This window comes from Nonomuraea ferruginea, assembly GCF_039540635.1.
Taxonomy (GTDB): Bacteria; Actinomycetota; Actinomycetes; order Streptosporangiales; family Streptosporangiaceae; genus Nonomuraea; species Nonomuraea ferruginea.
Window position 1 is genome coordinate 1 of sequence record NZ_BAABFD010000002.1, and the last position, 54,598, is coordinate 54,598.

A 54,598-nucleotide genomic window follows, 5' to 3' on the forward strand; every position below is an offset into this window, starting at 1 on the left:
GGCCCTTCCACTTCTCGTTGCCGAGCAGCCAGTCGAACGACTCGGTCTGCAGAGCGAGAAGGTCAGGAACTTCGAGCGGCTCCTGGATACGCGAGAAAGAGACGCGACGGGGACCAGCGGGTACGGCCGAGGCGTTGCGCGAGGCTGCCAACAGATGTCCTTCCGGAGAACACGGATGGAGTCGAGCTGCGCGCACACCGAAAGCCCCGGCGGAAATCCGGGGCGGCGTGGCAGCGCGAGGGAGCATCATAACGCACTCGGGAAACGAATGTCCACGCGTACTAAAAGCGTCAACCTCGGTGCCGCCCTCAGAATGTCACAGCACGAGGCGGCTCGTCAACTCCGGCGATCGCGCTCCGTCCCACCGGCTCGCGGGCGGCCTCCTGGCTCACCTGCGCGCGGCCTCCACCGGGTCGAGCACCTCGAACGCCGGGCGGCGCGGCACTCTCGGGACCGGCGGCCCGTACCCGAGCCTGATCAGCATCTGCACGTGGCCCAGCGGCCCGGCGCGGTCGCCGGAGTGCTGGGCGGGCCGCAGGTCGAGCGGCTGGCTGAACAGCGACGCCGCCACGCCGCGCGCGGTCGCGGTGAGCAGCACCCGCTGGAGCGCCTGCCCGGCGCGCAGCCAGTCGAGCGGCCCGTCACCCCTGGTGAACAGCGCCGCGAGCTGCGGATCGGCCTCGAAGGCGGCGCTCGGCGCGCCCTCCGCGTGCCGCCCCTCCCCCAGGCGGAAGTCACGCATGGGCAGCGCGCCGTCGCGCGGGCGGGGGCCGACTGCGTGCCGGGGCACGCCGTCGCGGCGGCCGGGAGCCGTCCAGCGGGCGAGCTCGGCGCGGTAGGACTCCTCGGCGGCGAGCGTGGCCTCGGCCGCGCCGATCATGCCGAGCACGCGCCGGGCCGTCCGGCCCTTCAGCAGGACCAGCGTGGCGCCCTCCGCGTGCGCGGCGTGGACCAGCTCCACGAGGACCGCGGTGGGCAGCCGGCGGCCGTCGAAGGGGAAGCGGTTGGTGCGCCGGTGCGGAATCATCTCGTACAGCAGGCGCTCGTCCTGGCCGGGCGGCCCCGCGGGGACTGCGCGCACGCGGGCCAGCAGGTCGGGGCGGTGGGCGGGGTCGGGCAGCGTCACGACCTGGGCGTCGTGCCCGGTCATCCGGACCGCCAGCCGGAGGTTGCACAGCGCGGCCCCGCAGCTGACGCCGAGCCCGCGGCCCAGCGGGTCGGTGACCCGGAGCAGCCTGCCGAGGTCGGCCCACAGCTCCATGGTCGCCTCGTCGGCGCAGCGGAAGCGCCATGGCTGGGTGTTGTGCACCGACGGCGCCGCGGCGGCGGCGTTCACCATCCGGCTCACTCCGCCGGGTGTCGCAAACGGGGGCGCGGTCATCGGGACGTCTCCGGTGCGGGGATGACAGGTGACATGGGCCTACGATCCCGCGCCCGGCCGTAGTCTCGTCAGGGACCAAAGGCCCGGGGATCGCCGCCGATGGCCCGTTCGCGGCCTGGCCCCACGGGCTCGCGGGCTACGGGGTCGTTATACGCTGGCGTCATGACCCCGCAGGATCTCGACAACCTCACCCACCTGCGGCGGGCGCGGGATCTGATCGACCGGGAGTACGCGCGTCCGCTCGACGTGCCGACGATGGCCCGTCACGCGCTCATGTCTCCGGCCCACTTCTCCCGGCAGTTCCGGGCCGCCTACGGCGAGACGCCTTACAGCTACCTCATGACCCGCCGCATCGAGCGGGCGATGGCGCTGCTGCGCGCGGGCGCCAGCGTGACCGACGCGTGCATGGCGGTCGGCTGTACCTCGCTCGGCTCGTTCAGCTCGCGGTTCACCGAGCTGCTGGGTGAGACGCCGAGCGCCTACCGCGCCAGGGAGCACCACGCCGTGTCGGCGATGCCGCCGTGCGTGGCGAAGATCCGCACCCGCCCGGCCAGAAACGCTTCGAGCACGATCCGAGAAGCGCGCCGCGAATCCGCCGCCTAGCGTTGCCGGCATGACCATCGCCTTGCAGTACTGCCACATCAGTGTCAACGACGTCGACGAGTCGCTCGCCTTCTACCGCGACGGGCTCGGCCTCGAGGTGCGCAACGACGTCCCGTCCGGCGAGTTCCGCTGGGTCACCCTCGGCAGCCCTGACCAGCCGGGCGTGGAGATCGTGATCTCCACGCCGCACGCCGGCCGGTCCCAGGAGGACGGCGACGCCCTCCAGGAGCTGCTCGTCAAGGGCGCCCTGCCAATGATCATCTTCCGCACCGACGATCTCGACGCGACCTTCGAAAGGGTCCGGGCGACCGGCGCGGAGGTGCTCCAGGAGCCCATCGACCAGCCCTGGGGCCCGCGCGACTGCGCGTTCCGCGACCCCTCGGGCAACATGCTGCGGATCTCGCAGGAGCCGAAGGCCTGACCGCGCCCGGAGCGGTGGCCGGCCCGAGAGAGGGTCAGGTGAAGCGGCGGTAGCTGACGGGCCGCCCGTCGGCGGCGACGCTCGCCACCATGACCTCGGACCCCGGCCGGGGCGCGTGGATCATCTGGCCGTTGCCGATGTAGACGCCCACGTGGCCGGCCGGGTGGCCGAAGAAGACCATGTCGCCGGGTTGCGGGGTGCTGACCGGCTTGCCGCTCGCCTGGTATCCGGCGGCGGTCGTGTCGCCGATTTTCACGCCCGCCTGGTTGAGTGTGTAGTAGACGAGCCCGCTGCAGTCGAAGGCGCTCGGCCCGTTGGCCCCCCACACGTACGGCTTGCCGAGGTGCATGCGGGCGGCCTCGACGATGCGGTCGCCGGTGGCGGTGCCCGGCGCGAACGACAGCGGTTGCGGCGGCGCGCCGGAGCCGCCCGCGTACGAGGTGGTCCCGGTGCCCGGACCGGTCGCGGAGTACGGAGTGGTCCCGCCGGGCGGTGTGCCGTCGCCCCCGCTCTGGTACGTCGTCCTCATGAAGTCGTCCGGCAGCGTCGACGGCTCCCACACGACGGTGTGGCCCGGCGCCGGCACGAACGTCTGGTCGCCGGGCGCCTTGATGGCGGCGAAGGTCGACTCGTGGTCGTCCAGGTAGCCCTGGATCTTGGTCATGGCGGTGGTGACGGCGGTGTTGGCCTCCGTCTTGTGCGGCGTGGCGGCGTCGATCGCGTTGCCGACCTCGGTGGCGACGGCGTCGCGGTCGTCGCTGTGGCTGTCGGCGTACTCGACCAGGCGGTTGCAGATCGAGGTGATCTCCGACTCGGCCGTCTCCAGCGCCCCGGCCGCCGTGTCGAGGGAGGCGGCGCTGTCCTCCAGCACGTCGTGGAGCGCGGTCCCCGCCTTGTCGTACTTGCCCATGTACCCGTCGAAGGCGTCGGCCGACGCGCCCTCCCAGGCGGTGTCGACGTCGTTGACCGCGGTGGTGACGCGCCCGGTCTGCTCGCTCACCGTGCCCGCGGCGGACCGCCACCTGGTGGCGATGGCGCGGATGTCCTCGGGGTTGCCGCTGACGCTGCGCAGGATCTCGGCGAGCTCCCCGCTGCGCGAGCCGGGCAGTTGCGAGATCTGGGTGGCCAGGTCCATCAGGCCGCCGCGCCGCTGGCGTTGTTGGCGGTGCGGACGTTCTGCTCCACCTTGTCCAGGGCGCGCTCCACGCCTCTGAGCTTCCTGCCGGCGTGGCCGAGCTCGGTGTCGACCGTGTTCTCGACGTCGTCGACGAGGGTCGCCAGGCCGGAGGAGTCGGTCAGCTTGCCGAAGATCGACGAACTCGTGCCCGTGACCGGATAGTCGTCGCCCAGTTCGGAGAGCCGGCTGGCCGCCTTACGCGCGGCCGACGCGCACTCTTCAAGCGCCTGGAAGTGGAGGCCGAGGTCCGCCACCGACTGCTCCCCCCGCACTTTTCGCCATGATGTCCTTGCCGCAGACCATATTGCCTCAACATCAACAACAAGCGCATCTGTCCTGGAAGATCCGCACGCGCCGGAACCGCTCAGTCGCGGAACCCGCCTCCGCCGTTGACACTCCAGACCTTCGGCGGCGATGTCGGCGACGCCGCAACGTATCCGTACATCAGTGTACGTTTCTGTTTATCGTAGGAAAGGTGAGCATGAGGGATTCCGGGCTCAGGCGGCGCGACGCCGTGCGGAACCGCGGGCGGCTGCTCGCGGCCGCCCGGCGGGTCTTCGCGGAGCACGGGCACGAGGTGGCGCTGGCGGAGATCGCGCGGGCGGCCGACGTCAGCCGCACGACCCTCTACCGCAACTTCGGCTCCAGGGAGGAGCTCGCGGCGACGGTCTACGAGGACAACATCGTCCGGATCGAGGAACGCGCCGCGGAGCTGCGGGGCAGCGACACCGGGGCCTTGGAGCTGTTCGAGTTCGTGCTCGACATGCAGCTCGCCAGCCGCTCGATCGCGCCGATCCTGCCGCGCTCGGCCGGCCGGTTCGACGATCTCGCCGCCCGTACGGCGGACGCCTTCCGGCCGCTCGTCGAGGACGCCGCCCGTGCGGGCACGGTCCGCGAGGGCGTCGGCCTCACCGAGGTGCTGCTCGCGATCCGGATGGCCGAGGTCTTCGCCGCCGAGGAGGACGCCGGCGTCCGCGCCCGCCACCACGCCCGCGGCCGGGTGGTGCTGCGCCACGGCCTGTTCCCCGACGAGGTCGTCGCCCGGGTGCCCGAGCAGCCGGTCGCCCGCCGAGGTTAACCTGGGCCGATGGAAGATCTTCCGGACGGGTTCGGCGAGGCCGACCTGGTGGCGGCGCTGCGGGCGTTCGGCGTGGCGGCCGAACAGGTCGCGTACGCGCCGGTGGGGTTCGGCGACTACCACTGGACGGTGCTGGACACCGGCGGCCGGCGGTGGTTCGCCACGGTGTCGGACCCGGCGCGCAAGGAGCACGGGCTGCCGGGGCTGAGGCGGGCCATGGAGACCGCGGCGGTGCTGCGCGAGCGTGACGGGCTGGAGTTCGTGGTGGCTCCGGTACGGTCCCGCGGCGGCGATCCGGTGATGGCGGCGGGGTCGCGGTACGCGGTGACCGTCTTCCCTTGGGAAGCGGGCATGTCCGGTCATTTCGGGCAGGAGCAGACGCCCGAGGAGCGCGACCGGCTGCTGGCGCTGCTCGCTGACCTGCACGGCCGCGTCCCGCCGGAGACGACGCCCGTCGCCGTCCTGGACGTGCCGGGGCGCGACCGGCTGGTGGAGTCGCTGGCGGACCCGGGCGGTGACGGGCCGTTCTCGGCGGAGGCGGGCGTGCTGCTCAGGAAGCACGCCGGTGCCGTGTTGGAGCGGCTGGCCGAGTTCGACAAGCTGGCCGGACGGGTGCGCGGGCGCGGGGACGGGCTCGTGGTCACGCACGGTGAGCCGCATCCCGGCAACCTGATCAGGCGCGACGACGGCCGGCTGCTGCTGGTGGACTGGGACACCGTGGGGCTGGCGGTGCCCGAGCGCGACCTGGCCGTGGTCTCTCCCGACCCGGCCGCGCTGGACGCCTACGTGCGGGCCACCGGCAGGCAGGTGGACGTGGCGGCGATCGCGCTCTACCGGCTGCGGTGGGCGCTGGCCGACGTGGCGGACTTCGCCGTACTGCTGTGCGGTCCGCACACGCGCACGCCGGACACCGAGACCGCCAGACGCGGGCTCGCCTGGACGGTCGAACGCCTCGCCGAGGGACCATGGTCGCCCTGAGCGGCCACGGCCGTCTCGGACCGTGGTCGCCCTGAGCGGCCACGGCCGTCTCGGACCGTGGTCGCCCTGAGCGGCCACGGCCGTCTCGGACCGTGGTCGCCCTGAGCGACCATGGCCGGGTCCGCGACGCGTGCCGCCCAGCTCGGACCGTGCTCGCCCTGAGCGACCACGGCCGGTCCACAACACGTGCCGCACAGCTCGGACCCTGATCGCCTTAAGCCACCATGGCCGGTCCACGACGCGTAACGCGGCTCGGACCATGGTCGCGCTGAGCCACCATGGCCGGTCCTCAGCGCGTGCTGCCCGGCTGCGGAGCGCCGGGGACGGGTGGGCGCTCGGCTCTGCCGAGGCCGCCTCCCGTGAGGGCCCTACCTCTCTCGGGCCTCTTCCTGCGGGAGGTAGGACGTGAGCTCCCGCTGGTAGGGGAAGCTGCCCGGCTGGTAGCCGCACCAGGGCTCCTCGGCGAACACGTCGCCCGTGCAGGCGTACGCGCGAGAGCGTGAACCGCCGCAGACGGCCCGGAACTCGCAGGCGCCGCAGCGTCCGGAGAGCCGCCCGGGATCGCGCAGCGCGCGGAACAGTGGAGCGTTCCGGTAGATCTCGGTCAGCGGCCGCTCGCGCACGTCGCCGCAGGCCACGGGGAGGAAACCGGACGGGTGCACGCTCCCGGTGTGGGAGACGAACACCAGGCCGCGACCGGCGTTGACGTCGATCGGCGGGCGGCGGGTCCGGCGCTCCCTGATCAGCCCGGCGCGCCGGGCGCGCCGCCGCAGATCCCGGTAGAGCGGGCCGAGCCCGAGCTCGGCGGCATGGTCGGCGCCGTGTTCCGCCAGGATGAGCCGCTGTACGGCGACGCGCCGGAAGTGGTGTGCCTCGGTGGTCTTGACCGGGACCACGGTCCCGAGGTCGTGGACGAAGTGCAGCACGTCCTCGGCCTCCTGCGGGCTCAGCGCCGCGAGAGCCCTGCCCCGGCCGGTGGGCACGAGGAAGAAGACGCTCCACAGCATGGCGCCGTGGTCGCGTACCAGCCGGGCGATGTCCGGCAGCTGGGACAGGTTGCGGCGGGTCACCGTGGTGTTGATCTGCACCTTGAGCCCAGCTTGGCGCGCCGCCCGCCAGGCGGCCAGGGTGCGGGAGAACACGCCGTCGTAGCCGCGGAACTCGTCGTGGCGGGCGGCCGTGGCCGCGTCCACGCTGAGCGAGATCGCGGCCGCGCCGGCTTCGTGCAGCCTGCTGAGGTTGGCGGGGGTGAGCGCGGGCGTGGCCGAGGGCGAGACGGAGGGGGCCAGGCCGAGCTCGCGGCCGTACCGTACGAGGTCGAACAGGTCGGGACGTTCGAAGGGGTCGCCTCCGGTGATCACGAACAGCGGTGCGGGACGGCCGAAGGCCGCGACCTGGCGCATCAGCTCCCGCGCCTCGTGCGTGCTCAGCTCGCCAGGATGGCGGTCGGGCCGGGCTTCGGCGCGGCAGTGCAGGCAGGCCAGCGGGCAGGCGCGGGTGGCCTCCCAGATGACGATGAACGGCGCGGCGCCGACGTCACGACGCGCACGCCGCAACGGCCGCGCCGTCAGAGCGGGGTCTGTGGCCACGGCGGGGTTTGTGGCCGCGGCCGGGTCCACGGTCACGACGGGGTCCGTAGTCACGGCCGGGTCCGCAATCACCGCCGGGTCCGCAGTCACGGTGGGATCTGTGGCTGCGGCCGGATCCGTGGTCACGACGGGGTCCGTAGTCACGGCGGGCTCTGTGCCTGCGGCGGGGTGTGTGGCCGCCTCTGTGCCTGCGGCGGGGTGTGTGGCCGCGGTGAGGTCGGTGGTGGTGGAGGTGGGGTCGGTGGTCAAGGAGGTTGCTCCAGGGTTCAGGGGGCGAGGGCGATGCTCGCGGTGAGCAGGGCGGCGCCGGTGGCGGTCAGCAGCGCGCCCAGGCCGATGACCAGGGTGGTGACCTGCCACGCCTGGTAGGCGTTGAGCAGTGAGGCGCGCAGCATCTGCCCGGTGAAGGCCGTCTGGCGCAGCGCCGCGAGCTCGTCGTCACCGCCGGGCGCGGCCATCAGCTCGGCGCTCACCTGCGCGTAGGTCCGGCCGCCGGTGGCCGCCAGCACGTTGTCGCCGATCACGTCGGCGAACGCGCGGGCCTGAGGGCCGGTGACGACCGCCCGGCCGGCGAGCACGGCGGGCGGTCCCGTGGGGGGGAAGCTGATGCCCTGGCCGCGCAGTTCCCGGCGGATCTCGGCGCGCCCCCTGACCCCCTGGACGGCCATGACGGGTCCCGACAGCACCATCGCCGCGCCCACCGCGCCCAGCAGGGTCACCGCTGCCTGCAGCATGCTCACGTATCGCTCCTGACGTCGTCACGCTGGTGGGTCCGGCGTCGGCCGGACACCGCCCAGGTTTCCGGCGCGGGCCCGTGCACGGCAGGGACGAAAGTCCCGCGGCGGCGTCCGATGGACCATCTTTCCGGACGCCTGCCGGAGGCCGTCAGCCGCCCACGACGCGGAAGGTGGCGTCGCCGCGGCCCTGAGCGTCGGTGATCGGGTCGATCCTGAGCAGGTAGTTCGAGTGCCGGAGGTACCGGTCGGGATAGTTGTACGACTGGAACGACGCCCACGACGAGGCGGCGAGCCCAGGGACCTGGCGGAAGGTGGCGTCCGCGGCGAAGACGGCGGTGCCGTCGTCGGGCGCCAGCACCAGGTCGTACCCGTAGTGCCGCAGGTAGTAGCCGGGGTAGTTCACCGACGCGAAGGACACGTACCCGGAGCCGTTCGCCAGGCCCGGCACCAGCCGGAACTGCGCGTCCTGGGCCGGGCTGACGTTCGCGTCGAGGCGCACGTCGAAGTCCGCGTGCCGGACGTACCGGTCCTGGAAGTTGTACGACTGGATGCGGTTGACCGGCAGGGTCGCGCCCCAGCGGCCGAGCACCCGGTTCTCCTCGGCGGCGGTCAGGCTGAGCACGGAGCCGTGCCGTTTGCGGCTGGCGCCCATGCCGTAGTCGGAGCGCGTGTGGAAGTTCCGCGTGCTGCCCAGGTTGGTCGAGGTGATGGGCATGTAGCCGCGGCCGGTGGCGAACTGGTCCAGCCAGAGCGCCCATTCGTCGCGGTCGTTGAACTTCATCCACATCGGGCCTTCCACGACATTGCCGCCGCCGGTGCCGTTGGAGATGCCGAGGTGTGACAAGTTCCCGAGGCTGGTCCAGGAGCCGAGGATCGAGTTGGCGGCCTCGATCGAGATGTGCCCGTCGGCCGACGCCCGGTAGTAGAGGTACCCGCCGACGGCGCCGGGCACCTCGACGATCTGCGTGTCGATGATCCCCTGGGCGCCGCCGCGCTCGATGAACGGCTGCGGCGCGGTGAAGCTGAGGAAGTCGCTCGTGCGTACGTACCAGATGCGGTGCTTGGTCACGCCGTCGCGCGGCGAGTTGGTCGCCCAGTAGATGACGTAGTCGCCGGTGGCCGGGTTGTAGATGGCCTCGGGCGCCCAGGCGTTGCCCGCGCCGGGGATGGCGCCGGCGACGTTGATCAGCCGTGGGGCCGACCAGTTCACCAGGTCGGCCGACTCCCACACGACGAGCGAGGTGCTCCCCCGGTTCGCGGCGTCGCTCCAGGACGTGCCGGCGGCGATGCGCAGGTCGGTGGCGACGATCCAGTAGCGGTCACCGGCGGGCGACCTGACCAGGGCGGGGTCGCGGACCCCGCGCGTGCCGACCGTGGAGCGCAGGACGAGCGCGCCGTTGTTCAGGTCGGTCCAGTGCAGCCCGTCGTCGCTGTGGGCGAGGTAGATCTGCTCCCCGTTGGTCGACTCCCCGGTGAAGTGCGCCATCAGATATCCGGTGAAAGGTTCCAGCGCGGCGGCCTCCTTCTGGTCGGCCACGGACAACGACGCGAACAGCAGGCAGGCGGCGGCGACCACCGCGCCCAATCGGGAAAGGGCTCTCGACATGCGCGTCTCCTTCGCGTGTTATCGCTAACATTCAGAAACGGAGCACTCCCCCGGCGTTCCGCCAGTGTGATCGTCCGTACCGGGGCGGTCAATACCCGCGCCTGGCCCGCCGCACCTGGGGTGCGGCGGGCCGGCGGTGGGCCGGCCGGAGCTATAGGAGTTCCGGGCCGCGGCGATCGTAGACCAGTTGCGCGCCCGGGGCGTGCCGGTCAAGGACGAGGAACTCACCACGAATGTGGCGTCCTCCGACTGTCACGCACGTGCGGAAGTGCGAAGACGTCAGGAGGTTCGGAACAGCGCGACGGCTCGGGTACCGATTTTGAAGGACGCCTGGGGCCGCGGCCCACGGTCCGCGGGAACCTTGCGGCCCCGCACCGTCACCGCGATCACGCTGTCGTGCGGGAGCACGGCCGATAGAGCCTCGACCATGCCGCTGACCCCTGCCGCCGCGCTGGGACCGCGCCAATGGGTCTGTTCGCCGTAGGGGACGTCGGTCATCACGATGTCGGGTGCGTGCCGGCCGAGTGTCCGCTGGAGCTGGGCAGGGTCGAACACGTCGGCTTGGCGCACCGCGTGCGGCACGTCCCCTCCGGCGGCGTCGAGTTCGGCGGCGAGACGGCAGGCGGCACGCGCGGCCGAGTCGTAGGCCGGTTTGCCGAAGCGGGCAGCGCGGGCCTTGAGATCGGCGGCGCGAGCCGCCAGACCGGCCTGGCTCAGCAGGGCGAGGTTCCGTTCGGCCAGGTTCCGCGCTTCAGGATCGAGGTCGCAGGCCAGCACCGCAGCGATCTGGCGCCGGTGCAGCAACGCCAGCACGGTCAGCAGGTAACCGCTGCCGCAGCACGGGTCCCAGAGCACGGCGGGCTGGTCGCCCCCGCGCAGAGCCAGCGCCCGCTGGAAGATCTCGCTGGCCAGCCGGACGGGGAACGCGGGAAACCTCGGGGCCGAATGCAGCACCGCGCCGCTGGCCAGGTCCTCATGGCTGGTCCGGACAATCGCGTGACGGTAGGTCATGCTGTGGGGCCGCGATGCTCACGGGCGGCCTCGTACGACACCACGGTCGCCGCGCTGGCGACGTTCAGGGAGCTGGCTGAACCGGCCATCGGGATGCGCGCCATCGTGCCGCACGCTTGTCGCCATCCCGCGCTCAGTCCGTTGGTCTCGTCGCCGATAGCCAGCAGGGTAGGGCCGGTCAGGTCGAGTTCGGCGACGGCGCAGCGCCCCCGGCCCGCTGCCGCTTGGCCCGGTTGCCCAGCAGCGTCTGCCACTGCTGGAACCGCGCGATCGCACGCGTGATGCGCACGCTCCCCGACGCCGAATGCCCTCGATTCCCCACGAACTACAGAATAGGAGGATCTTTACCTCCACGCTTTTTGTGACTCCCCCGCCTCGACCAACTCGGGGTGCTCGACCAGGTGATGCCGGAAGAGCTGCAACGCTTCGGCGCGGCCGTGGGTCTTGACCGGGAAGGGGTTGTGGAAGGGACTCCCCGGCATGCCCGGGCAGGCCCGGCCGATGTAGACCGCGCCCGGCGGGCACCCGGCCGTGGTAGAGGTCGCCTTCGACGCGCACCCGGCGCGGTTCGGGGGCGGCGGCCTTTCGGGAGCGGGACGCGCGTCGGGGTGTCGGAGTCACGGTCACATCGTGATTCCGGGCCCGATCGCGCTCAGCCGGCCACCCGCTGCGAGGCCAGGTCGGCGACCCTGATGCCGAGCTCCGGCACGATCGGCTCCTGGGCGGCGGCGCGCAGGACGTCGGCGAGCTCCCAGGAGACCGCGCCGTCGCCGCGGAAGGCGAGGGCCCGCAGGCCGGGCTCCTCCCCGGTGGCGAGCACCAGGTCGGCCCCGCTCGGCCAGGTGAAGCGGGAGATCCCGGGCTCCAGCGGGGTCTCGGCGCCGCCGAGGACGTCGCGGAGCACCCGGCGCACCGGGTCCCACCGCGACACCTGCCCGGCGACCGCGGGCAGGGCCGCCCAGGCGACCTCGGGTTCGGGCCACGGGGGCGTCAGGCTCAGGCCGGGCATGTCGCCGGCCAGCTCCTCCGGCATCTCCTCGGCCTGGGCCATCTGGACGAGGAAGCCGAGACCGGTGTCCTTGGGGTGCAGGAACGCCTCCTGCCATCCCTCGAAGTCCAGGTTGACGAGGATCGGCTCGAACCCGGCCGCGCCCGCCGCGCCGAGGCTGGCCCGGATGTCGCGCACCTTGAAGGTGATGTGGTGCGGGCGGGCCCGCGCGCCGGTGCCGTCGAGGAAGCGGCGGACGAACGACGCCGGGTCGGAGCCGGGCTGCAGCAATTCCACCCGCATGCCGTTGGCGTACTCGATCTGCGCGGGGTTGAAGGCCCCGGCCTGCTCGAAACCGTGGCGCCAGCGGCCGCCGAAACGGCCGGCCAGGACCGGGCCGCCCTGGGTCCAGCTCCGCACGGCCAGAGCGACATGATCCAGCGAGTAAGCCGTCATGAGACCCCTAATTTCGGACGAAAACCGTCTATTAGACGCTAAAGCGGGCGCCGGGCGGTGTCAAGATCCCGGAGCGCGGTAGTGGACGGCGGAGAGCACGAAGTCCACGGTCTCCTCGGCGTACGCGTCCTTGCGCGCGGCCAGGGAGGCCGTCTGGCTGATCGGCGTCGAGAGGAAACGGTTGGTCAGGACGCCGGCGACCGCGTCCAGCACGAGCGCGGGAGACGTGCCCGGCGGCAGTTCGCCGCGCTCGATGGCGCCGATCACGATGGCGCGGCCGATCCTGATGCGCTCGCGCTGGAACGTCTCCAGCGCCTGCCCGAACAGCTCGGGATAGACCCTGGCCTCGATCTGGGCCCTCAGGTAGACCAGCCCCTGGGGTTCGAGGTAGCTGTCGAGGATCTCGCCGGCCATCCGGATCAGGTCGTTCCGCAGCGAACCGGAGACCTTCTCCTCCGGATGGCGCGGAAGCCCCGTGGCCAGGGCGTCGACGATCAGCTTCTCCTTGCTCCCCCACCTGCCGTAGAGCGTCGCCTTGCCCACATGGGCCCGGCGGGCCAGCACGTCGAAGCTGAACCCCGCCCAGCCGACCTCCCCGTAGAGTTCGAGGGCCGCGGCGTGCACGCGGGTCTCGAGGTCGGGGTCCGGTGGACGGCCTCGTGCGCTCACGCTCCCAGTGTGCCAGATTCGGTGATCATCGCTCAGCGACCGGCGGCCGGCGCCATGGCCTCCACCGCGGACAGCAGCAGGTCGACGCCGAAGGAGTAGTAGGCGTCGAGGTCGGGAGGCCCGGTGAGGGTCGCCGCGAAGGCGGCCAGGTGAGGGTAGCGGCGGGGAGGCAGGCGTTCGAGGTCGAGGCGCTGCCGCCGGCTGAGCTCCGCGGCCTCCTCCTCGTCGCCGCCGGCGCCGCCGGGCTGGCAGGACACCATGGCCGTGGCGCCCATGAGCAGGTAGGTGGCCACCTGGTCGGCCTGCGGGAGGGTGAACCCGGCTTCGGTGAGCAACCCGATCACGGTGTCGGTGGCGCGGTGGTAGGCCTCGGCCGTGCCCTTGTCGATCACCGGCAGCAGGGCGGCGAGATAGGGGTGCGCGCGGGTCTGCTCGACCAGCGCGGTGACCACCGCGCGCAGCCGCTGCTGCCAGGGCCGGCCCGGGTCCACGTCGGCGACGAGCGCCGCGAGCAGGTGGTCGGCGAGCGCGGAGAGCAGCTCGTCCTTGTTCTTGACATGCCAGTAGAGAGCCGTCGGGGTGACGCCGAGGTCGGCGGCGAGGCGGCGGATGGTGACCGCCTGGAGCCCGTCGGTGGCGGCGATCTTCATCGCCCGCTCGACGACGGCCTGGCGGGTCAGCTTCTCCAGAGTCACCCGGCAACCTTATCCTGTCCAATGTTCATGTACGGTGTTCATGAACACTGTGCATGAACATTGGACAGGAGAGTCATGAAGGCCACACGACTGCATCGCCTCGACCGCTGGCTCTATCGGGGCGGGCGGCCCAACCGCCTGGCCCGGGCGATCAACCGGGTCTGGGCCACCGTGTTCGCGGCGGGGATCCTGGGGACCGGCCGGATGGTGACCCTCCGGGTGAAAGGCCGGCGCACCGGCCGTGACGTCTCCTTCCCCCTGGTCGTCGCGGATCTCGGGGGTGAGCGCTACCTGGTGGCGATGCTCGGCCAGGACACCAACTGGGTGCGCAACGTCCGCGCGGCCGGAGGCCGGGCGGTCCTGCGCTACGGCCGCACCGAGGCCGTGCGCCTGGAGGAGGTGGAGCCCGGGTCGCGCGCGCCCATTCTGCGCCGCTACCTGGCCGTCTCGCCCGGAGGCCGCACCCACATCCCCGTGGATCAGGAGGCGCCGCTGGAGGAGTTCGAGCGGATCGCCGCGCGGTACCCGGTCTTCCGCGTCACGCCGGCATAGCGGAAGCCCGGCAGCCCGCTCGGACTGCCGGGCTTCCGGCTGTCACGCGGCGTTGCGCGCGGCGAGCGCGGCGCGGGCCGCCTCCACCTTCAACGCGTCCCGCTCGGGGTTGGCCAGCAGCGCGAAGAGCGCGCCGCCGGCGATGGCGATGCCGCCCGCCATCATGAACACGTCGAGATATCCGTCGGCCCCGGCCCCCGAGGCCTTGGCGGCGTCGAGCACCACGCCTGCCAGCCACGGCCCGACCACCGAGAGCAGGCCGCTCAGGGCGAGACCGATCGTCAGGACACTGGTGCGCTGCGCGGCCGGCACGATCTGGGCGAGCGTCGGGTTGGCGACGGCGTAGATGCTGGTGACCAGTCCGTAGCCGAGCATGAGCAGCGCCATGGGCCCGGCGACGCCGGAGACCAGCGGCAGGGCCAGCAGCGACAGGCCGCCGGCCGCCACCAGCGCGCCGCCGATGAGCACGCGGACCACCCGGGCCGGCACGCCCCTGCTGAGCGCCTTGTCCCCCAGCGGCCCGTACAGGAACAGGAACACCACCGACATGATGCTCGGCACCCCGAACAGCGACCCGGCCATGACGGCGGAGAAGCCCAGCCCCTCCTGGAAGTACGACGGGAGCCAGGTGAGCACGATGACCACGAGGATCCCGGCCGCGGTGAAGACGGCGAGGTAGCCGATGAAGGTGCCGGTCAGCAGGATGGACAGCAGCGGCGCGCGCCTGCCCACCGTGGGGTCGGCGGGGCCCTCCGCGACGGCCTCCGCCTTGGCGGGCGTCACGTCGTCGGCGTACGGGCCGACCTTGCCGACGAACGCCCAGGCGACGCACCAGACGAAGCCCATGATCGCCACGGTCAGGAAGCCGGCTTCCCAGCTGAACGCGGCGATGATGACGACGATGACCGGGGCGAAGATCAGCTTGCCGAAGGACGCCCCGGTGGTCAGGATGGCCGCCGGGAGGCCGCGCCGCTCGTTGGGCCACCAGGAGTAGGCGATCGAGTGCATCAGCGAGTTCGCCGGGGCGTCGGCCGCGCCGAGGATGAGCCTGGTCACCAGCAGCAGCCCGGCCGAGGCGGCGAAGAAGATGGGCAGCTGGAGCAGCGACCACACCAGCACGAGGGTGAAGAGGGTGTTCTTGAGCGGCAGCCGGTCCGCCACGAAGGCGAACAGCAGTGCCGCGATCGGGCTGAGCAGGCTCGCCGCGCTGCTGATGGCCCCGAACTCGGCGGCCGTCAGGCCGAGGTCCGCCATCGCGGGCTGCGCGACCAGCCCCAGGATGGCGCGGTCGAGATAGCTGATCAGGGTGCAGCCGAGCAGCATGAGCGTGATGACCCACGCCACGACCGGCCGGTGCTTCGGCGGATCCGCCACCGTGGCGGTGTCGGGGTTGCCTGGTTCGCTCTGCGGTGGAACACGCTCACTGACCATGCGGGGCTCCTTGCGGTGACGTCGCCGGCCGCACGCCGAAGGGCAGGAAGGCATGCGGGCGGGATGTGTGGCGGAGGGCTGGGGGGCTCCCGGGCGTCAGCCGGGAGGCGAGGCGGAAGACGCGCCCGGCTCGTGGCGGTTTCCAGGCGTGGCGGAAGGTCTTGTGGACCGTGCCAAAGGCATGCGTGACGAGGGCGCCGGCACCCCGCCCGCAGGCGTCTTCCGGTAGCTGGAGCGATGAGCTATGGAGCTGGTTTCGTGGCGGTACGCTGGGAATTTAATTTGGACGAAATGCGTCTGCAAAGAGACGCTAAGTCCCACCCCCCGGAGTGTCAAGAGTGCTGCGGCCGGAGCCCCGCCTAATTTCGGACGATCATCGTCCGCGTACTCAGGGGGTCCAGCCCAGGAACGTCCCTCCCGCGGACATGGCGGTCCACCAGAAGGCCAGCGAGACCACCGGCACCAGCAATCCCCACGGGGAGCTGGCCCGTACCGCCTGGACCGCGGCCACCAGCAGGGCCAGCCACACCGCGAACAGCACGATGATCGCCCAGAGGGGGGCCATGAGACCGCTGGAGACGTAGAAGGGCACCAGCGTGCCCAGGTGGCCGGCCAGCCCCAGCCAGCTCGCCACGCGTCGCGCGACCGTACTCATGCGGGAAAGATCCCAGGTCCACATCACGAGCCGATGTCGGTGACCAGGGCACGACGGTCACGGCCGCCCGGCCACGCGGGTTCCGCGCCCCGGGCAGCCGGTGAACCCGGCCTCGGCCAGGTGGCGGAGCAGCGCGTGGACGGTGCCGGTCCAGGGACGGGCGGGGCTCCTGCCGGTCCGGCCGGCCGCGGGGAGCGGCCCGAAGGATGACGCGGCGTGCACGAGTTCTCCGCCGCGCCACCGGTTTCACGTCCGCCCGGCCCTCCTGACGAGCAGCCAGACGAGGTAGCCGCCGCCGATCACCGTCGTGACCACCCCGACCGGCAGCGAGATGGGGGCGAACACGGCCTGCGCCACGAGGTCCGCGGCCAGCAGCAGCACCGCGCCGGTCAGCGCGGCGGGCATCAGCGCCACCCCCGCCGTCCCGGCGAGCAGCCGGCCGATCTGCGGCGCGGCGAGCGCGATGAACACGATCGGCCCGGCGACCGCCGTCACCGTGGCCGTGCAGCCGACGCCGGCCAGCACGAGCAGCAGCCGGAGCAGGTTCAGCCGCACCCCTGACGCGACCGCGAGATCGTCGCCCAGCGCGGCCTGGCGCATCCCGGACGACAGCGTCACCAGCAGCAGCGTCAGCGCGCCGATGACCAGGAACGGCAGGACGAGCTCGGCCCAGTCGACCCCGTTCAGCGAGCCCGCGCTCCACCCGGTCGCGGCCATGGCCACCTCCAGCTCGGCCCGCAGCACGATCCAGGAGTTCAGCGCGGTCAGCATGGCGTTCATGGCGATGCCGATGACGATCAGCCGCATGCCGCTGAGCCCGGAGCGCAGCGACAGGAAGTAGACGGCCGCCGCCGCGGCCAGGCCGCCCGCGACGGAGCTGACGGAGAGCTGCGCGGAGGTGCCGCTCAGCACGGTGATGGCGAACAGCGCGCCAGTGTAGGAGCCGGCGTCGAGCCCGATGATGTCCGGGCTGCCGAGGGCGTTCCTGGTGAGGTTCTGGAAGATCGCCCCGGCCAGCCCGAGCGCGGCTCCGAAGACCAGCGCGGCGGCGACCCTGGGCAGCCGCCAGTCGCGGACCACCACGACGGAGTCGCCGTGGCCGGCCAGCGCCGCGAGCACCTCACCGGGATGCGACCACGAGGCGCCGAAGCACAGCGCCGTGAACGCCAGCGCCAGCGCCGCCGCCACGAGCGCGAGCGACGCCACCAGCGGCCGCCGCGCCACCCTGATCGAGTACGTGCCCGCACGCAGCACGACATGACCGGTCATGACCGCACCGCCCCGCGCCGTCGTACCGCCCAGATGAGCACCGGCGCGCCGAGGAACGCGGTGACCACGGCCACCGGCACCTCCCCCGTCGGGAGCAGCACGCGGGCGGCGATGTCGGAGACCAGCAGCAGGACCGGCCCCAGCACCATCGTGTAGGCCATCAGCCACGGGATCGACGCGCCCGCCGCCCGGCGGGCCAGGTGCGGCACCATCAGCCCGAGGAACGCGATCGGCCCGGCGGCGGCCGTGGCCGCGCCGGCGAGCAGGGTGACCAGCACGAGCACGCCGAACCGGGTGCGCGCGAGGTGCCCGCCGAGCGCCCTGGCCACGTCGTCGCCGAGGACCATCGCGTTCAGCGGCCTGGTGATCGCCACGGAGCAGGCGAGCGCCACCGCGATCGTCCAGAGCGCGAGCGTCAGCGGCTGCTGCTCGTGCCCGGCCAGAGCTCCGACGGACCAGAACCGGAACGTGTCGAACACGTCGGGCAGCATCAGCCGCATGCCGAGCGAGACGCCCGCGAGGACGGAGCTGAGCGCCACACCGGTCAGAACCAGCCGCAGCGGCGAGGTCGAGCCGACGGCGTAGACGGCGACCGAGGCCAGCACGGCGCCCGCGAAGGCCAGCCCGAGCTGCCCGGCCGGGCTCCCGGCCAGGCCCAGCACGGCGCCGACGGTGATCGCGAACCCCGCGCCGGCGGTCACCCCGAGGATGCCCGGCTCGGCCAGCGGGTTGCGGGTCAGCGTCTGGACCAGCGTGCCCGCGGTGCCCAGGGCGGCGCCCACGAAGATGCCGAGCACCGTGCGCGGGACCCGGATCCCGCGCACGATCTGGTGCTCGCCGGTCCCGGCGTAGGCGGTGAAGGCGCGCCAGACCTCGGCGGGCGCGATGGCCTGGGCGCCGACGGACACGCTCGCGCCCGCCACGACGAGCAGGAGCACGAGGGCGGCCACGAGGATGGCCGCCCGTCGCCGATCAGTCTTCAAGCCCCGCGACTCCACGCTTCCAGTAGCCGGTGAACAGCGAGTCGAGCCGGCCCGCGCTCCACTGGCGCAGCGGCCTGATGTCGCCCGCCTCGCCGGCCGCGTACAGGAAGACCGGCACGGGCGGCAGCGTGAGGGACTGGACCGTGCCGGCGAGCGAGGAGTGCCCGTTCTCGCGGACGAGCCAGATCACCTCCACGCCGTCGCGCTCGGCGAGCGGGTAGGCGTGCTCGGCGGGGTCGTCGGTCTCGATCACGAGGTGCGCGGACACGCCGGGCGGCGACTCCTCCAGCCACCGCGCCGCCGCGGGCAGCGCGGTCGCGTCGACCGCGAACACGTAGTGGCCGTACGTGTGCGGGAACGCCTTGGCTCCGGGCGGTCCGGCGATGGACACCTCGTCGCCCACCTGGACGGTGGCCGCCCACGTGGCCGCCACGCCGCCGTCGTGCAGCACGATGTCGAGGTCGATCTCGCGGGAGTCGGCGTCGTACCGCCGGATGGTGTACGTGCGCGTGGTGGGCGAGGGGTCGGGCCAGTCGAGCATCTGCTCGTCATTCGGCACGGGGAGGCGCAGGGTGCCGTCAGCGTCCGGGAAGACGATCTTCACGTGGTCGTCGGCCTGGTAGCTGTGGAACCCCTCCAGCTCCGGGCCCCTGAGCGTGAGCCGCAGCATGCGCGGGGTGATCAGCTCGCGGGCGGCGACCGGGGCCGTGCGGATGCCGATCGGGTAGCCGACGCGGGCGACGCCGTTGCCGTTGACGTGGTGCTCGGCGACCCGTTCCCTGGGGTTGTGGCGCTCCATCCTCATGAGGCGAGCAGCGGCGCGAGCGCCTCGTCGACGGCGTCCAGGGTCTTCATCGCCGACTCGTAGGTGGCGGCCTCGGTGTAGCGGATCGGGAAGACCTTGCCAGCCTTGACCGCGGGCAGGCCCTTCCACAGCTCGGAGTCGAGCACGTACTTCACGGCCTCGCTCGGCGTGCCGTCGTCCTGGACCGAGTAGGTGATGGCGTCGGCCTCGCCGAGGCTCTGGGGCAGCTCCTCGATCGAGGGGTACTCCGAGACGTCGCCGGAACCGCCGGTCTTCTCCTTGACCTCGCCGTAGTAGGTGACGCCGACGTCCTCGATGATGTTCGGGCCCCACGACCCGGAGAACTCCCGATGGAACGTGCCGTCGGAGATGTCCCCGTACGCGCCAACATGGCCGAACTTCAGGCCCGACACCGCGTCCTTGTACTTGGCCGTGAGTTCGGCGGCCTTCTTCTCGTACGCGGTCTTGGCGGCGTCGAAGTTCGCCGAGCGGCCCGCGGCGTCGGACTGGCGGCGCGAGAGCTCACGCCACGCCGACGGCACCGTCGGGCCGATCACGGCCACCGGGGCGATCGACTTCAGGCGTTCGACGTCCACGTCGGCGAGAACCGGCTTGGGAACGCCGATGACGATCAGGTCGGGCTTGACCTTGGCGATGGCCTCGTAGTTGGTCTCGGCGGCGGACTCCCCCGCGACCTTCTCCAGGCCGTCGTACGTCGCCAGGTCCTCCTCGGACATCAGCGGCAGGCCGCGCTTCCACGTGGAGATGCCGACCAGGGCGGCGTCGGCCTCGATCAGCACGGGCACCGCGTACCCGGTCGCGACGACCCGCTTGGGGTCGGCGGGGATGGTGATCTCGCCGTCGTCGACGGTGAAGGTCCGGGTCGCGGCGGCCTCGGCGGGCTGCTCACCGGACTCGGCCGTACCGCAGCCGGTCGCCAGGGCGAGCGCGAGGGCCACGGCGCCGGCGGTGCGCCAGGGCAGGGCAGAACGCATCAGAAACATTCCTCGGAACAGGGTGAAAGGCCAGGCCACGAGTTGGCCGAGGCATGGTTAGGCTACCCTTACCTAAGTTGCTTGTGATGTCGACGGGAGGTCAGCCGATGTCGCTGAGACGTCAGACCGTGTCCCTGGCGGGGCCGACGGGCGCCGATCCGCTCCGGTGCGAGGAGTACGGCTACGGTCTCGGCCGGCCCACCGGCGTCCTGGTGCTCAAGTACCGGTCGGCGACCGTGCTGGAGTTCGGCGAGAGCCGCGAGGACTTCCTCCACCAGCTCTACTGGTCGCCCGACGGCATGCTGTCGGCCAGGCACGGAGCGCAGGCGCAGTTCGTGGGCCCGCGTGAGGCGTTCTGGGCGCACCGCGCGGTCACCCACGAGGTGCGCGCGGCCGACCGGCAGACGGTCTACCGGATCTGCCTGCGCGAGGTCCCCGCGGCGCTCGGCGGGCTGCGGGCCGGAGCGGTCTCCGTCGCCCCCGAGGCGGCCAGGCTGATCGAGGCCATCGCGCGTCCCGGTCACGACGAGGCCGCCGCCCTGGAGGCGCGTGCCCGCATCATGGCCGGGGTCGCCCCGGCGGGCGCGGAGCCCGCCGGGCACCCCGGCTCGGGCACCGGCTTCGCGCTGGCGGTCGTGCGCGAGCTGTCGCACAACCCCGGCGAGAGCGTCCGCCTCGACGAGTGGGCCGAGCGGCTGCACGTCAGCGTCAAGACGTTGCAGCGCGACTTCGAGCGCGAGTTCGGCATGCCCTACTCGCGGGTGCGCACCAAGCTGCGGCTGCGCACCTCGCGCGCGCTGCTGGAGACCCGGCCGGTGTCGGAGGTCGCCCGCCGGGTCGGCTACTCCAGCCCTTCGGCGTTCATCACGGCCTTCGTGAAGGAGTACGGCTGCACGCCCGGACGCTACTCGGCCAGGTAGTCAGGAGAGCAGGGCGCGGGCCAGGGCGTTGCCCTCTCCCGGGGCGACCGGCTGCTTCAGGAACACCGGCCCCTGGGACATGAAACGCGGCCGGGTGCCGCGGTGCTCGTCGGCGGCGTGCACGGTCAGCGGGTGCAGGAGGTACATGTCGCCGGGCAGGCCGGTCGCGTGGGCCACCGGGCGGTCCTTGGAGGCGGCGTCGAGCAGCGGCCCGGCCTCGAACGGGTCGAGCACCCGCTCGCCCAGCGCCTCGGCGGCGTCGCGGTGCGAGCCCACCCGGACGCGGGTCGGCGCGTCGTCGTCGCCCACCTCCGACAGCAGCACGAGCAGCAGCATCGTCTCCGGCCGGCCCGACACGGCCCACGAGCCGTCGGGCCTGGCCACCGAGGCGTCGATGTGCCAGCCCCGGTCGTCGACCGGCGCCTTGCCGGGGAAGCGGATCGGCATGTTGCCGAGGGCGGCGCGCGGCACCCATCCACCGGGCCCAGCGATCTCGTCGAGCGCCTCGCGCAGCCGCGGGCTGCGCGCCAGCTCGCCGAAGGCGCCATGGCCGGTCATGTCGGCGGTCCACACCACCGGCTCCCGCCAGCCGGCGGGGTCGTCGGGCGAGAGCCCGATCTGCTGCCACACCTGCGCACTGGCCGCGTCCGCGACCTCACGGGGCACGGCCGCCTCCAGCTTGGCGAATCCTTCGGTCACGAACCGGTCGACGTCCACGACAGTCATGCGAGCCACACTAACGACGCCGTCCACCGGTTTTCAGCGATCTCCGCGGTCACCGAAGGAGCGGCGGTAGGCGGCGGGAGTCGTACGCACCAGGGTGTGGAAGCGTCTGCGGAGGTTGGCGGCCGACGACAGGCCGACCCTGGTCGCGATCGTCTCCACGGGGAGGTCCGTCTCCTCCAGGAGGCTCCGGGCCGCCGCGACGCGCTGCTGGAGCAGCCAGCGGCCGGGGGTGACGCCGAGCTGCCCGGCGAACCGGCGGGCGAGCGTCCGGGGGGAGATGCCGGCCTGGGCGGCGAGGTCGCCGACGCCGAGCGGCTCGTGCAGCCGTTCGAGCGCCCAGTCGAGGACGAGGGCGAGCGACTCCGGCGGGTGGCCGTCGCGGTCCTGGGCGGCGTACTGGAGCTGGCCGCCCTCACGGTGCGGCGGCATGACCATGTGCCGGGCGATCCTGGCGGCGTGCGCGGCGCCGTGGTCGGCGCGGGCCAGGTGCAGGCACAGGTCGATGCCCGCGGCGGTGCCCGCGCTGGTGGCGACGTCGCCCAGGTCGATGTAGAGCGTGTCGGGCTCGACCTGGACATCGGGGAAGCGCGCGGCGAGGTCGGCGGCCATCCGCCAGTGGGTGGTGGCCCTGCGGTGGTCGAGCAGCCCCGCCTGGGCCAGGAGGAACGCGCCGGAGCAGATCGCGACGATGCGGGCGCCACGCCGGTGCGCCCGCCGCAGCGCGTCGATCACGGCGGGCGGCGCGGGGCGCTCGCGGTCCTGCCAGCCGGGGACGACCACCGTGTCCGCGGTCTCCAGTGCGGCCAGTCCCAGGCGTACGACCATGTCGTAGCCCGCCAGGGTCGGGACCGCGCCCGGCCGCTCCCCGCACACGGCGAACGCGTAGCGGGCGGGCAGCCCTGGGCGGCTCATGCCGAAGACCTCGGCGGCGCAGGCCAGCTCGAACGTGGACTGCGGCGGCAGCACCAGGGCGGCCACCCGGTGAACACTCATGGCAGAAAAGTACCCGAAGGCGTCATTCCAGACACTGGGCCGCCGGGGCCCGTCGTCGCGACGATGGGTCCCATGACGCGAGAGCCCGATGATGTTCAGGTCCTGCACGTGGACGAGGTCGAACCGGTCGAGGTGGTCCCCGGGATCGTCCGGCGGCGCCTGCCCGCCACGGAGTGGGCGCGCGGGTGGATGTACGACTTCGCCCCGGGGACGGAGTGGCCGGAGGACGACGTCCACGACGGGGAGGAGCGCTATTACGTGATCTCCGGAGAGTTCGTCGACCGGGGGCGGCGGCTCGGGCCGGGCAGCTACGTGGTGTTCGCGCCCGGCAGCACGCACCGTCCGCGCACCGAGACCGGCGCCCGCATGCTCGGCATCAGCATCATGACCCGCTGACCGGCTTCCGGCCGCCCACCACCGCCACGGGGCACGGGACGCGCCCCTGGAACACCCCCGCCACACCGGCGCGCGTGGCGTGCTCACGGCCGGCGACCACGAGAGAGGCGGACGCCCCGGCGGCGAGCGGCTCGGTGCGCACGCCCGGGTGGCGCGCCGCCTGCTCGGCGAGGTCCGCCGAGGCGGCGAGCGGCAACTGGCGCAGGGCGGCCTCCTCGAACGCGAACTCCAGGACGGCCGCGTCCGGCACCGGGTCGGCGACGACGATCGGCCCGGGGTTCGTCGTCACGGGCAACGGTCCCGGCCCCCGTACGACGACCACGGGGCAAGCGGCGTGGACGGCGACGTACTCGGCCACCGAGCCCACGACGGCCCTGGACAACGTGTTGAGCCCGCGCGATCCGACCACGACGAGCGCGGCGTGCTCGGAGAGCTCGACGAGGCGTTCGGCGGCGGATCCCTCGTGGAGGTCCGTCTCGACGCGTACGCCTGAGCTGGTCTGGCGGGCGCAGTCGGCGCCGTGCCACAGCACGTGCTCGGCCGCCTTGCGCAGGTGGGCCTTGGCCTCCTCCGCCGCCTGGCCGTAGGGCCACTGCCAGGCGTGGGCGACGGTCAGCGGCAGTTTTCTGAGCTCGGCCTCGTCCAGGGCCCAGTCGAGCGCCTGCACGGAGAAGTCCGAGCCGTCGTAGCCGAGCAGGATCTGGTTCATGTAACCATCGTCCCCCCGGTGACGGCACCTCAACGAGAGGCTTTCGTCCTCCTGACCAGGGTCTTCCAGCCGGGCATGCCGGCGCCCACCTCCGGCTGCCGGAGGTGGGCGCGGGATCGGTCGCGCTACTTCAGCCAGGCGGTGCGCCGCACGATCGGCAGGTTGCCCAGCCCCCAGGTGCGTCCGGCTTCGGCGAGCGCGAGACCGACGAGGACGATCGAGTAGATGATGTGATCGTCCATGAACGGGTTGTTGGCCAGGGGCAGCTCCGCCGCCCACATGAGCACCAGCATCGCGGTGCCGGCGCCCGCCGCGATCCGCGTGCCGACCCCGAGGACCAGCGCCAGGCCGACGCCGAGCAGACCGGCCATGAAGAGCCAGTCCACCCACGCCTGACCGGCCAGGCCCGAGAAGAGGCCGCCGAGCGCGTTCTCGCCCGTGCCCTTGAGGAACCCGGTCGTCGGGCTGCCGCCCGAGATCCAGGCCCGGTCGGCCGGAGTGGCGAACCCCCACCCGAAGGTCTTGTCCAGGAACGCCCACAGGAAGACCCAGCCGATCGAGATCCGGGCGACCGCCCAGACGTAGTCGACCGGGCGTCGCGCCTGCGCGGCGCCGGTTTCCCTGACGGGCCTGCTGACGGTGGCGTCCATGATGGCCCCCCTTCCGAAGGGTGATCGCCGTTTCCGTGTCACCCACAGCACACCGCATGCGCGGTCTCAGGAGCAGTGCCGTACGACTCCCGGCACGAGGACCTTCGTCCCGTCACCGCTCCCCCGGCGGACCGCTGCCGCGAGGCGGCGCGCGAAGGGCGCGGGCGGGGGACATCCCCGTCCGCGCCCGGTCGTGGCGTCAGTGCTCGACGGCGATCCGCCGGCCCTCGGCCTTCTTCTCCTCCTCCAGCCCCACGCTGATCTCCAGGACCCCGTCCTTGTAGACGGCCTTGACGTCGTCGGTCCTGGCCGTGGCCGGCAGCGTCACCGTCCGCGAGAGCGCCCCGTAGGCGAACTCGGAGCGGTGCGGCTCGGTGGCCCGGTGGGTCTTCTCAGCGCGGATGTGCAGCATGCCGCCGTCCACGGTGACCTCGATGTCCTCCTCGGGGTCGACCCCGGGGAGTTCGGCCCGCAGCACGTACCGATCATCGGCGATGTAGTCCTCGACCCGGACGAGCTGACCGAACGGGCGGAACCCGAACATCGGGTTCTCCACCCACTCCAGCAGCTCCGGGAACGGGAACCTGACATCTCTCCGCTCGGGCAGGTTCATGGCGGCCTCCTTCCGTGTCCCACGTCTCCAGGCCACACCCGGCACGACCGCGTAACCAGAGAAGGAGGTCCCGCGACGGCGGGACCATCGTCACCATTTACTCAGGGTCGGGAACGGTGCCTCCCCAGCGTCACCCGCCGGTCAGCCCTCACCCGGGGTGACGACACCGGATTCGTAGGCCAGCACCACCGCCTGGACGCGGTCGCGCAGCCCGAACTTCGTCAGGATGCGCCCGACATGCGTCTTGACCGTGGCCTCCGACAGGAACAGCTCGGCCCCGATCTCGGCGTTGGAGGCGCCCCTGGCCAGGCCGCGGAAGACCTCGCGCTCACGCTGCGTGAGCGCCCCGAGCACGGCCTCCGGGTCGGTGCCCGGCTTCGTCACGAGCTGCCGGACGAGACGCCGCGTCGTGGAGGGCGCGATGATCGAGTCGCCCCGGTGCACGTGCCGGATCGCGGCGATGATCTCCTCCCCCGGCGCGTCCTTCAGCATGAACCCGCTCGCGCCGGCCCGCAGCGCGGCCAGGGCGTGCTCGTCGAGGTCGAACGTCGTCAGCGCCAGCACCTTGGGCGGGTCGTCCAGCCGCTGGATCTCCCGGGTCGCGGCGACGCCGTCCATCCGGGGCATGCGGATGTCCATCACCACCACGTCGACGCGCCGCGACTCCAGCCCTTTCAGTGCTTCCAGGGCCTCCAGCCCGTCTCCGGCCTCGGCGGCGACCTCCATGTCGGGCTGGGACCTGACGACCATGGTCAGGCCGTTGCGCAGCAGCTCCTGGTCGTCGACGATCATGATCCTGATGATGGCAGACTCCTCGGCTCGTAGGGCACGGCGGCCGACAGTTCGAAGCCGGCCCCGGGGCGCCCGCCGGCCTCCAGGGTGCCTCCCACCATGCTGAGGCGTTCGCGCATCCCGGCCAGCCCGACGCCCGCCTCCGCTTCCGCGGGCCCGGCGCCGTCGTCCTTGATGGTGATGTGCAGGCCGTCCGGACGCCACGCGAGCGTCAGGTCGGCCGCGGCCACCGGCCCCGCGTGCTTGATGACGTTGGTCAGCCCTTCCTGGATGACGCGGTAGGCGGTCAGGTCGACGGCGGGGCGCAGCGGCCGGGCGTCCCCGACCTCTTGCACCGCGACGCGGACGCCTGTCGTGCGTACGTGGTCGAGCAGGTCGGAGAGGTCGCCGAGGCCCGGCTGCGGAGCGGTGCCGCCGTCGGCGCGGAGCACACCCAGCAGGCCGCGCATGTCGCGCAGGGCGTCGCGCCCGACGCCGGCGATGGTGGCGAACACGGCCGCGCCGGGCGAGCCCGGGCCGGACAGCCTGCCGCCCTCGGCCTGGCTGACCATGACGGCCAGCGAGTGCGACACCACGTCGTGCATCTCGCGGCTGATCCGGTCGCGCTCCGCCCGCGCCGCCTCGGCCCGCTCGCGCGCGCGGTCGGTCTCGGCGCGTTCGGCCTTCGCCCTGAGCTCGGCCAGGAACAACGCCCGGACCCGGCTGAGGCGGCCCAGCGACCACAGGCACGCCGTCACGGCGACCAGGCCGGCCGACAGCCCGATCCGCCAGGCGACCAGGTCGTAACCGCCCGACGAGCCTCCCCACGAGGCCGGGTCCCAGAACCGCGCCAGGACCAGGACCACCCCGGTCAGGGCGACGGCCAGGCAGGCCAGCCCGGGCAGCAGGTCCAGCCTGCTGGACACCGTGTAGATCAGCAGCCCGAACACCAGCGAGCTGGGCAGCAGCACCGCCGGGTAATAGGCGCCGGACGGGTCGTGCAGGGGCGGCAGCAGCACCAGCAGCAGCATCGCCGCGGCGGCCAGGCCGTACGCCGTCAGCGGGCGCAGGCGGCGCGCGACCACGCAGCCGTGCAGCACCAGCAGCCCGGCCCCCGCGAACAGGCGCAGGGAGAGCGGGCTGCCGGACGCTCTGAGCAGGCCGAACGAGACCAGGCCGAGGGGCACGGCGAGCAGGACGGCGAGCACGGCGTCGCCGCTCACCTGGTGCCGGCGGAGAAACGAGTCCACCGCGGCCTCGGCCGGAGACGGGGACTCTTTCACACCCGCCATTATGGTCGGCGGCCGTGCGCGGCGTTCCGGCGGCTGAGGTACGCCAGGGCGGCCACCGCCAGGGCCGCGCCCCACAGCGGCCACAGCATCTCCGGCAGCCAGGCGCCCAGCTCGTCGCCCGCCCCGGCCGGGCCGAGCCTCTCCCCGCCGAGTTTCTTGCGTACGTACATCAGTCCGGCGGACGTGATGGGCAGGGAGACGGCCAGCGCCGCGCAGGCGGGGAGGCGCGCCGGGACGGGCCGCCCGCGCAGGAACGGCACCCAGCGCGGCCAGACCTCCCCCCACGGCCGGACCAGGCCGAGGGTGAGGACCGCGCCGAGGAGCCCGACGGCCGCGAGGCCGGCGCCGATCGGCGTGATCTCGTCGATGTACGCCAGGAACTCGTCGCTGATGCCGACGGGGATCCCCAGCAGCCAGCCGAAGCGGGTGACGGCGTAGAAGACGGGGACGGCGACCGCGACGGCGACCGCGTACCGGCCGGCCCTGAGCGCGCCGGCGGCGCTGCCGGGCCGGTCGGCGAGCAGCGCCCGCGTCCCCAGGACCATGAGGCTGACGCCGGCCGCCGTCAGGATCAGCAGGTTGAGGCTCGGCCAGGTCAGCATGGACATGATCAGCGAGAACTCGGCCTGGCCGGCGAGCACGGCGACGAGCATCACCGGCAGGTACCCGGCCGTCATCATGATGCGCACGTCCGGCAGGAGCACCGCCAGGCCGGCTCCGGCAACGACGGCCACGACGGCGGCGGCCCGGGTGAGCCGGCCCCTGGCGGCGAGCACGGCGACGCCGCCGGCCACCAGCGCCGACACCGCCAGCACGCTCCCGCCGACCGCGGGCGCGAGCGGGTCGAGCAGGGTGTTGCCCGGGCCGGGACGCCCGGCGTCGAAGGGGTACCCGGGCCCGCCGAGCGCCCAGAGGAGGCCGAGGGCCAGATAGCTCACCGACCAGACAGCGATGATCAGGACAGACACCGCCGGACGGCGCCTTCGCGGTTGAGAGGTGTTCACCCGGCTCAATCTGCCGCCGCGGCGGCCTCCCGCACATCGTCGCCAGGTCGCGACGGGGTCATCCGGAGGTCTCGCCTCACGGCCGCTACCCGCGCACCACCCGCTGACCGGCGCGCGTGCCCCGCCGGCGGCTGGTACCTTGCGCGGCGGGGTTTCCGCGGCGGGAGGACGTCATGCGATTCGGGGTGCTGGGGCCGCTGGCCGTGTGGACCGATCACGGCGAGCCCGTCTCGATCCGGGGGCGCATGGTGCGGGCCCTGCTGGCAAACCTGCTGGTGCACGAGGGACGTCCGGTGTCGGCGGACCGGCTGGTCGAGGACCTGTGGGGCGGGGCGGCGCCGGCCGACCCCACGGCCGCACTCCACGTCCGGGTCTCCCAGCTGCGCCGGGCCCTGGCCGGCGCGGAGCCTGACGGCCGGAACCTGGTGGTGTCGCAGGCTCCCGGGTACGCGTTGCGCGCCGGGCCGGAGGCGGTGGACGCGGCGCGGTTCGCGGCCCTGACCGGGCGGGCGCGGGCTTCCGGCGATCCACGGGTGCGGGCGGGCCTGCTGGCCGAGGCGCTGGAGCTGTGGCGCGGTCCCGCGCTGGCCGACTTCGCCGACGAGGAGTTCGCCCGGGTGGCCGTGGCCAGGTGGGAGGAGCAGCGGCTGGCCACGCTGGAGTCCTGGGCGGAAGCCCGGCTGGAGCTGGGTGAGCACGGCGACCTGGTCGGCGGGCTGGGCGAGCAGGTCGCCGGGCATCCCTACCGGGAGCGGCTGCGGGCGGCCCACATGCGCGCCCTCTACCGGGCCGGCCGCGCGGGCGAGGCGCTCGACAGCTTCCAGGAGTTGCGGCGGGCGCTCGCCGGCGAGCTGGGCCTGGAGCCGGGCCCCGAGCTGGTGGCGTTGCAGCGGGCCATCCTCACCGGTGACCCGGCGGAGGACGCCCCCGTACCGGCACCGCGGTCGACCAGACCGACCACCAATCTCCCCGCGCCGGTGTCCGAGCTGGTCGGCCGCGACCCGGCCGTGCGGCGGGTGCGGGAGTCGCTGACCGCCGCCCGGCTGGTCACGCTCACCGGCCCCGGCGGGGTGGGCAAGACCAGCGTGGCGCTCGCCGTCGCGCGCGCCCTGGTCGAGACGTTCCCGGAAGGCGTGTGGCTGGTTGACCTGACCGCCTGGGACGGGCGGGGCGACCCGGCGGAGCTGGTTCTGTCGGTCCTGTCCATCCCCGACGCGCCCGGCGATCCGGGCCCGGCGGGCGAGCGGCTGGCGGCCGCCCTGCGCGGGCGGCGGACGCTGCTGGTCCTCGACAACTGCGAGCATGTCATCGAGCCCGTGGCCGAGCTGGTGGGGGCGTTGCTGCCGGCCGTGCCGGAGCTGCGGGTGCTGGCCACCAGCCGGGAGCCGCTGCGGCTGCGCGGCGAGGTCCGCCGGGATCTGCCGCCGCTGGACGTGCCCGACAGCGACGACCCCGCCCGGCTGGCGGACTCGCCCGCCGTGCGCCTGTTCCTGGCGCGGGCCGGGCTGGCCCCGGAGCCGGACACCGTCGCGGGGGTGGCCGAGGTGTGCCGGCGGCTGGACGGCATCCCGCTGGCGCTGGAGCTGGCCGCCACCCGGGCTCCGGCTCTGGGCGTGCGGGAGCTGGCGGCGCGCCTGCGCGTGCCAGGGGACCGGTTCGGGCTGCTCGGCTCCGGGCCGCGCGACGCGCCGGCCAGGCAGCGCACGCTCGCGGCGGTGATCGACTGGAGCTGGAGGCTGCTGACCGAGCCCGAGCAGGCCGTGCTGCGCCGGCTGGCCGTCCACCCGGGCGGGTGCACGCTGGCCGCGGCCGAGGCGGTGTGCCGCGGCGGCGTGGTCTCCGGCGGCGCGGTGCTGGATCTGGTGGCGGGGCTGGTGGACCGCTCGCTGGTGACCCGCGGGGAAGGGCCCCGGTTCCGGCTGCTGGAGTCGGTCTCCGCCTACTGCCTGGACCAGCTGGGCCGCAGCGGCGAGGAGGCGGAGCTGCGGCGCCGGCACGCCGGCCACTACCTGGCGCTGGCCGAAGAGGCCGGACCCCGGCTGCGCGGGCCGGGCCAGCGGGAGTGGCTGCGCCGGCTGGACGCCGAGGCCGCGAACATGCGGGCGGCCCTGGAGACCTTCCGGCACGAGGGCGCGGCCGAGCCGGCGCTGCGGCTCACCACGGCTCTGGTCTGGTACTGGTTCCTGCGGGGCCGGTTCGCGGAGGCGCGCCGGGCCCTGGAGGCGGCGCTGGCCGTGGCGGGCGACGCTCCCCCGGAGCTCCGGGCCCGGGCCAGCACCTGGCACCTGGGTCTCTCGATCCGCCTGGGACAGGCCGGGCCGGAGCGGGTGACGGAGACGCTGCGCGGGTTCCCCGAGACCGACCAGGCCGGACGGGCGCACGCCGCCTGGTTCCTGGCCGCGTCCATCATCGACTTCGGGGACGAGAAGACCACCGGCGAGCTGCTGGAGCCGGCGCTGGACACGTTCCGGGCGACCGGCGACCGGTGGGGCGAGGCAGCGGTGCTGAGCACCCGCGCGATGCTCGCGCACCTGCACGGCGACCAGGGCGCGCTGGAGCACGACGCCCGGCGCGGCGCGGCCCTGTTCGGCGACCTGGGTGACGACTGGGGGGTGCTCCAGGCCCGCGACTGGCTGATCGGCCTGGCCGACCTGACGGGCGACTGGGCGGAGGCGGCCCGGCTGGCGGAGGACGACCTGCGGATGGCCGAGGATCTGGGGCTGTGGTCCGACGTGGCCGGTCGGCAGGCCTGGCTGGCCTGGGTCCACGTCCAGACCGGGGACCCACTGCGTGCTCTCCACCACGCCGAGCAGGCCAAGCGGCTGGCCGCGGAGCTGGGTCAGCGCTCGGGTGAGGTGTTCGCCACCATCGGCCTGGCCTTCGCCGCCCGCCGGGCGGGCCGGCTCGACCTCGCCGAGGAGCACCTGCGCGGGCTGCTGGCCGAGGCCCGCGACCGGCAGGCCGGAGACGGCGACCCGCCGTACCTGTCGATGGTGCTGGTCGAGATGGGGCTGCTGGCCGGCGAGCGGGGCGAGCACGCCGCCGCGCTCCCCTGGCTCCGGCAGGGCTTCGACGCGTATCGCGACCAGGGCTCGGCCCGCGGCATGGCCTGGGCGATCGCGGGCATGGCCGCCGCGGCGGCGGCCGACGGGCGGCCCGGCGTGGCCGCGCGGTCGCTCGGCGCCGCCGCGGCCGCGTGGCGGGAATCCGGGCAGCCGCTGTCCGACTCCGAGCGCGACGAGCTGGCGAGGATCACCGGCGGGGTCGAGGCCGCGGAGCCCGGCTTCGCCGCCCTGTTCGCCGCCGGTGGCGGGCTCTCGCTGGAGCGGGCGCGCCGGCTGCTCGACGACGCCACGGGCACGTGACCTACTTGGGGACGTAGACGTGGACGACGATCCCCGAGCCGAACCGGTTCACCTCGGCCAGCTTGAGGTGGGTGGTGTCGAACCCCGCGCCCTCGAACAGGTGCTTGCCTGCCCCGACGACGACCGGGAAGTACCAGAAGTGGAACTCGTCGACCAGGCCGTGCTCCACCAGCGTGCGGTCCAGCTCTCCGGTGCCCCACTTGATGATGTTCTGTCCGGGCTGCTCCTTCAGCTTCGCGACCTCCTCGGCCACGTCGCCCCGGATGAGGGTGGCGTTCCAGGTGGTCTCGGTCAGGGTGCGCGAGGCCACGTACTTCGGCATCTTGTTCATGGCCTCGGCCTGCGGGCCGTCCTGCGCCGACCACGCCTCGGCGAATCCCTCGTAGGTCACCCGGCCCAGCAGCATGGCGTCCGCCGAGGCGGACAGGTTCGTGACGTAGCCGTGGTGCTCGTCGTCCCAGTACGGGTGGCCCCAGTGCTGGGGCTCGGCCCGTGACGCGGTGGAGGGGCGGGTGTCGTCGATGATGCCGTCCAGCGACACGAACGTCGACTCGATGAGCTTGCGCATGGTCTCACTCCTTGGTCAGCGTGCGCGGCCCGTGTGCCGCTCACCTGCTGATTCCAGGCTGCCGCCGGCCCCTTACCGTTTCCTTACCGGTACCGCCGGACGAGATCCGGCCGATCGAGGCTCTGCGCCTGCTCCAAGGGAGGTGGTGTCGGGCTGGAGTTCCAGCGCTCGTTCGCCTCCAACACGCTGCGTGGCGTGGCCCGCGACGCCGCCCACCTCGCCACGCCCTTGGCCGTCTACGCCGGCAAGGCCCTGGCGGCATACGGCTTCTGACGTGGAATCCCCTCGGGTCACGGTCGCTCCGGTGCTGCTCCTGACGGCGTACGGGCTGGTCATGTACGCCGTCTCCGGGCTCGCGCTCATCCCCTTGCGAAGAACCACCCACCTGCGAAAGGAACTCGCCTGATGAACACAGATCTGCCCGTCGTGGTGGTCGGCGCGGGCCCGGTCGGCCCGGCCGCCGCGGCGCCGTGGGTCGACCATGCGCTGCCCGCCCGCGGCTCGCTCGGCTCCGGCCTGCGGCTGCTGGTCGACCAGGGCCTGGTGGACCCGCCGCGAACGTCAAGATTCGAGCCGTGCGCGTACGACCGGGCGGAACCGGCCTCGAACTGGTCTCCCGGCAGGCCGGCGGCTCGGAACGGCGGCTCGCCGCGGACCGTGTCGTCGCGGCCGCCGGCACCACGCCATCGCCGCCGGACTCCGCCTGGACCTGGACCCGATCCTGGGCACCACCCGCCTGCCGGCCCCGCTCATCGACCCCGACGACCACTCCTGCGGCACCGTACGCCCGCACGGCGTGGACGAGCTGACCCATCCGGAGCCCGGCTCCTACGCCATCGGCATGAAGAGCTACGGTCGCGCCCCCGCCTTCCTGCTCGCCACCGGTTACGAACAGGCCCGCTCGGTGGTGGCCGCGCTGGACTTCCGGCGCGCTGACCCGTTCTCCCGGCGAAGGGTATCGCCCGGCGGGACCTTCGCCCCTACTCCCGCCCGCCCGCGGCCGGGAGCGTGGCAGGAAGGACAAGGAGGCTCCTATGAAGGCGATGACCTATCACGAGCCGGGCCGGCGCACCTGGGAAGAGGTCCCCGACCCGCAGCTCACCTCCCCGACGGACGCGATCGTACGAGTGGACGCCGTCACGATCTGCGGCACCGACCTGCACATACTCAAGGGCGACGTGCCCGCGGTCGAGCCGGGCAGAGTCCTCGGCCACGAAGCCGTCGGCACCGTCGTGGCGGCCGGCAGCGCGGTCACCGGCGTCGAGCAGGGCGACCGGGTCCTGGTCTCCTGCATCACGGCGTGCGGCCGCTGCCGCTACTGCCGCACCGGCATGTACGGACAGTGCCTGGGGGGCGGCGGCTGGATCCTCGGCCACCGCATCGACGGCACCCAGGCCGAGTACGTCCGCGTGCCGTACGCCGACACCTCCACCCATCTGCTGCCCGAGGCCGTGACCGACGAGGCGGCGCTCATGCTCGCCGACATCCTGCCCACCTCCTACGAGGTCGGCGTGCTCAACGGCCGGGTCCGGCCCGGCGACACCGTGGTCGTGGTCGGCGCCGGACCGATCGGCCTGGCCGCCATCACGACCGCGCGGCTGTTCACCCCCGGCCACATCATCGCCGTCGACCCCACCGCGACCCGGCTGGAGGCGGCCAAGAGGCTCGGCGCGGACCTTCTCGTGGGCTCCGGGGACGACCCCGAGGCCGCGGTCGCCGAGCTGACCGGCGGCCTGGGCGCCGACGTCGCCATCGAGGCGGTCGGCATCCCGGAGACCTTCGAGCTCTGCACCCGCCTCGTCCGCCCCGGCGCGCACCTCGCCAACGTCGGCGTCCACGGCGCGCCGGTCACCCTGCACCTCGAAGACCTGTGGATCCGCAACCTGACCATCACCACCGGCCTCGTCGACACCTACTCCACCCCGGCCCTGCTCGACATGGTCGCCGCCGGCCGGCTCGACCCGACCGTGTTCGTCACCCACCGCTACGCCCTGCACGACATGGAGGCCGCATACCAGACGTTCTCCGACCCGGCGGGCAGCGGGGCGCTGAAGGTCGTCCTGTCCCGCGACGCCTGAGGCGTGCGCAGTCCCGTACGAGGTCCGCGGCGCGGACCTCGTACGGGAGTTCCGGCACCATGACGGGCGCGCGCCGAAAGGCCTGGGGAGCGGGGACGTTCGCCGGTGTCGCGGGACGGCCGGAGGGTCCACCCTGGGATCAGGAGCACTCACAGGGAAGAAGATGATCGACATGCTCCCGATTCGTTCCCTCATCGCCACCACGATGGTGGCCACCACCACGGGCCTGCTCGCCGTACCGGCGCAGGCCGTCCAGCAGGCCACGCCCACGCTCGTCGGGATCCGGGCCGCGCACCACAACGGCCTGGACCGGCTGGTCTTCGAGTTCCGCGGGCGGGTGCCCGACCAGCGGGACGTCCGCTACGTGTCCAAGCTGATCGCCGACGGCTCCGGCCGGCGGGTGAACGCGGTGGGCAGCGCGCTGCTGCGGATCCGCTTCGCCGGGGCCGACGGCCACGACCGTAACGGCAAGGTCACCTACGGCCCGGCCAGCCGGACGTACGCGCTGCCCGGCCTCATCCAGGTCGTCAACACCGGCGACTTCGAGGCCGCCTTAACCTTCGGCGCGGGCCTGGCCTGGCGCGCGCCCTACCGGGTCTACACGCTCACCCGGCCGAGCCGTGTCGTCATCGACATCGCCACGCCCCATCGGACGGTGCCGGTACGTGCCCACTTCCTCGACACCGCCAGGTACGAGACCGGACGGGGGCCGCACACCACCGGCGTACGGCGGCCGGTGATTCCACCCGCCACCGCCCACGGCGCGCTGCAGCGGCTGTTCGCCGGTCCCACCCAGGCGGAGAAGGCGCACGGGCTGCGCTTCGTCAGCTCCAGGGCCACCGGCTTCAGCAGGCTCACCGTGAAGAACGGAGTCGCCAGGGTCTACCTGACCGGCCGGCTCACCAGCGGAGGGTCGGCGTTCACGGTCGCCGACCAGATCAGGCCGACGCTCAAGCAGTTCCCCTCCGTCAAGTGGGTGAAGATCTACGACGCCGGTGGCCACACGCAGCGGCCCTACGGCCCGTCCGACTCCGTCCCGGAGTCGCTGGAGCCGTGAGGCGGGCCCCCTGCGGCGATCATGGCGGCTGGAGCCGTCCGCCCGTCCTGCGCCGGGCTTCCACGACGGCGAGGGCCGCCATCCCGCCCAGGGTCCAGCACGTCACCATGGCGAGGTCCATCCACGGCCACGGCCGTCCCGCCAGCGCGGCGAGCACCGTGTGCGCCACGTGCTTGAGCGGGAAGACGTCCCCGGCGATGCGCAGCGCGCCGGGGAGTTCGCCCCCGATGACGAAGACGTCGGAGACGAAGGCCAGGGGGAGGAACGTGCCGAGGGTGATGGCGTTGACGGTCTGCTGCCTGCTCGCGAACGCCACCACGAGGGCTCCGAGCACGGTGAAGCACGCCGTGCCGAGGACGATCGCGGCGAGCATGCCGGCGAGCGCGCCGGGCCCGATCCTGACGCCGTGGCCGAGCGCGGCCACCAGCGCCAGCAGGACGGTGGTGGCCGCGGTCACCAGCAGTGCGGTGGCGAGGTGGCCGGTGTGATAAGCCCAGCGCGGCAGCGGGGTGCCGGCCAGCCGTTTGAGCACGCCGCGCTCGCGATCACCGGCGATCGTGTCGGAGATGTTCACGTACGAGGCCACGCCCACCGTGTAGGTGATCATCGCGGCGAGCATGAACACCGGCAGCCGCACCCCCGAGACCCGGGCGCCGGCGAAGATCAGTGAGATCAGCGCGAGCAGCAGGACCGGCAGGATCACCGTGAAGAACGCCGTGGACAGGTCCCTGCGCAACCGGACCAGCGCGTGCGTGACCTGATCGGTCACCAGCCGCCATCGCGCGGGGCGCCCCTGCCGCAGGGGACGCCGGTTCCGCGCCGCCCTCGCGGTCTGGGCATGAGCCTGGGGCCGTTCCCAGCGGAAGCGCCAGACGGCCGCCACGGCGCCGCCGGCACCCCATGCCGCCAGCACCGCCAGGTGGCCGGCCTGGAAGCCCGCTCCGGTGAGTAACGGGTTCATGGCGTCGCGGACGGCGTGCGCGAAGTGCCGCAAGGGGAAGACCCAGCCCACGACGTCCAGCCAGGCGGGCGGCCGGGCGCCGACGAGGATGACGTCGGAGATGAACGCCAGCGCCAGCAGCAGGCCGGTGCCGAGTAACTGCACCGCCGCCGCGTTGCGCAGCAGCGCCACCATCGCGAAGCCGAGCGCGGTGAAGCAGGCCGCCCCGAGCAGCAGGGTGAGCAGCAGAGCGGGCAGCGTGCGCCAGACCAGCTGAGTGCCGTAGAAGAGTCCGCCGACGGTGAGCAGCACGGCCACCGTCGTGGCCGCGACCGCCAGCGACGCCCCTGTCAGCCCGGCGAGCACCGCCGAGGCCGGCACCGGCGTGCCGTGCAGCCGCTTGAGCCAGCCGCGGTCACGCAGATCCGCCAGGCGGATGGCGAGCGCGCCGAAGCAGCCCTGGGCGACGCCGAACACGGCCATGACGGGGATCACGAACTGCATGACGCGCACGTCCGTACCGGGCTGGACGACCTGGTTCCCCACCGCCGCCCCGACGATCACCGTCATCAGCAGGGGCATCGCGACGGTGAAGAAGGCCGCCATCGGGGTGCGGACGAAGGAGAGGGTCTCGTGCCGGACCAGCCGCCCGATCATGATGGCGCCTCGCCGACTAAGTCGAGATAGACGTCCTCCAGCGACGGCCGGGACAGGGTCAGCGAGGTCAGTTCGGTGCCGCGCTCCAGCGACCAGCCGGTCAGCGCGTGCAGGTCATGGGCGGGCCGCGCGGTCTCGACCGACACCGCCGCGCCACGCACCTCGACGCGGCCGGTGAGCGGTGGCAGGTCGGCTGCGGCCGTGCCCTCGGGCAGGAGGAAGGACAGCACGCTGGCCCGCTCGGCCGCGATGAGGGTGTCCGGCGCGCCGCAGGCGGCCAACCGGCCCGCGCGCAGCACCGCGACCCTGTCGGCGAGGTGCTGGGCCTCGTCCATGTAGTGGGTGGTGAGCAGGATCGTCGTGCCGAGCGAACGCAGGCCGTCGATCAGTTCCCACGCGTGATGGCGGGCCGACGGGTCGAAGCCGGTGGTCGGCTCGTCCAGGAACAGCACGTCCGGGCGCCCGACCAGGCCGAGCGCCAGGTCCAGCCGGCGCCGCTGCCCACCGGACAGCGTCCGCACGCGGGCGTCGCGCTTGTCCTGAAGCCCGACCTGCTCGACAACCTCGTCAGGATCGCGTGGGCGCGGGTAGAAGCCTGCGTACAGCCGCACCAGCTCGAAGACGGAGAACTCCTCCTCGAAGCCGGCCTCCTGCAGGACGATCCCGATGTGCTCGCGGTAGGCCCGGCCGCCGGTGGCCGGATCGAAGCCCAGCACCGACACGTGACCGGCGTCGCGCCCGCGGTGCCCTTCCAGGATCTCCACCGTGGTGGTCTTGCCCGCGCCGTTCGGTCCGAGCAGCGCGAACACCTCTCCCCGTTCGACGGTGAAGCTCACCCCGTCGACGGCCTTCACCGTCCCGTACTGTTTGCGCAGTCCCTCGACCATCACCGCTGACATGCCGGCTCCTCCATCCGCTGGGCCATCTCCACGAGCCGGTCGGCACAGCCCCATGCGTTGTCGTAGCAGCCCAAGACCTTGACCAGGTCGCCGCCGGACCGGGTGAGACCGGAGTCGACCACGCAGGGGGCGGCATCGCCGATGATGTCGCGGGAGACGAGCGGGTCGGTGCTGGAGCGCAGGATGGCGCGGCCGATCCTGCCGAACCCGTTGATTCCGATTCTCATGCCCTCATCGTCCGGCGATCCCGGCTCGTGGGTCAGAGGCCACGGTCCCGCGATGGGACGGACCTTCGCCCCTCGTCCCGGCGGGCCGTCATCCCGCTTCCGGCGGCAGTGCTTACCGGTCCCCGCCGATCGGGCGGAGATGCCTCAGCAAGGTCATGGCGGTCACGGCCAGGCCGAGCACGAGCACCCCGCTCAGGGCCGTGACGACGAGCAGCCCCTGGGTGAAGGCGGCCTGCGCCTCCGCCACCAGGTCCGCGGCCTGTCCCGGCGGCAGCGCGGCTGCGGCGGTCAGCGCCTCGCCGAGCGAGCCGCCCGCGTGCGGCGAGGTGACCGTGCCACCGTAGACGGCGGTGCCGACGCTGCCGAGCAGCGCGATGCCGAGCGCGATGCCCAGCTCGCCGCCGCACTCGGCCATCGCCGACGCGGACCCGGACCGCTCCGGCGGCGCCGCTCCGACGATGAAGCCGAGCCCCAGCGCGCCCACGGGCGCCATGCCGAGGAAGGCGATCGTGACACCCGCGATCAGCGTGCCGAGGCCGTCGCCCGCCACGACGACGGCGAACCCGGCGGCGGACACGACCAGCCCGGCCCCGACGACGAGGCCCGGCCGGAACACGCCCGCGACGAGCGGCGCCGCGAGCGACCCCGCGACCAGGCCGAGAGCGGGGACGGCCATCCACAGGCCCGCGGCCAGCGGCGAGAGGCCCTCGACGAGCTGCAGGTGCTGGCTCACGAACAGGTAGACGCCGCCCTGCAGCACCATGGCCAGCGCCAGGATCAGCAGGGCCGCGCTGAACGAGCGGTCGCCGAACAGGCGCAGGTCCACCAGCGGCTCCGCCAGCCGGCGCTGCCGCCGGACGAACGCCCAGCCGAACGCCAGGCCGACGCCGAGGGCCGCGTACGCCACCGGCTGCCCCGGGTCGTCGGCCAGCTCCTTCAGTCCGTGGACGAGCGGCAGGATCGCGGCCAGCGACATCGCCACGCTGGCCAGGTCGAGCCTGCCGGAGCCCTCGGCCCTGGTCTCCGGCAGCAAAACCAAGCCACCCACCAGGACGGCCACCATGATCGGCACCCCCATCAGGAACACCGAGCCCCACCAGAAGTGCTCCAGGAGCACCCCGCCGATCACCGGCCCGGCCGCCGCCCCGCCCATGAAGCAGGCGGTGAACACGCCGATGGCCAGGGCGCGCCGCCTGGCGTCCGCGAACAGCCCGGCCACCAGCGCCAGCGCGGACGGCCCGATCGTGGCGCCCGCGATCCCCAGCAGCACGCGGGCGCCGATCAGCATCACGGTCGTGGTGGAGTACGCGGCCACGAGCGAGGCGGCGGCGAACGCGGCCGCACCGATCAGCAGCAGCCTGCGCCGGCCGATCCGGTCGCCGATCGAGCCCATGGTGATGATGAATCCGGCGATCATGAACCCGTACACGTCGGTGATCCACAGCAGCTCGGTGGCGCTGGGGTTCAGGTCGGCGGCCAGGTGAGGCAGCGCGAGCATCAGCACCGTGTTGTCCACGGCGAGCAGGAGCGTGGCAAGGGCGAGCACGAGCAGCCCCAGCCACGCCCGCGCCCCGGTCCTGGGGGAAGTCGTGGTGGTCGTCATGCGATCAGCCTGGAGGGCGGACGTTCGGGTCCTGTTCGGAACTGCTTAGGGTGAGATCCATGCGCTTCGCCGTACTCGGGCCGCTCGAGGTGATCGCCGACGACGGGCGTGCCGTGCGCGTGCCCGAGCTCAAGGTACGGGCGCTCCTGGCCTGCCTGCTCGCCGGAGACGGGCAGGTCGTGGCCGCCGACCGGCTGATCGAGAACCTGTGGGGGCCGGAGCCGCCGGGCAACCCGCTGGGCGCGCTGCGCGCCAAGGCGTCGCAGCTGCGCAGGGCGCTGGACGAGGCGGAGGCGGGTGCCAGGGAGCTGATCGTCACGCGGTCGCCGGGCTACCTGGTCGGCGGCGACACCGACGCCCGCCGCTTCCGCGAGGCCGCCGGCCGGGCCGGGGCCGCCGGGGACCCCCGGGAGAGAGCCGCCCTGCTGGCCGAGGCGCTGTCGTGGTGGCGCGGCCCGGCCTTCGCCGGCTTCCCCGGCGAACCGCTCGTGCGGGGGGCCGCGGCCCGGCTGGAGGAGCAGCGGCTGACGGCTCTGGAGGACTACGCCGACGTACGGCTGGCTCTCGGGCAGGACTCGTCCCAGATCGGCGAGCTGGCCGAACTGGCCGCCCAGCACCCCACGAGGGAACGCTTCCACGGCCTGCTCATGCGCGCCCTCTACCGTTCGGGGCGGCAGGCCGAGGCGCTGGAGGTCTACCGGTCCCTGCGTGAGCGCGTCCGCGACGAACTGGGCCTCGACCCTGGCCCCGAGCTCGCCGCTCTCCACCAGGCGATCCTGGAGCAGAGCCCCGGCCTGCGCCGCCCGGCGGTCGTCCCGGCGCCCGCCCCCACCCGGCTGCCCGAACCGCTCACCGAGCTCGTGGGCCGCGACGAGGCCCTCGACGAACTGGCCGCGCTGCCACCCACGACCCGGCTCGTGACGCTCACCGGCACGGCCGGCGTCGGCAAGAGCCGCCTCGCCCTGGCGGCCGCCCACCGGCTCGCCGGCGACTTCCCCGGCGGCGCGTACCTGGTGGAACTGTCATCGGTCACCGCGGGCCCGGACGTGGCCGAAACCATCGCGACGACACTCGGCGTACGCGACGACGGCGGCGCGGGGGCGGCACCCGGCATGATCGGCGGCGGCGCGAGCGGGACCGTGCCCGGGATGATCAGCGGCGGCGCGGGCGCGACCGTGCCGGGGGTGCCCGGCGGAATGGGGGAGTCGATCGCCGCGGCTTTCGGCGATCGCCGGGCTCTGCTGGTGCTCGACAACTGCGAGCATGTGGTGGAGGCGGTGGCCGAGCTTGTGGAGCGGCTGCTGCGCGGTGGGTCCGGGCTGTGTGTGATCGCCACCAGCCGGGAGCCTCTGGGCGTGACCGGCGAAGTGGTGCAGGAGGTGCCGCCGCTGGACGTATGGGCGGCGATGCGGCTGTTCGCCGCCCGGGCCGCAGACGCGCAGCCGGGTTTCGCGCTGACGGCCGGGGACGCCGACGCCGCCGAGGTGATCTGCCGCCGCCTCGACGGCATCCCGCTGGCGCTGGAGCTGGCCGCCGCCCGGACGCGTTCGCTGGGCGTGGCGGCCCTGGCGGCGCGGCTGGACGACCGCTTCCGGCTGCTGTCGGCGGGACGCCGGACCGGCCCCGCCCACCAGCGGACCCTCAGGGCGGCACTCGACTGGAGCTGGGAGCTGCTCACCGAGCCCGAACGCGTGGTGCTGCGCCGCCTGGCCGTCCAGGTGGGCGGCTGCACGCTGGAGGCCGCCGAGCGGGTCTGCGCCGTGCCTCTGCCGATCGAGGGAGCGCTGCCCGCCTGCGGGTCGGACCTCGCGCCGGACGACGTCGCCGACCTGCTGGCCCGGCTGGTGGACCGGTCGCTGATCGTACGGTCGGGCGACAGGTACCGGTTGCTGGAGTCCGTGGCCGCGTACGGGCTGGAGCGCCTGCGCGAGGCAGGCGAGCACGACCGCGTCCTGAGCTGGTACGCCACCTACTACACCCAGCTCGCCGAGTGCGCGGAGTCGTACCGGAGCGGGCCCGCGCGGCACCGCTGGATCCGGCGGCTGGACGCCGAGGCCGCCAACCTGCGCGGCGCGCTGGATGCCGCCATGAGCCTGGGCGACACGCGGCTGACCGAGCGGTTCACCGCCTCGCTCGGCTGGTACTGGGTGCAGGCCGGCCGGTTGACCGAGGAGCCGGGCCTGCGTGACCTGCAGGCTACGTGAGCCGTCGCCCGCCAGAGGCGAAGGGCCCGGAAACCGGGGTCCTAGTGCCCGCCCGGCCGGTGACTTGTAGCCGGTGACACCGGCCGGAACCGCGGCCTAGCGTTTCAGCATGCCGAGTACGCGCGGCCGCGCCCCGTTGCTCACCCGACAGAAAGGCTGAACCCATGACCGCATCCACGGACCGCGGCACTCAGGACGGTGTGCTGGCGACGATCCGCGCCCACCACGACCAGCTCGGCCGGACCATGTCCGACCACGCGCTCACCATCAGCCGCTCGATCGACCGTCTGGCGTCGCCCGCGGCCCGGCGCGGGGTGCTGGTCGACTTCTGCAACCAGGAGGTGCTCCCGCACGCCATGGCGGAGGAGGAGACGGTGTACCGCGTCGCCGCCGACCTGCCCAGGACCAGGCTGCTGGTGCGGGCGATGCACGACGAGCACCTGACGCTGCGCGAGCTGGTCGGCGACCTCGCCTCGGCCGGCTCCCCGGGAGAGATCTCCGCCGCCGCCACGGCGCTGAACGCCGTCTTCCAGAGCCACGTGGAGAAGGAGAACGAGATCCTGCTGCCCGCGCTGGCGGACGCGGGAGTCGACCTCGCCGCCCTGCTCAAGGGCATGCAGGAGGTCCTCGGCGGCGAGCCGGACACCGTCGAGGCCGTCGAGGAGGAGCGGGCCCCGGCCGAGTCGCCGGAGCTCGACGTGCGCCGGCTGGTCCCGGCGCAGCGCCACGAGCAGATCTTCGCCACGTTCGGCGAACTGACCGCGCGTACGGCGTTCGTGCTGGTCAACGACCATGACCCGAAACCGCTCTACTACCAGTTCGCCGCCGAGCACCCCGGCGAGTTCACCTGGGAGTACCTCGAGTCGGGACCGACTGTCTGGAAGGTCCGCATCGGCCGTCCCTGACCACAAGGCCCGGCCACCTCGGCCAGAGCGCCACAAGGGCTGCCGTGATGGTCAAGAGCCGGTCGCGGCCGGCTCGATCCGGACCGTGACCCGTTCGCCCGCTTCGGCGTGCCCGTCCAGGCCGGTCGCGTCCGTCAGCCGCACGGTCAACGCCAAAATCGCGGCGAACTGCCGCGACGGCGGCGGGTCGATCAAAGTGACGGCCTGGTCGCCGAGCCACAGCACGACCGGCATCCCTCAGAGCGACGCTCGCCGAATTCGACGGCGGCCTGGGCGAACACCCGGCCATCCTAAGTGCGCGAATTCCTCACCTCCCGGCGCGCCAAGATCACTCCCGAGCGTGCCGGGATGAGCGTGAAGTATGCCGGGATGAGCGTGAAGTATTACGCCAAGCTCGAACGCGCCCACCTGCCGTTGGCCTCGCGCACGAAACCAACGGCGGCAACGCCATCCCGCGCCGCCGCCCCACGCAGCCGACGGCACGCCCCGGCCTGCAGTGGATGTTCGACACCCTCACCACCGCCCCGGCGATCGTCGGCAACGACCGGTCGGAACCGCCAACCTCCTGGGCCGCGCCCTGTGCCTGACGTCTGCGTGCCTGACGTCTGCGTGCCTGACGTCTGCGTGCCTGACGTCTGCGCCCACCTCACCCGGCCGCCGAACTTCGCCCGTTTCACCTTCCTCGACGGCGCCGGCGGCAGCTTCGACCTGGTCGGCGAACTGTCCACCCTCGGCGACGACTTCCGCCGCCGCTGGGGCGCCCACGACGTGGGCAGCGGTGGGGTGCGGGGCGGGCGTGGCCCTGGTCAGCGGGCGCTCACCTTGAACAGGCCGTGCGCGCCGGCCTCCGCCTGCCGCATCGTGTGGTCCACGACCGGGTACGTGCCCGCCTCCGGGAAGACCAGCTCGGCGAAGCCGCCCTGGGCGGGGGCCAGATCCAGCACCTGCGCGCCGCCCGCGTCGTCCTTCCGCAGCCGGTACGCGCCCTCCTTGTAGATCGTGTCGAACGGCGCCCCCACGACGTGCAGTGCCGTGCCCGAGCTGGGACCGGCGGCGACGGCCCAGATCCGCACCCGCTCCCCGGCCTTCGCCGCCAGCGGCGCGTGGTCGTACCCGGCGGCGGTGCCGTTGAACATCCAGCCGTCGGGACGTCCCTCGCGGATCTTGGCCACCTGGGCGTCGCCGCCCGGCTCGCCGAGGTGGAGCTCGCCCTGCACCAGGAGGTACTCGCGGTCCACCTCCGGCAGCTCCGGCGGATCGATGACCACCGCGCCGTACATGCCGTTCGCGATGTGCTGCGTCATCGGCATGGTCGAGCAGTGGTACAGCCAGGCTCCGGCGTGCCCGGCGCGGAAGCGGTAGGTGAGGCGTTCGCCCGGCTCGATGGTGCGCATGACCTCGTCCGGCGCGTTCGCCCCGGCGTGGAAGTCGATGCCGTGGCCCATCGTGCCGCCGTTCACGAACGTGACCGTGAAGGTGTCGCCGACCTTGCCGCGCAGCACCGGGCCAGGGACCTTGCCGTTGAACGTCCACACGCGCTGCCGCACGCCGGGCGCGACCTCCTGGACGGCCTGGTCGTCCACCCGGATCTCGACCTGGTGTTCCACGCCTCCCGGCGCGGGCTTGAGCGTCGCGTCGTGCGGGGTCCATTCCGGTGACATGGGCGCGGACAGGTCGAGGCGGGCGGGGGCCACGGTGTCGCCGCCGGTGGCGTGGCCGCCGTGCGCGGTGCCGGCGGGGACGACGCGCATGGTCATGCCCGCGGCGCGGTGCCCGGCCACGGTGCACCAGCCGTCGACCGCCTCCGCCAGGGGCGGCAGCGTGAGCGTGGCGCTCTCGCCGCGGCCCAGCAGCGGGGTGCGCTCGCCGGTGGCCAACCGCAGGTCGTGCCGCTGGGCGTCGGTGTTGGTGACGCGCAGCGTCAGCACGGTGCCGGGCGCGGCCTCGATCACCGAGGGCCTGATGCTCATCCCGGCCAGGGTCACCTCGACCGTCCGCGCCCCCGTGGCCGTGACCATCTCCGCCGTCCCGGCACCACCGGTCGTCGACACCACGACCGCCGCCGCCGTCAGCAGAATCCCCACCACCACCCCGGCCAGCCCGGGCCAAGCCCGCAGCCACCCACCACCAGTCCCATCACCGTCACCGCCGCCGGCGCCTGCGGCGGCGCCTGGGGCGGCGTCGGCGGCCGTCGCGCCACCGATGGAGGCGCCGCGAGACGCGTCGCCAGCAGAGGCGCTGCGGGACGCGCCGTCGGCGGAAGCGCCTCCTGCGATCGCGCCGCCGCCGGGTCCGATGAAGGTCGTCGCGCCGCCGCCGGGTCCCATGAAGGTCGTCGCGCCGCCGCCGGGTCCCATGAGGGGCGTCGCGCCGCCGCCGGGTCCCATGAGGGGCGTCGCGCCGCTGGGTCCGATGGGGCTCATCACGCCGCCGTCGGGTCCGATGAGGGGCGTCGCGCCGCCGCTGGTGGGGCCGTGGCCTGGCGTCGTGACGGTTGTCTTCTCGGCTGCGGGGCGCGTACGCCCGACCGCCCGGGAACGGGTCAGGGCGGTCGTGGCCAGGGTCACGAACGCGGCGGTCGCGGCGAGCACGAGTGCCCAGCCGAGCAGGCGCAGGGGCGCGGGCACCGGCAGCGCCAGCAGCGGCACCCCGAGGTTGAAGGCCGCCAGCCGCACCGCCCAGCCGCGCTCCAGCAGCGCCGCGTTCTCCTTGAAACGGGCCGGGCCGCCGCCCAGCACCGCAGGGAGCAGGTGCAGCAGCGAGCCGAGCAGCACCTGGGCGACGAACCCGGCGAGCACCAGCGGCAGCAGCGGATCCAGCCCGGCGGTGACCTCGGCGGCCGGACGGGTGGCCACGATCGCCAGGTTCGCGACCAGCGCGATCCCGAACCAGACGACGCCCGCTCCCATCGTCCAGGCCGCCCCGGTGTGCGGGCGCCGCCGGCGCACCGCCTCGGCCAGCGGCGCCAGCGCCGCCACGGTGCCGGCCGCGTAGGCGGCCAGCCCGGCGACCGCGACCCACCGCCAGCCGGTCAGCAGCCCGGCCACGGTCACCCCCAGGCCGGGGGCGGCCAGCCACAGCCCGATCCTGGAGGCCCGGCGGGTCCGGTCGGGCATGCGGGTGCGCAGCACGGTCGGCCACAGCGTGAACAGCGTGCCGAGCACGGTCAGCCCCACCCAGCCGAGCAGGTTCACCTCGGCGTGCGCGGCCTGCATGCGCTCGTGGGCATCGGCGTGCGGGACGTGCGCGGCCAGCAGCCCGCCGAGCACGCCACCGGCCGCCAAAGCGCCGGCCGCGCTCACGTACCAGCCGATGACGTGCCCGAACCTGCCGGGCAGGGCCCGGCGCAGCAGCGCGACCAGCACGTACGCGTGCCACAGCACCACGGCCACCACCACGCCCGCGCCGGCCGCGGCGAGCTGCCAGGGACCGGCGGCGACCCCGTACAGGATCGCGATCGTGGCGGCGTTGAGCAGCGCGAGCCGGGCGAGGCTCGCCGTCTGCGCGGGGGTCCTGGTGCGCAGCAGCGCGACGGTGAAGTGCTCGCTCCAGATGAGGATCGCGGTGGAGACCCCGCCGAGCAGGAACACGTGGATCAGCAGCCAGCGCGGCGCCGGCAGCAAGTCGCCGGCCAGCGCCACCGCGACGGTGAGGGCCAGCCAGCCGACCACGATCGCGTTCGCCCGCAGGTGCCACGACGCGCGCGGGCGCTGCGGCGGCGTGCTCGGGGCACCCGGCCCCTTACGGATCTCGACAGGGTTCACCGCCGGCACCTCCTTATCGTGACCGGACCGCGAGCGCGACGCCGCGACCGCGCATCCGGCGAACAAGAGCAGGGAGAACACGGCCAGGACGCCGCCGAGTGTGCGCACCGCGTCCAGGGCGGCCAGGTCACCGGCGACCCGGGCGGCCACGGCCACGTGCAGCAGCGTCAGCGGCGCGTACAGAACGGGCCGGTACGGGAGCCGCACCCGCAGCACCGCCGGCAGGATCACCGGGGCGTGGCCGAAGACCATCGACATCACGAAGCCGAGGAACAGCGCGTGCAGGGCCGCGTCGTACAGGTAGCGGCCGGACGACAGGCCGGTGGCGGCCCACAGGACTCCGGCCACGCCGAGCCAGGCGTAGCCGGCCAGCAGGCACGCGGCCGCGTACCGGGGCAGGCCGGAGCCGCGGACGGTGTGGCGGGCCACGTCGCGCCAGGCCAGCCAGACGGCGACCAGGACCATCCCGGCCCCGGCCGTCCGCGCGCCCATGACCGGGCCGGCGAGCGAGACGAGGGCGCCGGCGCCGACCAGCGCGGCCGCGGCCACCAGGCCGCCCCACGCCCCGGGCCGCAGGAAGACGACGTGCGCCAGCTCCAGCCGTTCGGCGGCGATGGTCAGCACGTGGAAGGCGGCGAACCAGACCACCAGCTCCGGGATCGGCCGTCCGGCCAGCCACAGCAGGCCGCCGCCGAACCAGGCCAGCGCGCCGGCCAGCTGCATGAGCGTCTCGCGGCTCACCCGCCGGCCCAGCAGCGCGACGTAGACGGCCACCAGCCAGCCCGCGGCGGCGGTCAGCGCCGCCTTGCCGGCCTGTTCGGCGCCGGCGGCCAGGGCGACCGCCCCGAACGCGGACAGCGCGGGGGCCGCGTATCCCCAGAGCTGCCGGAGCGCCACCGCGCGTTCCAGCGAGATGAGCGTGCCCAGGAAGCCCAGCGCCATCAGCGGCCCGTGCTGCTCCGTGAACGCCGCGGGGGCGGGCAGCCAGGCGACCAGCAGGGCCACTCCGCCGAACAGGCCCGCGACCAGCGCCACCGCGGCCCCGCCCAGCAGGGGGAGCCGCCCGGCGGCCAGGCGGGGGCCGGGGTACGCACGGGTCGTCGGCACGGGCGGTTGCTCCACTTCCGGGAGGGACGTGACCAACGTAGGGCGAGCTCAGGCCGCCGGTCGGGGGCCGAAGGTCATCTCGGGAAGGACCAAAGTCCTTTTCCACCCGATCGGCAGACGGGCTCAAGGAAGCCGCGTACGGAGCGTGACCCGGGGTATAGGGCGCCCCACCGCCCTCGACAAGCGACCACGCCGCAAGATCATCTGCTCCACCACGCCAAGGAGGACATTTCCGTGGAACGCGTCATCGCCGGATTCGACGGCTCGCCGGGCTCCGTCAGGGCGCTCGGGTGGGCGCTCGGCCAGGCTCGCCTGCACCGCGCCGAGCTCCAGCCCTGGACGATCCTGCCGGACCGGACATCGGCGACCGGCGAGAAGACCGAGGAAGACCTGCGCCGGGCGGCCGGCGACATCACCCGGGGTTACGCCGAACCGCGCTTCGGCCACGGCGGTGCCGCGGCCGGCCTCATCGCCGCCTGCTCCCCCGGCGACCTGCTCGTCGTCGGTTCGCGGGGCCACAACCGGCTCGCCGGGCTGCTGCTCGGCTCGGTCAGCAAGGCCTGCCTGTACCAGGCGCCCTGCCCGGTGACCGTCGTCCCGGACCTGCCGCGCCTGTCCGACTCGCACAGCCACGTGATCGCCGCGGTCGACGGATCGGAGCACGCCCGGCACGCCCTGCGGGTGGCGGCCGAGGAAGCCGCGCTGCGCGGCGTCGACCTGCACGCCGTGCACGCCGTGCACTGGGACTCCGTCGGGGTCGAACTGGTCAAGCCCGACACCGACCGGCTGATGGAGTGGGGCGAGCGCACGCTGGACCGCGAACTGGCCGAGACCGGGGTCAAGGCCCGGCCCCTCGTCGTCCAGGGCCACCCCACCGACGTGCTGACGAGGCTCGGCGCCGAGGCGGACCTGCTCGTCCTCGGTTCCCACGGCCGCAGCCGGCTGGAAGGCGTCCTGCTCGGGTCCACCAGCGAGTACTGCGCCCAGCACGCGCCCTGCCCGGTCATGATCACCCGTGACGTGACGTGACGGCTGGCCATTCCACGGGCGCGGGCCGTACGATTCCGCGTCATGATCATTCGTTTGTCGGCGGCGGTGGCCGCCGGTGTGGTGCTTCTGTCAGGTGCGGCCCACGCCGACCCGGTCAAGGGCGCCCCTGAACTGACCCACAACGCGCTCTACAAGGCGGCCAAGCTGCCCAAGGTCTCCTGCGGGGCGGCCAAGGGCACGACCGCCGCCTCGACCAGGACGTACATCACCAAGCTCGTCGGCTGTCTCAACAAGGCGTGGAAGCCGGCCATCAAGGACTTCCAGCCGGTCAAGGTGGAGTTCAGGGCCAAGGACGACCTCCAGTCCTGCTCCAGCGGCATGGACCTGCGCGAGTCCTTCTCCGAGGTCTGCGGCACCGTCATCAAGGTGCGGCTGGCCGACGACTGGATCAGGGCGAAGAAGGACGACAAGATCCTCTCCTCGCTCACCCGGACGTGGAGCGGCGTCGTCCTCGGCCAGACCGGCATCGGCCGGGTCTGGTGGGCGCTGCGGAACGACGGCTCGGAGAAGGTGATGAACGAGCAGAACCGCCGGTACGGCCTGCAGTCCGACTGCCTCCAGGGCGTGTCGGTGAAGAGCCTGGGCCGCACCGTCAAGGACTGGCCGGCCTTCCTCAAGTCCGCTCAGCCCAAGGCGTATGCCAGGTTCGCCAAGAACGACGGCAAGCCCGCCAACCGTGCTCACTGGGCCGGGCAGGGCCACAAGGCCGGCAGGCCGGGCGCGTGCAACACGTGGAAGGCGCCGTCCGCCAAGGTCGCGTGACCCCCTCGTCAGGGCAGCGTCGCCAGGAAGTTGGCGACCACCGGGTTCGGGTCGTCACGGCGCCAGGCGGCGGCGACGCGGGTGCGGGCCGTGCCGGGCGTGATCGCGCGGAAGGCGACCCCGGCGAGCCGGACGCGCCGGATGCTCGCCGGGGCCAGCGACACGCCCAGCCCGGCCTCCACCAGGGCGCACACCGTCAGCCATTCCACCGCGTGACGGACGATCCGCGGGGTGAAGCCCGCGCCGGCGCACAGGTCCGTGATCTGGTCGTACAGGCCCGGCCCCGCCGCGCGGGGCAGGAGCACGAACGGCGAGTCCGCCAGCCGCGCCAGCGGGACGGACCGGAGGGACGCCAGCGGATGAGCGGACGGCAGGACGGCGACGAAGGGCTCGGTCAGCACCGTCGCGAAGCCGAGCTCCGCCTCACCGGAGTGCGGCTCGCGCAGCAGGCCGACGTCGATCGTCCCGTCGTGCAGGGCGGCGAGCTGCGGGGCCGTGGTCATCTCGCGGATGTCGGGCCGCACCTCGGGGAACCGTTCCAGGAAGGCGCGCAGCAGGCCGGGCAGCACGGTCAGCGCCAGTGAGGCGGCGAACCCGATCCGCAGCCGGCCGGTCCGCCCGCTTCCCGCGTCCCGCGCGGCGGCGAGCCCGGCCGCGACGCCGGCGAGGGCCCGCTGGGCGGCCGGCAGCAGCTCCCGGCCCGCGGCGGTGAGGGAGATCCGGCCCGGCTCGCGGTGGAAGAGCGGGTGGCCGACCCTCTCCTCCAGGCGGCGGATCTGCTGGCTCAGCGGCGGCTGCGCGATGCCGAGGCGGACGGCCGCGTGGCCGAAGTGGAGTTCCTCGGCGAGCACGGCGAACGCGTGCAGGTGGTGCAGCGGAAGCTCGGGACGGTCCATACGCCCAGAGATATCAGCCCATGAGTCCACGCGTCTTCGACGTATCGCCGCCGATCACCTATCGTGCCGCGCATGACAGAGCGACGCGCCATCCTCAGCGGTTCGGTCTTCGAGGAGCAGATCGGCTACGCCCGCGCCGTGGTGGACGGTGACTGGGTGCACGTGTCCGGGACTACCGGCTTCGACTACGCCACCATGACGATCTCCGGCGACGTGGTGGAGCAGGCCGAGCAGTGCCTGCGCAACATCGGGTCGGCGCTCGCCGAGGCGGGGTGCGGCTTCGGCGACGTGGTCAGGGTGCGCTACCTGCTGCCCGACCGCGCCGACTTCGAGCCCTGCTGGCCCGCGCTGCGCCGCTGTTTCGGCGAGGTCCGCCCGGCCGCGACGATGCTGGTCTGCGGACTCGCGGACCCGCGCATGAAGATCGAGATCGAGGTGTACGCGCGCCGCCCGTCCTGAACGGCGGCGCCTGATCCGGCGCCGGCGGGGAACGGTCCGGGTCATGGAAGTGCTGAGCAGCCGCGTACTGCTGCGCCCCGGTGACCTGGAGCGCAGCCGCCGTTTCTACGCCGATACGCTCGGCCTGGCCGTCTACCGGGAGTTCGGCCCGCCGGACCATCCCGGCGTGGTCTTCTTCCTCGGGCAGGGGTTCCTCGAACTGTCGGGGCACTCCGGCGGACCGGCGGGCGAGCGCATGATGCTGTGGTTGCAGGTCCGCGACGTGGGCCGGGAGGAGGAGCGGCTGCGGCGGGCGGGCGTCACCGTGCTGCGCGAGGCCAGGCGGGAGCCGTGGGGGCTGGTCGAGCTCTGGATCGCCGACCCCGACGGGCACCGGATCGTGCTGGTGGAGGTGCCGCCCGAGCATCCGCTGCGGCGCGATCCGCGCTGAGACGCGGTCTCTCGGGGGCGCCCGTAGCATTGATACGGTTCAAGCGCCGCCGCACTTCATGACCGAGGAACGATGCCGAGCATCAAAGACGTCGCCCGACTCGCCGGGGTTTCCGTCGGCACCGTGAGCAACGTGCTCAACCGGCCCGAGATGGTGGCCAGGGAGACCCGCATGCGGGTGGAGGCGGCGGTGGCCCAGCTCGGCTACGTCCGCAACGGCTCCGCCCGCCAGCTGCGGGCCGGGCGCAGCACGACGATCGCCGTGGTCGCGCTCGACCTGACCAACCCGTTCTTCATCGACGTGCTGAACGGCGTCGAGACCGCCGCGCAGGACGTCGACGTCAACGTGATGGTGGTCAACAGCAGCAAGGACGCCGCCCGGGAGGCGCGGCTGCTGCGCATGTTCGAGGAGGAGCGCCCGCTGGGCGTGCTGATCACCCCGGTCAACGCCTCGGGCCAGCGGGAGCGGCTGGGCGGGCTGATCTCCCGGGGCATCCCTGTGGTGACGTTCGACAGCTCGTCGCGCCACTCCTACGGGTGCGCCGTCTCGGTGGACGACGTGCTCGGCGGCCGGCTCGCCGGTCGGCACCTGCTCGACCGGGGTCACCGGCGGATCGCCTTCGCCGGCGGGCCGTTCCCCGTCCGCCAGGTGGAGGACCGCCACCACGGCCTGGCCGGCGTGCTGGGCCCGGACAGCGAGCTGACCGTGATCCCACTGCCGGACCTCACCGTCGCCACCGGCCGCCAGGCCGGCAAGGAGCTCGCCGGCCTGCCCCGCGAGGAGCGGCCCACCGCCGTGTTCTGCGCGAACGACCTGGTGGCGATGGGCGTGCTGCAGGAGCTCACCCAGCGCGGCCTGCGGGTCCCCGCCGACGTGGCGATTCTCGGGTACGACGACATCGACTTCGCCGCGGCGGCGGCCGTGCCGCTGTCGTCGATCCGCCAGCCGCGCGAGCAGCTGGGCCGCACCGCGGCGCTGATGCTGCTGGAGGAGGCCGACAGCCCCGGCGGCCACGAGCATCGTCACGTGGTCTTCCAGCCTGACCTGGTGGAGCGGGTCTCGACGGCGCACCCGTGAATCCCGGGCCGAGCTGTCACGTCAGAAGGCATGGGGGCCGAAGCGGCCCCAGGCCACGAACGCGGCCAGGACGAGCAGCACCACGTTGACGGCGATCGCCGGATGCTCCCCGCGCCGGCCGTGCGTGACCGCGGCGCCGATCATGACGATGACCAGCCCGGCCGCCGCCAGCGGGGTGAGGATCGGGACGACGCCGAACGTCGCCGGCAGGATCAGCCCGAGCGCGGCCAGCACCTCCAGCCCGCCGATGGCCTTGACCGCGCCGGCGGAGAAGTCCTCCGTCCAGGCCAGGCCGGCGGCCGCGAGCCTCTCCTTGGGCTGCGCCAGCTTCATCAGCCCGGCCACACCGAACACGGCGGCCAGCAGGCCCGCGACGATCCACAGTGCGAGGTTCATGGGGGTCCCGTTCTCACGCGGCTTGAAATGTTCAACAGGACCCTAGAGGGTGCGGCGGTCCGTCCGTGCGAGCGGCCCTGGCCGGGCCGCTCGCACGGAGACCGCTATCGCTGTGCGGCCGCGGCGCCGGCCCAGCCGAGCAGGGCCTCGGCGGTCTGGAAGCGGCGGCTGGAGCTGGTCTCACCGAGGAGGACGCCGACGAGCCGGCTGCCGCCCCGATCGGCGGCGAAGGCGAGCGTGTAACCGGCGGCGCGGGTGTAGCCGGTCTTGACGCCGAGCGCGCCGGAGGTGCCGAGCAGGCGGTTGGTGTTGCGCCATGAGTACGAACGGCGCTCGGAGGTCGCGGGGACGGTGTGGTACTGGGTGGAGGTGACCTTCTCCAGGGTCGGGTTCTCCAGCACCTTCTGGGCCAGGCGGACCTGGTCGCGGGCGGTGGAGTGGCCGCCGCCGCCGTAGGGCATGCCGTCCGCGTTGACGTACAGCGTGTCGTTCATGCCGAGCTGCCGGGCGGTGGCGTTCATCGCGGCCACGAACCCCTCGACGCCCGGCCCGTACGTGCGCGCGAGCGCGTGCGCGGCGTCGGCGCCGGAGGGCAGCATGAGCGCGTGCAGCATGTCCTCGACGGTCAGCGTGTCGCCGGCGCGCAGGTGGGCGACCGCGGCGCCGCCCCTGGCGGCGTAGCCGACGTCGGCGGTGGTGACCTCGACCTTGTCGGTGGGCTCGGCCCGCTGGAGCACCACGTACGCGGTCATCATCTTGGTGAGGCTGGCGACCGGCCTGCGCAGGTCGGCCTCCTTGCTGAAGTGGACCTGGCCGGTGGTGGCGTCGACCAGGTGGGCGGCCGTGGCCAGGACGGCGGGGGCGGCTTCGGCCTGCGCGGCGTCGACGGGGGTGGCGACCGGCGGGGCGGCGTGGGCGGCGGTGCTGCCGGCGGTCAACGCCGCGGCGGCGACGGCGAGGCTGATCAGCGCTCCGCCGAACCGGTGGGTGACGTTCATCTGGGGGCTTGCTCCTAGCTTCCATGCCGCCTACCGGGTTAGCTGACGGGTTCGGGCGTGGAAGTGCCCTACGGCGCGTGGTGCGCCGATTCACCCCAAGGGGAATGGGTCCCCGGCTCCGCGAACGGATTCGGCGGCCGTGCGCTCCCCGGGGGTGGGGCACGCACGGTCTGGGCAAATGAAGCCTCAACGTAATGCAATCTGACAAACGTCGCAACTCACCACAATTCGGATTTGACCGGCGCTATCGCCGGTCACGCTCCCGGCCGGACGACCATCAGCACGACCACGGCCGCCCAGACCAGGTTGTAGAAGCCGGCGAGCATGGACAGCGCGCGCAGCCGGCTCCCGTCGTCCGGGTCGCGCAGCGCGTCCCGCTGGCGCGGGTAGATCTGGGTGGCCAGCAGGACGGCCGCGACGCCGGTCAGCGCCATCGAGGCGACGATCCAGAGCTCCCCCATCCGGCCCTGCGCGAGGGCCATCACGATGCCGACGGCGGGCACCACCAGACCGAACAGGCTGTAGCCGCGGGTGATGCGGTGCAGGGCGGCGGCCACTGCCGGGCTGCGCTCGCCCTCGCCCGGCGGGCCCGCCACGGGGGCGTAGCGGGGAAACAGGCTCGCGGCCACGGCCGAGCCCCCGACGAACACGATGGCCGCCAGGACGTGCACGGACAGCAGGACGTGATCCCTCACGTTCGATCCTCCAACCTTCAGGGTTACTGAAGCTTAACGGAAGCTTCAGGCACTCTGAAGGTTGTCCCACCTCCCAGCCGGCGGCGGAGGCGCCCTTGACGGTTGTGGTGTTGGCGTTAACACTTGGCACACATCTCTCCACCAGCAAGTGAGCACGACGAAGCAACCAGTTGTGTTAGCGCTAACACAACTGGTCGACCCCACCCCCCAAGGAGTCCTCGTGTTGGCTTCCCTGCCGGGCACGGCGCGCCGGATCCTGACGCTCGCCGTCGTCACGATCGTCCTGTCAGCCCTGTTCACGACCGGCC

General features: G+C 73.3%; 58 protein-coding genes, 1 pseudogene and 1 riboswitch (1 of these 60 cut by a window edge). Of the genes and pseudogenes, 20 read left to right on the forward strand and 39 right to left on the reverse strand.

What is annotated here, in order from left to right:
* Positions 1-388 precede the first annotated feature (388 nt).
* The gene (locus ABD999_RS03260; RefSeq protein WP_271280179.1) at positions 389-1,339 is read right to left on the reverse strand and encodes an Acg family FMN-binding oxidoreductase; all 951 of its coding nucleotides are present in this window, start codon (positions 1,337-1,339) and stop codon (positions 389-391) included.
* Between the two features lie 204 nt (positions 1,340-1,543).
* Between ABD999_RS03260 and ABD999_RS03265 the strand changes: the two genes are divergently transcribed.
* Positions 1,544-1,984, forward strand: a complete 441-nt coding sequence (locus ABD999_RS03265; protein ID WP_148031781.1) for a helix-turn-helix transcriptional regulator — start codon at positions 1,544-1,546, stop codon at positions 1,982-1,984.
* A 10-nt stretch (positions 1,985-1,994) separates the two neighbouring features.
* On the forward strand, positions 1,995-2,405 hold the full coding sequence (locus ABD999_RS03270; RefSeq protein ID WP_148031782.1) for a VOC family protein: 411 nt from the start codon (positions 1,995-1,997) through the stop codon (positions 2,403-2,405).
* 34 nt (positions 2,406-2,439) lie between these two features.
* On the opposite strand, the gene ABD999_RS03275 is transcribed toward ABD999_RS03270, so the two are convergent.
* Positions 2,440-3,540 (reverse strand): bifunctional WXG100 family type VII secretion target/C40 family peptidase, encoded by a 1,101-nt coding sequence (locus ABD999_RS03275; RefSeq protein ID WP_219545900.1) that lies wholly within the window; start codon positions 3,538-3,540, stop codon positions 2,440-2,442.
* On the reverse strand, positions 3,540-3,854 hold the full coding sequence (locus ABD999_RS03280) for a hypothetical protein (protein ID WP_345482553.1): 315 nt from the start codon (positions 3,852-3,854) through the stop codon (positions 3,540-3,542). The genes ABD999_RS03275 and ABD999_RS03280 overlap by 1 nt, the downstream gene beginning before the upstream one ends.
* A gap of 209 nt (positions 3,855-4,063) precedes the next feature.
* Here ABD999_RS03280 and ABD999_RS03285 point away from each other — a divergent pair, with 209 nt between their 5' ends.
* The gene (locus ABD999_RS03285) at positions 4,064-4,660 is read left to right on the forward strand and encodes a TetR/AcrR family transcriptional regulator (RefSeq protein ID WP_271280178.1); all 597 of its coding nucleotides are present in this window, start codon (positions 4,064-4,066) and stop codon (positions 4,658-4,660) included.
* A 9-nt stretch (positions 4,661-4,669) separates the two neighbouring features.
* Complete coding sequence (locus tag ABD999_RS03290) at positions 4,670-5,638, forward strand: phosphotransferase (RefSeq protein WP_271280177.1); 969 nt, start codon at positions 4,670-4,672, stop codon at positions 5,636-5,638.
* 368 nt (positions 5,639-6,006) lie between these two features.
* Here the strand turns inward: ABD999_RS03290 and ABD999_RS03295 are convergent, their stop codons facing one another.
* From ABD999_RS03295 to ABD999_RS03330, 10 genes and pseudogenes are all read right to left on the reverse strand, one after another.
* Complete coding sequence (locus tag ABD999_RS03295; RefSeq protein WP_271280176.1) at positions 6,007-7,281, reverse strand: TIGR04053 family radical SAM/SPASM domain-containing protein; 1,275 nt, start codon at positions 7,279-7,281, stop codon at positions 6,007-6,009.
* A 212-nt stretch (positions 7,282-7,493) separates the two neighbouring features.
* Positions 7,494-7,967, reverse strand: coding sequence for a hypothetical protein (locus ABD999_RS03300; RefSeq protein WP_271280175.1), 474 nt, complete (start codon positions 7,965-7,967; stop codon positions 7,494-7,496).
* 145 nt (positions 7,968-8,112) lie between these two features.
* Positions 8,113-9,570 carry a glycoside hydrolase family 43 protein gene (locus tag ABD999_RS03305; RefSeq protein WP_271280174.1) on the reverse strand — a complete coding sequence of 486 codons (1,458 nt, stop codon included), beginning with the start codon at positions 9,568-9,570 and terminating at the stop codon, positions 8,113-8,115.
* A gap of 279 nt (positions 9,571-9,849) precedes the next feature.
* Positions 9,850-10,581, reverse strand: coding sequence for an rRNA methyltransferase (locus tag ABD999_RS03310; RefSeq protein WP_345482554.1), 732 nt, complete (start codon positions 10,579-10,581; stop codon positions 9,850-9,852).
* Entirely contained in the window at positions 10,578-10,763 is a 186-nt protein-coding gene (locus ABD999_RS03315) for a TrmH family RNA methyltransferase (protein WP_345482622.1), read from the reverse strand. The genes ABD999_RS03310 and ABD999_RS03315 overlap by 4 nt, the downstream gene beginning before the upstream one ends.
* Positions 10,760-10,870, reverse strand: coding sequence for a hypothetical protein (locus ABD999_RS43845; protein ID WP_378525116.1), 111 nt, complete (start codon positions 10,868-10,870; stop codon positions 10,760-10,762). Before ABD999_RS43845 ends, ABD999_RS03315 begins: the two co-directional genes overlap by 4 nt.
* Positions 10,871-10,925: 55 nt before the next feature.
* Positions 10,926-11,090 (reverse strand): annotated as a pseudogene (locus tag ABD999_RS43850) (hypothetical protein); the annotation flags it as partial.
* Between the two features lie 143 nt (positions 11,091-11,233).
* Complete coding sequence (locus ABD999_RS03320) at positions 11,234-12,025, reverse strand: VOC family protein (protein ID WP_271279186.1); 792 nt, start codon at positions 12,023-12,025, stop codon at positions 11,234-11,236.
* Positions 12,026-12,085: 60 nt separating this feature from the next.
* A complete protein-coding gene (locus ABD999_RS03325; protein WP_187281177.1) occupies positions 12,086-12,694 on the reverse strand; it encodes a TetR/AcrR family transcriptional regulator in 609 nt (202 codons plus the stop codon).
* 32 nt (positions 12,695-12,726) lie between these two features.
* Positions 12,727-13,389, reverse strand: coding sequence for a TetR family transcriptional regulator (locus ABD999_RS03330; RefSeq protein WP_271279185.1), 663 nt, complete (start codon positions 13,387-13,389; stop codon positions 12,727-12,729).
* A gap of 75 nt (positions 13,390-13,464) precedes the next feature.
* On the opposite strand from ABD999_RS03330, the gene ABD999_RS03335 reads away from it, so the two are divergent.
* Entirely contained in the window at positions 13,465-13,941 is a 477-nt protein-coding gene (locus ABD999_RS03335; protein ID WP_271279184.1) for a nitroreductase/quinone reductase family protein, read from the forward strand.
* Positions 13,942-13,983: 42 nt separating this feature from the next.
* Here ABD999_RS03335 and ABD999_RS03340 read toward each other — a convergent pair whose 3' ends face one another.
* The 7 genes from ABD999_RS03340 to ABD999_RS03370 form a co-directional block, all read right to left on the reverse strand.
* Positions 13,984-15,372, reverse strand: coding sequence for an MFS transporter (locus ABD999_RS03340; protein ID WP_271279183.1), 1,389 nt, complete (start codon positions 15,370-15,372; stop codon positions 13,984-13,986).
* Positions 15,373-15,760: 388 nt separating this feature from the next.
* A complete protein-coding gene (locus ABD999_RS03345; RefSeq protein ID WP_271279182.1) occupies positions 15,761-16,027 on the reverse strand; it encodes a hypothetical protein in 267 nt (88 codons plus the stop codon).
* 57 nt (positions 16,028-16,084) lie between these two features.
* Positions 16,085-16,249, reverse strand: a complete 165-nt coding sequence (locus ABD999_RS03350) for a hypothetical protein (protein ID WP_271279181.1) — start codon at positions 16,247-16,249, stop codon at positions 16,085-16,087.
* A 24-nt stretch (positions 16,250-16,273) separates the two neighbouring features.
* Positions 16,274-17,296 carry a FecCD family ABC transporter permease gene (locus ABD999_RS03355; protein WP_271279180.1) on the reverse strand — a complete coding sequence of 341 codons (1,023 nt, stop codon included), beginning with the start codon at positions 17,294-17,296 and terminating at the stop codon, positions 16,274-16,276.
* Positions 17,293-18,279 (reverse strand): FecCD family ABC transporter permease, encoded by a 987-nt coding sequence (locus tag ABD999_RS03360; RefSeq protein ID WP_271279179.1) that lies wholly within the window; start codon positions 18,277-18,279, stop codon positions 17,293-17,295. The genes ABD999_RS03355 and ABD999_RS03360 overlap by 4 nt, the downstream gene beginning before the upstream one ends.
* A complete protein-coding gene (locus ABD999_RS03365; protein ID WP_271279178.1) occupies positions 18,269-19,078 on the reverse strand; it encodes a siderophore-interacting protein in 810 nt (269 codons plus the stop codon). The genes ABD999_RS03360 and ABD999_RS03365 overlap by 11 nt, the downstream gene beginning before the upstream one ends.
* A gap of 2 nt (positions 19,079-19,080) precedes the next feature.
* On the reverse strand, positions 19,081-20,079 hold the full coding sequence (locus tag ABD999_RS03370) for an ABC transporter substrate-binding protein (RefSeq protein ID WP_271279177.1): 999 nt from the start codon (positions 20,077-20,079) through the stop codon (positions 19,081-19,083).
* A 107-nt stretch (positions 20,080-20,186) separates the two neighbouring features.
* Between ABD999_RS03370 and ABD999_RS03375 the strand changes: the two genes are divergently transcribed.
* Entirely contained in the window at positions 20,187-20,999 is an 813-nt protein-coding gene (locus ABD999_RS03375) for a helix-turn-helix transcriptional regulator (RefSeq protein ID WP_148031798.1), read from the forward strand.
* Here the strand turns inward: ABD999_RS03375 and ABD999_RS03380 are convergent, their stop codons facing one another.
* Both ABD999_RS03380 and ABD999_RS03385 read right to left on the reverse strand, forming a co-directional pair.
* Positions 21,000-21,725: a phytanoyl-CoA dioxygenase family protein gene (locus tag ABD999_RS03380; protein WP_148031799.1), complete on the reverse strand. Its 726-nt coding sequence runs from the start codon at positions 21,723-21,725 to the stop codon at positions 21,000-21,002.
* Positions 21,726-21,758: 33 nt separating this feature from the next.
* A complete protein-coding gene (locus tag ABD999_RS03385) occupies positions 21,759-22,718 on the reverse strand; it encodes a helix-turn-helix domain-containing protein (protein ID WP_271279176.1) in 960 nt (319 codons plus the stop codon).
* 72 nt (positions 22,719-22,790) lie between these two features.
* On the opposite strand from ABD999_RS03385, the gene ABD999_RS03390 reads away from it, so the two are divergent.
* Positions 22,791-23,114: a cupin domain-containing protein gene (locus ABD999_RS03390; protein WP_271279175.1), complete on the forward strand. Its 324-nt coding sequence runs from the start codon at positions 22,791-22,793 to the stop codon at positions 23,112-23,114.
* On the opposite strand, the gene ABD999_RS03395 is transcribed toward ABD999_RS03390, so the two are convergent.
* The 6 genes from ABD999_RS03395 to ABD999_RS03420 form a co-directional block, all read right to left on the reverse strand.
* On the reverse strand, positions 23,101-23,823 hold the full coding sequence (locus ABD999_RS03395; RefSeq protein ID WP_271279174.1) for a universal stress protein: 723 nt from the start codon (positions 23,821-23,823) through the stop codon (positions 23,101-23,103). The genes ABD999_RS03390 and ABD999_RS03395 overlap by 14 nt on opposite strands.
* A gap of 125 nt (positions 23,824-23,948) precedes the next feature.
* A complete protein-coding gene (locus tag ABD999_RS03400) occupies positions 23,949-24,473 on the reverse strand; it encodes a DoxX family membrane protein (protein ID WP_148031803.1) in 525 nt (174 codons plus the stop codon).
* Between the two features lie 199 nt (positions 24,474-24,672).
* The gene (locus tag ABD999_RS03405; RefSeq protein WP_148031804.1) at positions 24,673-25,086 is read right to left on the reverse strand and encodes an Hsp20/alpha crystallin family protein; all 414 of its coding nucleotides are present in this window, start codon (positions 25,084-25,086) and stop codon (positions 24,673-24,675) included.
* A gap of 141 nt (positions 25,087-25,227) precedes the next feature.
* Positions 25,228-25,878, reverse strand: coding sequence for a response regulator transcription factor (locus ABD999_RS03410; RefSeq protein ID WP_271279173.1), 651 nt, complete (start codon positions 25,876-25,878; stop codon positions 25,228-25,230).
* Positions 25,875-27,140 (reverse strand): sensor histidine kinase, encoded by a 1,266-nt coding sequence (locus ABD999_RS03415; protein ID WP_271279172.1) that lies wholly within the window; start codon positions 27,138-27,140, stop codon positions 25,875-25,877. The genes ABD999_RS03410 and ABD999_RS03415 overlap by 4 nt, the downstream gene beginning before the upstream one ends.
* Positions 27,141-27,148: 8 nt before the next feature.
* Positions 27,149-28,117 carry a hypothetical protein gene (locus ABD999_RS03420; protein ID WP_271279171.1) on the reverse strand — a complete coding sequence of 323 codons (969 nt, stop codon included), beginning with the start codon at positions 28,115-28,117 and terminating at the stop codon, positions 27,149-27,151.
* Between the two features lie 209 nt (positions 28,118-28,326).
* Between ABD999_RS03420 and ABD999_RS03425 the strand changes: the two genes are divergently transcribed.
* Positions 28,327-31,518 (forward strand): ATP-binding protein, encoded by a 3,192-nt coding sequence (locus ABD999_RS03425; protein ID WP_345482557.1) that lies wholly within the window; start codon positions 28,327-28,329, stop codon positions 31,516-31,518.
* Position 31,519: 1 nt separating this feature from the next.
* Here ABD999_RS03425 and ABD999_RS03430 read toward each other — a convergent pair whose 3' ends face one another.
* Positions 31,520-32,086: a dihydrofolate reductase family protein gene (locus ABD999_RS03430; protein WP_148031807.1), complete on the reverse strand. Its 567-nt coding sequence runs from the start codon at positions 32,084-32,086 to the stop codon at positions 31,520-31,522.
* Positions 32,087-32,360: 274 nt separating this feature from the next.
* Here ABD999_RS03430 and ABD999_RS03435 point away from each other — a divergent pair, with 274 nt between their 5' ends.
* The 4 genes from ABD999_RS03435 (at position 32,361) to ABD999_RS03455 (ending at position 35,221) form a co-directional block, all read left to right on the forward strand.
* Complete coding sequence (locus tag ABD999_RS03435; protein ID WP_271279415.1) at positions 32,361-32,492, forward strand: hypothetical protein; 132 nt, start codon at positions 32,361-32,363, stop codon at positions 32,490-32,492.
* 169 nt (positions 32,493-32,661) lie between these two features.
* Positions 32,662-32,895, forward strand: a complete 234-nt coding sequence (locus tag ABD999_RS03440) for a hypothetical protein (protein WP_271279414.1) — start codon at positions 32,662-32,664, stop codon at positions 32,893-32,895.
* Positions 32,896-33,120: 225 nt separating this feature from the next.
* Entirely contained in the window at positions 33,121-34,164 is a 1,044-nt protein-coding gene (locus ABD999_RS03450) for a zinc-dependent alcohol dehydrogenase family protein (RefSeq protein WP_271279413.1), read from the forward strand.
* A gap of 172 nt (positions 34,165-34,336) precedes the next feature.
* A complete protein-coding gene (locus ABD999_RS03455; RefSeq protein WP_271279412.1) occupies positions 34,337-35,221 on the forward strand; it encodes a GerMN domain-containing protein in 885 nt (294 codons plus the stop codon).
* A gap of 19 nt (positions 35,222-35,240) precedes the next feature.
* Here the strand turns inward: ABD999_RS03455 and ABD999_RS03460 are convergent, their stop codons facing one another.
* From ABD999_RS03460 to ABD999_RS03475, 4 genes are all read right to left on the reverse strand, one after another.
* Positions 35,241-36,818, reverse strand: a complete 1,578-nt coding sequence (locus ABD999_RS03460) for an ABC transporter permease (protein WP_271279411.1) — start codon at positions 36,816-36,818, stop codon at positions 35,241-35,243.
* The gene (locus ABD999_RS03465) at positions 36,815-37,717 is read right to left on the reverse strand and encodes an ABC transporter ATP-binding protein (RefSeq protein ID WP_271279410.1); all 903 of its coding nucleotides are present in this window, start codon (positions 37,715-37,717) and stop codon (positions 36,815-36,817) included. Before ABD999_RS03465 ends, ABD999_RS03460 begins: the two co-directional genes overlap by 4 nt.
* Positions 37,705-37,944, reverse strand: a complete 240-nt coding sequence (locus tag ABD999_RS03470; RefSeq protein ID WP_271279409.1) for a hypothetical protein — start codon at positions 37,942-37,944, stop codon at positions 37,705-37,707. Before ABD999_RS03470 ends, ABD999_RS03465 begins: the two co-directional genes overlap by 13 nt.
* A 112-nt stretch (positions 37,945-38,056) precedes the next feature.
* Positions 38,057-39,547, reverse strand: coding sequence for an MFS transporter (locus tag ABD999_RS03475; protein ID WP_271279408.1), 1,491 nt, complete (start codon positions 39,545-39,547; stop codon positions 38,057-38,059).
* Between the two features lie 59 nt (positions 39,548-39,606).
* On the opposite strand from ABD999_RS03475, the gene ABD999_RS03480 reads away from it, so the two are divergent.
* Positions 39,607-41,751 (forward strand): AfsR/SARP family transcriptional regulator, encoded by a 2,145-nt coding sequence (locus tag ABD999_RS03480; protein ID WP_271279407.1) that lies wholly within the window; start codon positions 39,607-39,609, stop codon positions 41,749-41,751.
* 164 nt (positions 41,752-41,915) lie between these two features.
* Positions 41,916-42,656: a DUF2249 domain-containing protein gene (locus ABD999_RS03485; protein ID WP_148031814.1), complete on the forward strand. Its 741-nt coding sequence runs from the start codon at positions 41,916-41,918 to the stop codon at positions 42,654-42,656.
* 51 nt (positions 42,657-42,707) lie between these two features.
* Here ABD999_RS03485 and ABD999_RS03490 read toward each other — a convergent pair whose 3' ends face one another.
* Positions 42,708-42,890, reverse strand: a complete 183-nt coding sequence (locus ABD999_RS03490) for a hypothetical protein (RefSeq protein ID WP_271279406.1) — start codon at positions 42,888-42,890, stop codon at positions 42,708-42,710.
* A gap of 572 nt (positions 42,891-43,462) precedes the next feature.
* Positions 43,463-47,527 (reverse strand): multicopper oxidase domain-containing protein, encoded by a 4,065-nt coding sequence (locus ABD999_RS03495; RefSeq protein WP_271279405.1) that lies wholly within the window; start codon positions 47,525-47,527, stop codon positions 43,463-43,465.
* Between the two features lie 234 nt (positions 47,528-47,761).
* On the opposite strand from ABD999_RS03495, the gene ABD999_RS03500 reads away from it, so the two are divergent.
* Together ABD999_RS03500 and ABD999_RS03505 are read left to right on the forward strand one after the other, a co-directional pair.
* Positions 47,762-48,556 carry a universal stress protein gene (locus ABD999_RS03500; RefSeq protein WP_271279404.1) on the forward strand — a complete coding sequence of 265 codons (795 nt, stop codon included), beginning with the start codon at positions 47,762-47,764 and terminating at the stop codon, positions 48,554-48,556.
* Between the two features lie 42 nt (positions 48,557-48,598).
* On the forward strand, positions 48,599-49,339 hold the full coding sequence (locus tag ABD999_RS03505) for a hypothetical protein (RefSeq protein WP_271279403.1): 741 nt from the start codon (positions 48,599-48,601) through the stop codon (positions 49,337-49,339).
* An 8-nt stretch (positions 49,340-49,347) separates the two neighbouring features.
* Here the strand turns inward: ABD999_RS03505 and ABD999_RS03510 are convergent, their stop codons facing one another.
* Positions 49,348-50,235, reverse strand: coding sequence for a LysR family transcriptional regulator (locus tag ABD999_RS03510; protein ID WP_345482558.1), 888 nt, complete (start codon positions 50,233-50,235; stop codon positions 49,348-49,350).
* A 72-nt stretch (positions 50,236-50,307) separates the two neighbouring features.
* On the opposite strand from ABD999_RS03510, the gene ABD999_RS03515 reads away from it, so the two are divergent.
* The 3 genes from ABD999_RS03515 to ABD999_RS03525 all read left to right on the forward strand — a co-directional run bounded on the left by ABD999_RS03515 (position 50,308) and on the right by ABD999_RS03525 (position 52,201).
* On the forward strand, positions 50,308-50,694 hold the full coding sequence (locus tag ABD999_RS03515) for a RidA family protein (protein ID WP_148031819.1): 387 nt from the start codon (positions 50,308-50,310) through the stop codon (positions 50,692-50,694).
* A gap of 43 nt (positions 50,695-50,737) precedes the next feature.
* Positions 50,738-51,124: a VOC family protein gene (locus ABD999_RS03520; RefSeq protein WP_271280548.1), complete on the forward strand. Its 387-nt coding sequence runs from the start codon at positions 50,738-50,740 to the stop codon at positions 51,122-51,124.
* Between the two features lie 72 nt (positions 51,125-51,196).
* Positions 51,197-52,201 (forward strand): LacI family DNA-binding transcriptional regulator, encoded by a 1,005-nt coding sequence (locus tag ABD999_RS03525; protein ID WP_271280549.1) that lies wholly within the window; start codon positions 51,197-51,199, stop codon positions 52,199-52,201.
* Positions 52,202-52,222: 21 nt separating this feature from the next.
* Here ABD999_RS03525 and ABD999_RS03530 read toward each other — a convergent pair whose 3' ends face one another.
* From ABD999_RS03530 to ABD999_RS03540, 3 genes are all read right to left on the reverse strand, one after another.
* Entirely contained in the window at positions 52,223-52,597 is a 375-nt protein-coding gene (locus ABD999_RS03530; protein ID WP_271280550.1) for a DoxX family protein, read from the reverse strand.
* Between the two features lie 104 nt (positions 52,598-52,701).
* Positions 52,702-53,595, reverse strand: a complete 894-nt coding sequence (locus tag ABD999_RS03535; RefSeq protein WP_345482559.1) for a D-alanyl-D-alanine carboxypeptidase family protein — start codon at positions 53,593-53,595, stop codon at positions 52,702-52,704.
* A 12-nt stretch (positions 53,596-53,607) separates the two neighbouring features.
* Positions 53,608-53,741: riboswitch (cyclic di-AMP (ydaO/yuaA leader) on the reverse strand.
* 108 nt (positions 53,742-53,849) lie between these two features.
* Positions 53,850-54,290, reverse strand: coding sequence for a hypothetical protein (locus tag ABD999_RS03540; RefSeq protein WP_271279139.1), 441 nt, complete (start codon positions 54,288-54,290; stop codon positions 53,850-53,852).
* Between the two features lie 220 nt (positions 54,291-54,510).
* Here ABD999_RS03540 and ABD999_RS03545 point away from each other — a divergent pair, with 220 nt between their 5' ends.
* A protein-coding gene (locus tag ABD999_RS03545; RefSeq protein WP_271279138.1) for a family 43 glycosylhydrolase crosses the window boundary here: on the forward strand, positions 54,511-54,598 show its start. 1,364 nt of this gene lie beyond the right edge of the window; 88 of the gene's 1,452 nt are visible here — the first part of the coding sequence; the start codon lies at positions 54,511-54,513; its stop codon lies beyond the right edge, outside the window.

What these genes read in the sequence shown, in the direction of transcription:
- ABD999_RS03535 (WP_345482559.1), bottom strand. Translation starts at nt 53,595, where the DNA reads ATGAACGTCACCCACCGGTTCGGCGGAGCGCTGATCAGCCTCGCCGTC.
- ABD999_RS03485 (WP_148031814.1), top strand. Translation starts at nt 41,916, where the DNA reads ATGACCGCATCCACGGACCGCGGCACTCAGGACGGTGTGCTGGCGACG.
- ABD999_RS03310 (WP_345482554.1), bottom strand. Translation starts at nt 10,581, where the DNA reads ATGACCTACCGTCACGCGATTGTCCGGACCAGCCATGAGGACCTGGCC.
- ABD999_RS03410 (WP_271279173.1), bottom strand. Translation starts at nt 25,878, where the DNA reads ATGATCGTCGACGACCAGGAGCTGCTGCGCAACGGCCTGACCATGGTC.
- ABD999_RS03480 (WP_271279407.1), top strand. Translation starts at nt 39,607, where the DNA reads ATGCGCTTCGCCGTACTCGGGCCGCTCGAGGTGATCGCCGACGACGGG.
- ABD999_RS03290 (WP_271280177.1), top strand. Translation starts at nt 4,670, where the DNA reads ATGGAAGATCTTCCGGACGGGTTCGGCGAGGCCGACCTGGTGGCGGCG.
- ABD999_RS03275 (WP_219545900.1), bottom strand. Translation starts at nt 3,540, where the DNA reads ATGGACCTGGCCACCCAGATCTCGCAACTGCCCGGCTCGCGCAGCGGG.
- ABD999_RS03530 (WP_271280550.1), bottom strand. Translation starts at nt 52,597, where the DNA reads ATGAACCTCGCACTGTGGATCGTCGCGGGCCTGCTGGCCGCCGTGTTC.
- ABD999_RS03340 (WP_271279183.1), bottom strand. Translation starts at nt 15,372, where the DNA reads ATGGTCAGTGAGCGTGTTCCACCGCAGAGCGAACCAGGCAACCCCGAC.
- ABD999_RS03260 (WP_271280179.1), bottom strand. Translation starts at nt 1,339, where the DNA reads ATGGTGAACGCCGCCGCCGCGGCGCCGTCGGTGCACAACACCCAGCCA.
- ABD999_RS03370 (WP_271279177.1), bottom strand. Translation starts at nt 20,079, where the DNA reads ATGCGTTCTGCCCTGCCCTGGCGCACCGCCGGCGCCGTGGCCCTCGCG.
- ABD999_RS03470 (WP_271279409.1), bottom strand. Translation starts at nt 37,944, where the DNA reads ATGAGAATCGGAATCAACGGGTTCGGCAGGATCGGCCGCGCCATCCTG.
- ABD999_RS03405 (WP_148031804.1), bottom strand. Translation starts at nt 25,086, where the DNA reads ATGAACCTGCCCGAGCGGAGAGATGTCAGGTTCCCGTTCCCGGAGCTG.
- ABD999_RS03510 (WP_345482558.1), bottom strand. Translation starts at nt 50,235, where the DNA reads ATGGACCGTCCCGAGCTTCCGCTGCACCACCTGCACGCGTTCGCCGTG.
- ABD999_RS03355 (WP_271279180.1), bottom strand. Translation starts at nt 17,296, where the DNA reads ATGACCGGTCATGTCGTGCTGCGTGCGGGCACGTACTCGATCAGGGTG.
- ABD999_RS03390 (WP_271279175.1), top strand. Translation starts at nt 22,791, where the DNA reads ATGACGCGAGAGCCCGATGATGTTCAGGTCCTGCACGTGGACGAGGTC.
- ABD999_RS03425 (WP_345482557.1), top strand. Translation starts at nt 28,327, where the DNA reads ATGCGATTCGGGGTGCTGGGGCCGCTGGCCGTGTGGACCGATCACGGC.
- ABD999_RS03385 (WP_271279176.1), bottom strand. Translation starts at nt 22,718, where the DNA reads ATGAGTGTTCACCGGGTGGCCGCCCTGGTGCTGCCGCCGCAGTCCACG.
- ABD999_RS03265 (WP_148031781.1), top strand. Translation starts at nt 1,544, where the DNA reads ATGACCCCGCAGGATCTCGACAACCTCACCCACCTGCGGCGGGCGCGG.
- ABD999_RS03335 (WP_271279184.1), top strand. Translation starts at nt 13,465, where the DNA reads ATGAAGGCCACACGACTGCATCGCCTCGACCGCTGGCTCTATCGGGGC.
- ABD999_RS03395 (WP_271279174.1), bottom strand. Translation starts at nt 23,823, where the DNA reads ATGAACCAGATCCTGCTCGGCTACGACGGCTCGGACTTCTCCGTGCAG.
- ABD999_RS03460 (WP_271279411.1), bottom strand. Translation starts at nt 36,818, where the DNA reads ATGATCGGGCGGCTGGTCCGGCACGAGACCCTCTCCTTCGTCCGCACC.
- ABD999_RS03520 (WP_271280548.1), top strand. Translation starts at nt 50,738, where the DNA reads ATGGAAGTGCTGAGCAGCCGCGTACTGCTGCGCCCCGGTGACCTGGAG.
- ABD999_RS03450 (WP_271279413.1), top strand. Translation starts at nt 33,121, where the DNA reads ATGAAGGCGATGACCTATCACGAGCCGGGCCGGCGCACCTGGGAAGAG.
- ABD999_RS03465 (WP_271279410.1), bottom strand. Translation starts at nt 37,717, where the DNA reads ATGTCAGCGGTGATGGTCGAGGGACTGCGCAAACAGTACGGGACGGTG.
- ABD999_RS03320 (WP_271279186.1), bottom strand. Translation starts at nt 12,025, where the DNA reads ATGACGGCTTACTCGCTGGATCATGTCGCTCTGGCCGTGCGGAGCTGG.
- ABD999_RS03305 (WP_271280174.1), bottom strand. Translation starts at nt 9,570, where the DNA reads ATGTCGAGAGCCCTTTCCCGATTGGGCGCGGTGGTCGCCGCCGCCTGC.
- ABD999_RS03430 (WP_148031807.1), bottom strand. Translation starts at nt 32,086, where the DNA reads ATGCGCAAGCTCATCGAGTCGACGTTCGTGTCGCTGGACGGCATCATC.
- ABD999_RS03345 (WP_271279182.1), bottom strand. Translation starts at nt 16,027, where the DNA reads ATGAGTACGGTCGCGCGACGCGTGGCGAGCTGGCTGGGGCTGGCCGGC.
- ABD999_RS03515 (WP_148031819.1), top strand. Translation starts at nt 50,308, where the DNA reads ATGACAGAGCGACGCGCCATCCTCAGCGGTTCGGTCTTCGAGGAGCAG.
- ABD999_RS03285 (WP_271280178.1), top strand. Translation starts at nt 4,064, where the DNA reads ATGAGGGATTCCGGGCTCAGGCGGCGCGACGCCGTGCGGAACCGCGGG.
- ABD999_RS03400 (WP_148031803.1), bottom strand. Translation starts at nt 24,473, where the DNA reads ATGGACGCCACCGTCAGCAGGCCCGTCAGGGAAACCGGCGCCGCGCAG.
- ABD999_RS03365 (WP_271279178.1), bottom strand. Translation starts at nt 19,078, where the DNA reads ATGGAGCGCCACAACCCCAGGGAACGGGTCGCCGAGCACCACGTCAAC.
- ABD999_RS03455 (WP_271279412.1), top strand. Translation starts at nt 34,337, where the DNA reads ATGCTCCCGATTCGTTCCCTCATCGCCACCACGATGGTGGCCACCACC.
- ABD999_RS03490 (WP_271279406.1), bottom strand. Translation starts at nt 42,890, where the DNA reads ATGCCGGTCGTGCTGTGGCTCGGCGACCAGGCCGTCACTTTGATCGAC.
- ABD999_RS03475 (WP_271279408.1), bottom strand. Translation starts at nt 39,547, where the DNA reads ATGACGACCACCACGACTTCCCCCAGGACCGGGGCGCGGGCGTGGCTG.
- ABD999_RS03380 (WP_148031799.1), bottom strand. Translation starts at nt 21,725, where the DNA reads ATGACTGTCGTGGACGTCGACCGGTTCGTGACCGAAGGATTCGCCAAG.
- ABD999_RS03270 (WP_148031782.1), top strand. Translation starts at nt 1,995, where the DNA reads ATGACCATCGCCTTGCAGTACTGCCACATCAGTGTCAACGACGTCGAC.
- ABD999_RS03525 (WP_271280549.1), top strand. Translation starts at nt 51,197, where the DNA reads ATGCCGAGCATCAAAGACGTCGCCCGACTCGCCGGGGTTTCCGTCGGC.
- ABD999_RS03375 (WP_148031798.1), top strand. Translation starts at nt 20,187, where the DNA reads ATGTCGCTGAGACGTCAGACCGTGTCCCTGGCGGGGCCGACGGGCGCC.
- ABD999_RS03505 (WP_271279403.1), top strand. Translation starts at nt 48,599, where the DNA reads ATGATCATTCGTTTGTCGGCGGCGGTGGCCGCCGGTGTGGTGCTTCTG.